This window comes from Halobaculum sp. EA56 (assembly GCF_051195075.1).
GTDB lineage: Archaea > Halobacteriota > Halobacteria > Halobacteriales > Haloferacaceae > Halobaculum.
On sequence record NZ_JBNTJX010000015.1, the window covers coordinates 1 to 54,836 of the forward strand.

General features: G+C 72.4%; 50 protein-coding genes, 3 tRNA genes and 1 pseudogene (1 of these 54 running past the window's edge). 33 read left to right on the plus strand and 21 right to left on the minus strand.

Going from position 1 to position 54,836, the window contains the following annotated elements:
* Window positions 1-721 (minus strand): annotated as a pseudogene (locus ACQUQ1_RS17780) (phosphoribosylamine--glycine ligase); the annotation flags it as partial.
* Between the two features lie 182 nt (window positions 722-903).
* Here ACQUQ1_RS17780 and ACQUQ1_RS17785 point away from each other — a divergent pair.
* The 4 genes from ACQUQ1_RS17785 to ACQUQ1_RS17800 all read left to right on the plus strand — a co-directional run bounded on the left by ACQUQ1_RS17785 (window position 904) and on the right by ACQUQ1_RS17800 (window position 4,121).
* Window positions 904-1,575, plus strand: a complete 672-nt coding sequence (locus ACQUQ1_RS17785; protein ID WP_435065645.1) for a TetR/AcrR family transcriptional regulator — start codon at window positions 904-906, stop codon at window positions 1,573-1,575.
* Complete coding sequence (locus ACQUQ1_RS17790) at window positions 1,572-3,047, plus strand: MATE family efflux transporter (protein WP_435065646.1); 1,476 nt, start codon at window positions 1,572-1,574, stop codon at window positions 3,045-3,047. The genes ACQUQ1_RS17785 and ACQUQ1_RS17790 overlap by 4 nt, the downstream gene beginning before the upstream one ends.
* A gap of 378 nt (window positions 3,048-3,425) precedes the next feature.
* Window positions 3,426-3,725 carry a hypothetical protein gene (locus ACQUQ1_RS17795; RefSeq protein WP_435065647.1) on the plus strand — a complete coding sequence of 100 codons (300 nt, stop codon included), beginning with the start codon at window positions 3,426-3,428 and terminating at the stop codon, window positions 3,723-3,725.
* Window positions 3,726-3,779: 54 nt separating this feature from the next.
* Window positions 3,780-4,121 carry a hypothetical protein gene (locus ACQUQ1_RS17800; RefSeq protein ID WP_435065648.1) on the plus strand — a complete coding sequence of 114 codons (342 nt, stop codon included), beginning with the start codon at window positions 3,780-3,782 and terminating at the stop codon, window positions 4,119-4,121.
* Between the two features lie 13 nt (window positions 4,122-4,134).
* Here the strand turns inward: ACQUQ1_RS17800 and ACQUQ1_RS17805 are convergent, their stop codons facing one another.
* On the minus strand, window positions 4,135-5,016 hold the full coding sequence (locus ACQUQ1_RS17805; protein ID WP_435065649.1) for a hypothetical protein: 882 nt from the start codon (window positions 5,014-5,016) through the stop codon (window positions 4,135-4,137).
* Between the two features lie 95 nt (window positions 5,017-5,111).
* On the opposite strand from ACQUQ1_RS17805, the gene ACQUQ1_RS17810 reads away from it, so the two are divergent.
* The 3 genes from ACQUQ1_RS17810 to ACQUQ1_RS17820 all read left to right on the plus strand — a co-directional run bounded on the left by ACQUQ1_RS17810 (window position 5,112) and on the right by ACQUQ1_RS17820 (window position 7,019).
* On the plus strand, window positions 5,112-5,621 hold the full coding sequence (locus ACQUQ1_RS17810) for a hypothetical protein (RefSeq protein ID WP_435065650.1): 510 nt from the start codon (window positions 5,112-5,114) through the stop codon (window positions 5,619-5,621).
* Window positions 5,622-5,698: 77 nt separating this feature from the next.
* Window positions 5,699-6,259: a TATA-box-binding protein gene (locus ACQUQ1_RS17815; protein WP_435065651.1), complete on the plus strand. Its 561-nt coding sequence runs from the start codon at window positions 5,699-5,701 to the stop codon at window positions 6,257-6,259.
* A gap of 127 nt (window positions 6,260-6,386) precedes the next feature.
* Window positions 6,387-7,019, plus strand: a complete 633-nt coding sequence (locus ACQUQ1_RS17820) for a hypothetical protein (RefSeq protein ID WP_435065652.1) — start codon at window positions 6,387-6,389, stop codon at window positions 7,017-7,019.
* 52 nt (window positions 7,020-7,071) lie between these two features.
* On the opposite strand, the gene ACQUQ1_RS17825 is transcribed toward ACQUQ1_RS17820, so the two are convergent.
* Window positions 7,072-7,821 carry a hypothetical protein gene (locus ACQUQ1_RS17825; RefSeq protein WP_435065653.1) on the minus strand — a complete coding sequence of 250 codons (750 nt, stop codon included), beginning with the start codon at window positions 7,819-7,821 and terminating at the stop codon, window positions 7,072-7,074.
* A gap of 140 nt (window positions 7,822-7,961) precedes the next feature.
* Between ACQUQ1_RS17825 and ACQUQ1_RS17830 the strand changes: the two genes are divergently transcribed.
* Window positions 7,962-9,794, plus strand: coding sequence for a DEAD/DEAH box helicase (locus ACQUQ1_RS17830; protein WP_435065654.1), 1,833 nt, complete (start codon window positions 7,962-7,964; stop codon window positions 9,792-9,794).
* 37 nt (window positions 9,795-9,831) lie between these two features.
* On the opposite strand, the gene ACQUQ1_RS17835 is transcribed toward ACQUQ1_RS17830, so the two are convergent.
* Window positions 9,832-10,380 carry a cupin domain-containing protein gene (locus ACQUQ1_RS17835; protein ID WP_435065655.1) on the minus strand — a complete coding sequence of 183 codons (549 nt, stop codon included), beginning with the start codon at window positions 10,378-10,380 and terminating at the stop codon, window positions 9,832-9,834.
* Between the two features lie 2 nt (window positions 10,381-10,382).
* Window positions 10,383-11,207 carry a hypothetical protein gene (locus ACQUQ1_RS17840; protein ID WP_435065656.1) on the minus strand — a complete coding sequence of 275 codons (825 nt, stop codon included), beginning with the start codon at window positions 11,205-11,207 and terminating at the stop codon, window positions 10,383-10,385.
* A 117-nt stretch (window positions 11,208-11,324) separates the two neighbouring features.
* Between ACQUQ1_RS17840 and ACQUQ1_RS17845 the strand changes: the two genes are divergently transcribed.
* A tRNA-Tyr gene (locus tag ACQUQ1_RS17845) sits at window positions 11,325-11,398 on the plus strand.
* Between the two features lie 427 nt (window positions 11,399-11,825).
* On the opposite strand, the gene ACQUQ1_RS17850 is transcribed toward ACQUQ1_RS17845, so the two are convergent.
* On the minus strand, window positions 11,826-12,203 hold the full coding sequence (locus ACQUQ1_RS17850) for a 2Fe-2S iron-sulfur cluster-binding protein (RefSeq protein WP_435065657.1): 378 nt from the start codon (window positions 12,201-12,203) through the stop codon (window positions 11,826-11,828).
* A gap of 122 nt (window positions 12,204-12,325) precedes the next feature.
* On the opposite strand from ACQUQ1_RS17850, the gene ACQUQ1_RS17855 reads away from it, so the two are divergent.
* The 4 genes from ACQUQ1_RS17855 to ACQUQ1_RS17870 all read left to right on the plus strand — a co-directional run bounded on the left by ACQUQ1_RS17855 (window position 12,326) and on the right by ACQUQ1_RS17870 (window position 15,648).
* Window positions 12,326-12,817: a 6-pyruvoyl trahydropterin synthase family protein gene (locus ACQUQ1_RS17855; protein WP_435065658.1), complete on the plus strand. Its 492-nt coding sequence runs from the start codon at window positions 12,326-12,328 to the stop codon at window positions 12,815-12,817.
* A gap of 3 nt (window positions 12,818-12,820) precedes the next feature.
* A complete protein-coding gene (locus tag ACQUQ1_RS17860) occupies window positions 12,821-13,636 on the plus strand; it encodes a 7-carboxy-7-deazaguanine synthase QueE (protein WP_435065659.1) in 816 nt (271 codons plus the stop codon).
* Window positions 13,637-13,640: 4 nt separating this feature from the next.
* The gene (queC, locus tag ACQUQ1_RS17865; protein WP_435065660.1) at window positions 13,641-14,453 is read left to right on the plus strand and encodes a 7-cyano-7-deazaguanine synthase QueC; all 813 of its coding nucleotides are present in this window, start codon (window positions 13,641-13,643) and stop codon (window positions 14,451-14,453) included.
* Window positions 14,454-14,724: 271 nt separating this feature from the next.
* Window positions 14,725-15,648, plus strand: a complete 924-nt coding sequence (locus tag ACQUQ1_RS17870; RefSeq protein ID WP_435065661.1) for a DMT family transporter — start codon at window positions 14,725-14,727, stop codon at window positions 15,646-15,648.
* A gap of 40 nt (window positions 15,649-15,688) precedes the next feature.
* Here ACQUQ1_RS17870 and ACQUQ1_RS17875 read toward each other — a convergent pair whose 3' ends face one another.
* The gene (locus ACQUQ1_RS17875) at window positions 15,689-16,174 is read right to left on the minus strand and encodes an SRPBCC family protein (RefSeq protein WP_435065662.1); all 486 of its coding nucleotides are present in this window, start codon (window positions 16,172-16,174) and stop codon (window positions 15,689-15,691) included.
* Between the two features lie 169 nt (window positions 16,175-16,343).
* Between ACQUQ1_RS17875 and ACQUQ1_RS17880 the strand changes: the two genes are divergently transcribed.
* Window positions 16,344-17,762 (plus strand): class II fumarate hydratase, encoded by a 1,419-nt coding sequence (locus ACQUQ1_RS17880; RefSeq protein WP_435065663.1) that lies wholly within the window; start codon window positions 16,344-16,346, stop codon window positions 17,760-17,762.
* Between the two features lie 44 nt (window positions 17,763-17,806).
* On the plus strand, window positions 17,807-18,976 hold the full coding sequence (locus ACQUQ1_RS17885; protein WP_435065664.1) for a citrate synthase: 1,170 nt from the start codon (window positions 17,807-17,809) through the stop codon (window positions 18,974-18,976).
* Window positions 18,977-19,012: 36 nt separating this feature from the next.
* Here ACQUQ1_RS17885 and ACQUQ1_RS17890 read toward each other — a convergent pair whose 3' ends face one another.
* The gene (locus tag ACQUQ1_RS17890; RefSeq protein WP_435065665.1) at window positions 19,013-19,612 is read right to left on the minus strand and encodes an AsnC family transcriptional regulator; all 600 of its coding nucleotides are present in this window, start codon (window positions 19,610-19,612) and stop codon (window positions 19,013-19,015) included.
* Window positions 19,613-19,839: 227 nt separating this feature from the next.
* On the opposite strand from ACQUQ1_RS17890, the gene ACQUQ1_RS17895 reads away from it, so the two are divergent.
* From ACQUQ1_RS17895 to ACQUQ1_RS17905, 3 genes are all read left to right on the plus strand, one after another.
* On the plus strand, window positions 19,840-20,007 hold the full coding sequence (locus ACQUQ1_RS17895) for an HVO_2901 family zinc finger protein (RefSeq protein WP_435065666.1): 168 nt from the start codon (window positions 19,840-19,842) through the stop codon (window positions 20,005-20,007).
* A gap of 131 nt (window positions 20,008-20,138) precedes the next feature.
* Window positions 20,139-22,013, plus strand: coding sequence for a Glu-tRNA(Gln) amidotransferase subunit GatE (gatE, locus tag ACQUQ1_RS17900; protein ID WP_435065667.1), 1,875 nt, complete (start codon window positions 20,139-20,141; stop codon window positions 22,011-22,013).
* A 468-nt stretch (window positions 22,014-22,481) separates the two neighbouring features.
* Window positions 22,482-23,078 (plus strand): uracil-DNA glycosylase, encoded by a 597-nt coding sequence (locus tag ACQUQ1_RS17905; RefSeq protein ID WP_435065718.1) that lies wholly within the window; start codon window positions 22,482-22,484, stop codon window positions 23,076-23,078.
* Between the two features lie 30 nt (window positions 23,079-23,108).
* Here ACQUQ1_RS17905 and ACQUQ1_RS17910 read toward each other — a convergent pair whose 3' ends face one another.
* Window positions 23,109-23,327 (minus strand): hypothetical protein, encoded by a 219-nt coding sequence (locus ACQUQ1_RS17910; protein WP_435065668.1) that lies wholly within the window; start codon window positions 23,325-23,327, stop codon window positions 23,109-23,111.
* Window positions 23,328-23,387: 60 nt separating this feature from the next.
* Between ACQUQ1_RS17910 and ACQUQ1_RS17915 the strand changes: the two genes are divergently transcribed.
* Together ACQUQ1_RS17915 and ACQUQ1_RS17920 are read left to right on the plus strand one after the other, a co-directional pair.
* The gene (locus ACQUQ1_RS17915; protein WP_435065669.1) at window positions 23,388-24,137 is read left to right on the plus strand and encodes a hypothetical protein; all 750 of its coding nucleotides are present in this window, start codon (window positions 23,388-23,390) and stop codon (window positions 24,135-24,137) included.
* A gap of 108 nt (window positions 24,138-24,245) precedes the next feature.
* A tRNA-Ser gene (locus tag ACQUQ1_RS17920) sits at window positions 24,246-24,327 on the plus strand.
* Window positions 24,328-24,376: 49 nt separating this feature from the next.
* Here ACQUQ1_RS17920 and ACQUQ1_RS17925 read toward each other — a convergent pair.
* Window positions 24,377-24,811 carry a DUF3054 domain-containing protein gene (locus tag ACQUQ1_RS17925; RefSeq protein WP_435065670.1) on the minus strand — a complete coding sequence of 145 codons (435 nt, stop codon included), beginning with the start codon at window positions 24,809-24,811 and terminating at the stop codon, window positions 24,377-24,379.
* A 24-nt stretch (window positions 24,812-24,835) separates the two neighbouring features.
* A complete protein-coding gene (locus ACQUQ1_RS17930) occupies window positions 24,836-25,483 on the minus strand; it encodes a class I SAM-dependent methyltransferase (RefSeq protein ID WP_435065671.1) in 648 nt (215 codons plus the stop codon).
* An 87-nt stretch (window positions 25,484-25,570) separates the two neighbouring features.
* Here ACQUQ1_RS17930 and ACQUQ1_RS17935 point away from each other — a divergent pair, with 87 nt between their 5' ends.
* The 4 genes from ACQUQ1_RS17935 (at window position 25,571) to ACQUQ1_RS17950 (ending at window position 28,062) form a co-directional block, all read left to right on the plus strand.
* Window positions 25,571-26,176, plus strand: a complete 606-nt coding sequence (locus tag ACQUQ1_RS17935; protein WP_435065672.1) for a GNAT family N-acetyltransferase — start codon at window positions 25,571-25,573, stop codon at window positions 26,174-26,176.
* Between the two features lie 69 nt (window positions 26,177-26,245).
* Entirely contained in the window at window positions 26,246-26,830 is a 585-nt protein-coding gene (locus ACQUQ1_RS17940; protein WP_435065673.1) for a GNAT family N-acetyltransferase, read from the plus strand.
* Window positions 26,831-26,913: 83 nt separating this feature from the next.
* Window positions 26,914-27,891 carry a flap endonuclease-1 gene (gene fen, locus ACQUQ1_RS17945; RefSeq protein ID WP_435065674.1) on the plus strand — a complete coding sequence of 326 codons (978 nt, stop codon included), beginning with the start codon at window positions 26,914-26,916 and terminating at the stop codon, window positions 27,889-27,891.
* 96 nt (window positions 27,892-27,987) lie between these two features.
* Window positions 27,988-28,062: transfer RNA gene (locus ACQUQ1_RS17950), tRNA-Glu, on the plus strand.
* A 213-nt stretch (window positions 28,063-28,275) separates the two neighbouring features.
* Here the strand turns inward: ACQUQ1_RS17950 and ACQUQ1_RS17955 are convergent.
* Window positions 28,276-29,229, minus strand: coding sequence for a WD40/YVTN/BNR-like repeat-containing protein (locus tag ACQUQ1_RS17955; protein WP_435065675.1), 954 nt, complete (start codon window positions 29,227-29,229; stop codon window positions 28,276-28,278).
* A gap of 152 nt (window positions 29,230-29,381) precedes the next feature.
* Here ACQUQ1_RS17955 and ACQUQ1_RS17960 point away from each other — a divergent pair, with 152 nt between their 5' ends.
* Window positions 29,382-30,347 carry a UbiA family prenyltransferase gene (locus ACQUQ1_RS17960; RefSeq protein ID WP_435065676.1) on the plus strand — a complete coding sequence of 322 codons (966 nt, stop codon included), beginning with the start codon at window positions 29,382-29,384 and terminating at the stop codon, window positions 30,345-30,347.
* A gap of 90 nt (window positions 30,348-30,437) precedes the next feature.
* The gene (locus tag ACQUQ1_RS17965) at window positions 30,438-31,244 is read left to right on the plus strand and encodes a helix-turn-helix transcriptional regulator (RefSeq protein ID WP_435065677.1); all 807 of its coding nucleotides are present in this window, start codon (window positions 30,438-30,440) and stop codon (window positions 31,242-31,244) included.
* Window positions 31,245-31,251: 7 nt separating this feature from the next.
* Here the strand turns inward: ACQUQ1_RS17965 and ACQUQ1_RS17970 are convergent, their stop codons facing one another.
* The 5 genes from ACQUQ1_RS17970 to ACQUQ1_RS17990 all read right to left on the minus strand — a co-directional run bounded on the left by ACQUQ1_RS17970 (window position 31,252) and on the right by ACQUQ1_RS17990 (window position 40,485).
* Complete coding sequence (locus ACQUQ1_RS17970) at window positions 31,252-32,691, minus strand: DASH family cryptochrome (RefSeq protein WP_435065678.1); 1,440 nt, start codon at window positions 32,689-32,691, stop codon at window positions 31,252-31,254.
* An 87-nt stretch (window positions 32,692-32,778) separates the two neighbouring features.
* The gene (locus tag ACQUQ1_RS17975; protein WP_435065679.1) at window positions 32,779-34,764 is read right to left on the minus strand and encodes a SpoVR family protein; all 1,986 of its coding nucleotides are present in this window, start codon (window positions 34,762-34,764) and stop codon (window positions 32,779-32,781) included.
* 1 nt (window position 34,765) lies between these two features.
* Window positions 34,766-36,091 (minus strand): DUF444 family protein, encoded by a 1,326-nt coding sequence (locus tag ACQUQ1_RS17980; RefSeq protein ID WP_435065680.1) that lies wholly within the window; start codon window positions 36,089-36,091, stop codon window positions 34,766-34,768.
* Window positions 36,082-38,367: a PrkA family serine protein kinase gene (locus tag ACQUQ1_RS17985; RefSeq protein WP_435065681.1), complete on the minus strand. Its 2,286-nt coding sequence runs from the start codon at window positions 38,365-38,367 to the stop codon at window positions 36,082-36,084. The genes ACQUQ1_RS17980 and ACQUQ1_RS17985 overlap by 10 nt, the downstream gene beginning before the upstream one ends.
* A gap of 3 nt (window positions 38,368-38,370) precedes the next feature.
* Complete coding sequence (locus ACQUQ1_RS17990) at window positions 38,371-40,485, minus strand: PrkA family serine protein kinase (protein ID WP_435065682.1); 2,115 nt, start codon at window positions 40,483-40,485, stop codon at window positions 38,371-38,373.
* Between the two features lie 459 nt (window positions 40,486-40,944).
* Between ACQUQ1_RS17990 and ACQUQ1_RS17995 the strand changes: the two genes are divergently transcribed.
* From ACQUQ1_RS17995 to ACQUQ1_RS18005, 3 genes are all read left to right on the plus strand, one after another.
* Window positions 40,945-41,328 (plus strand): DUF5820 family protein, encoded by a 384-nt coding sequence (locus ACQUQ1_RS17995; RefSeq protein ID WP_435065719.1) that lies wholly within the window; start codon window positions 40,945-40,947, stop codon window positions 41,326-41,328.
* A gap of 98 nt (window positions 41,329-41,426) precedes the next feature.
* Complete coding sequence (locus ACQUQ1_RS18000) at window positions 41,427-41,882, plus strand: UPF0179 family protein (protein ID WP_435065683.1); 456 nt, start codon at window positions 41,427-41,429, stop codon at window positions 41,880-41,882.
* An 18-nt stretch (window positions 41,883-41,900) separates the two neighbouring features.
* On the plus strand, window positions 41,901-42,740 hold the full coding sequence (locus ACQUQ1_RS18005) for a DUF7537 family lipoprotein (RefSeq protein WP_435065684.1): 840 nt from the start codon (window positions 41,901-41,903) through the stop codon (window positions 42,738-42,740).
* 40 nt (window positions 42,741-42,780) lie between these two features.
* Here the strand turns inward: ACQUQ1_RS18005 and ACQUQ1_RS18010 are convergent, their stop codons facing one another.
* A complete protein-coding gene (locus ACQUQ1_RS18010) occupies window positions 42,781-43,476 on the minus strand; it encodes a hypothetical protein (protein WP_435065685.1) in 696 nt (231 codons plus the stop codon).
* A gap of 397 nt (window positions 43,477-43,873) precedes the next feature.
* Between ACQUQ1_RS18010 and ACQUQ1_RS18015 the strand changes: the two genes are divergently transcribed.
* Window positions 43,874-46,579, plus strand: coding sequence for an AAA domain-containing protein (locus ACQUQ1_RS18015; RefSeq protein WP_435065686.1), 2,706 nt, complete (start codon window positions 43,874-43,876; stop codon window positions 46,577-46,579).
* Window positions 46,580-46,692: 113 nt separating this feature from the next.
* Window positions 46,693-47,916 carry a lactate racemase domain-containing protein gene (locus tag ACQUQ1_RS18020; protein ID WP_435065687.1) on the plus strand — a complete coding sequence of 408 codons (1,224 nt, stop codon included), beginning with the start codon at window positions 46,693-46,695 and terminating at the stop codon, window positions 47,914-47,916.
* A gap of 75 nt (window positions 47,917-47,991) precedes the next feature.
* Here ACQUQ1_RS18020 and ACQUQ1_RS18025 read toward each other — a convergent pair whose 3' ends face one another.
* The 3 genes from ACQUQ1_RS18025 to ACQUQ1_RS18035 all read right to left on the minus strand — a co-directional run bounded on the left by ACQUQ1_RS18025 (window position 47,992) and on the right by ACQUQ1_RS18035 (window position 53,324).
* A complete protein-coding gene (locus ACQUQ1_RS18025; protein ID WP_435065688.1) occupies window positions 47,992-49,932 on the minus strand; it encodes a PH domain-containing protein in 1,941 nt (646 codons plus the stop codon).
* 3 nt (window positions 49,933-49,935) lie between these two features.
* The gene (locus ACQUQ1_RS18030; RefSeq protein WP_435065689.1) at window positions 49,936-50,394 is read right to left on the minus strand and encodes a PH domain-containing protein; all 459 of its coding nucleotides are present in this window, start codon (window positions 50,392-50,394) and stop codon (window positions 49,936-49,938) included.
* Between the two features lie 80 nt (window positions 50,395-50,474).
* Window positions 50,475-53,324, minus strand: a complete 2,850-nt coding sequence (locus ACQUQ1_RS18035; protein WP_435065690.1) for an ATP-dependent helicase — start codon at window positions 53,322-53,324, stop codon at window positions 50,475-50,477.
* A 157-nt stretch (window positions 53,325-53,481) separates the two neighbouring features.
* Between ACQUQ1_RS18035 and ACQUQ1_RS18040 the strand changes: the two genes are divergently transcribed.
* Window positions 53,482-54,321, plus strand: coding sequence for an MBL fold metallo-hydrolase (locus ACQUQ1_RS18040; protein ID WP_435065691.1), 840 nt, complete (start codon window positions 53,482-53,484; stop codon window positions 54,319-54,321).
* A gap of 118 nt (window positions 54,322-54,439) precedes the next feature.
* Window positions 54,440-54,836 carry the 5' end (the start) of a DMT family transporter gene (locus ACQUQ1_RS18045; RefSeq protein ID WP_435065692.1) on the plus strand. The gene runs 509 nt beyond the window's last position, so only the first 397 of its 906 coding nucleotides appear in the window; it begins with the start codon at window positions 54,440-54,442; the stop codon falls past the right edge of the window.

The window sequence follows — 54,836 nt, forward strand, 5'->3', positions numbered from 1 at the left end:
GGCCGGCCCAGAACATCGACGTTCCCATCTCGCCGGTCGACGGGCCGATGTTCCCCGGAAACAGTTTCTTGTGCTCGAAATTGAAATTGACCCGGTCGACGAACCGCTCGCCGTCGAAGAACCCGCAGATGGCGATCTCGACGCCCTCGACTTTTCGCTGGAGCTGGAAGCCCTTCATCCGGTGGCCCCACGCCTTCCTGTACGCCCGAAGGACGTCGACCACGTCGCTGCCGTCGTCCTCGTTGCCGACGTACAGGAGGCGCTTGACGTTCTGCACCTCCCCCAGCGGTTTGATGACGTACGGCGCCGGGTTCTCCTCGACGTGCCGGATGCCGGCGTCGAAGTCGTCGAAGACGTGATGTTCGACGGTGTTGACGCCGTGTTCCTCGAGGACCTCCATCGCGTAGCCGCGGTCCTCTTCGAGGCGGTCGGTGTTCGGCGTCCCCCCGACGACGGCGTTCCCCTGCTCGCGGAGCTCCTCGGCGAGCGCGCCGGTACCGACGTCCGAGCCCACCCAGATGTCGTCGAAGACGATCACGTCCGCCCACTCGACCTCCGCGCGCCAGTCGTCCGTCTTGGGGACGAACCCGTCGCCGATCTCCCGGTCGCGCTCGGCTTCGATGTAGTACTTCACGTCGTGGCCCTCCCTGTGGACCTGCCACGCCAGGTCCGTGATCAGCGCCGAGTCGGCCGAGACGAACAGGAACCGGTACGTGTCCATACGGACGTGGCGACGCGTGCGGGGAAATAGCCAGCGACGGCTCGGACGGTCCGATCTCCGACTCCGGACGGCGGGTGCGACTCCCTCGCACGGCCCGGCCGAGCCGAACCGTTTTTGACTGACTGGCCAGTTAGTTAGGACGGAGACGCGACCGCGCCGACCGGTCGCACCCCGGGTCCACGATGAGTCAGGAGCACGACACCAGAACGGCGTTCATGGAGGCGACGTACCGCGCGCTGTGCGAACACGGGTACGCCGACCTCACCATGCAGGACATCGCCGACGAGACGGACAAGAGCAAGGCCGCCCTCCACTACCACTTCGACGGGAAGGACGACCTGTTCAGGGAGTTCCTCGCGTACCTCCACGAGGACTTCGCCGAGACGATCGCGGATCACCCGGAGGGGACGCCCGTCGAGCAGCTCGTCGCGCTCGTCCGCCGGGTGCTCGAACCGGTCGACGACGAGGCGGACCAGCAGTTCAACACGGCGTTCATGGAGATCAAGGCGCAGGCGCCGTACCGCGAGGGGTACCGGGAGGTGCTCCGGCGGTTCGATGCGGACCTCCGCGCGGAGATCGCGACGCTCGTTGCCGGGGCGGTCGAGGCCGGACAGTACGACGAGGAGACCGACCCCGAGGAGATCGCCGAGCACGTCCTGACGTACGTCCACGGCACGTGGACGCGGGCCGCCGCCATCGGCGCCGACGTGGTGACGATGCGCGAACACCTCGTCGACGACATCCTCGACCTGGTGGTCGACGGCGTCGAGGTCCCCGTCTCGCCCGGCGACCCCGTCGGGCGGTCGGACGACGCGGCCGACCGCGACGCCGATGACGGGGGGAACCCGCGATGACGCTCGGCGAGCAGGTCTCGAAGGTGTTCAAGGGCCGCGAGGAGTTCGACCTCACCGACGGGAGCATCGGCAAGCCGCTGTTCTATCTCTCAGTGCCGATCGTCGTCACGAACCTCCTGCAGACGGCGTACAACCTCGCCGACACGCTGTGGCTGGGCCGCTACAGCACGGAGGCGCTGGCGGCCATCTCGTTCGCGTTCCCGATGGTGTTCCTCCTGTTCTCGCTGGGGATGGGGATCACCGTCGCCGGGTCGGTGCTCGTGGCGCAGCACGTCGGCGCCGACGAGGAGGCGGAGGCGAGGTACGCCGCCTCCCAGACCGTCTCGTTCGCGGTCGTCGCCTCGCTGATCCTCGGCGGCCTCGGGTACTTCGTGGTCGGCGACTTCCTCGCGCTGCTGGGCGCCTCGCCGGCCGTGTTGCCGGGGGCGACGGCGTACATGCGCATCATCTCGTCGGGGCTGGTGTTCATGTTCGGCTTCTTCGTGTTCACCGCGCTCATGCGCGGCTACGGCGACACGATCACCCCGATGCTGGTGATGCTGCTGACGGTCGTGGTCAACATCGTCATCGACCCGTTCCTCATCTTCGGGTGGTGGGTGTTCCCCGAACTCGGGGTCGCCGGCGCCGCCTACGCGACGATCTTCTCGCGGGCCCTCGCGTTCGCGGTCGGGCTGGCGATCATGCTCCGCGGGAACCGCGGGGTGCAGATCCTCCCGAGGGACATGGTCCCGGACCTCTCGTACGCCAGGCGGATCGTCCGCATCGGCGTGCCCGCGTCCGTCGAGATGACGGGGCGGTCGCTGTCGGTGAACCTGATGCTCGTCATCGTCGGGATGTTCCCGACGACGGTCGTCGCCGGCTACGGCATCGGCGTGCGCGTGTTCTCGGTCATCTTCCTCCCCGCCATCGCGGTCGCCCGCGGCGTCGAGACGATGACCGGCCAGAACATCGGCGCCGACAAGCCCGACCGCGCGGCGACGGCCGCCGGCATCGCCGCGAAGACGATGTTCGTCATCCTCGCGGCGATGGGCGTCGTCACCATCCTCGCGGCCCGGCCCATCGCCGCCGTCTTCACCGACGACCCGGCGGTGGTGACGGTGTCGGCCGACTTCCTCCGATGGGTCGCGCCGACGTTCGGATTCATCGGCGTCATGCGCGCGTACACGGGGAGTTTCCGGGGTGCGGGCAAGACGATGACCGCCGCCGCCATCTCGGTGATCATGCTCGGGGTGATCCGCCTCCCGGTCGCGCTCGGCCTCGCCCGGCCCGACATCCTGGGGCTGCCGATCCCCGCGTTCGACTCGACGGGTATCTGGATGGCGTTCGCGGTCTCGAACGCCGCCGGCGCGGTCATCGCGTACCTGTGGTACCGGCGCGGCACCTGGCGCGACGCGGACCCGCGCGGCGCCACGCCCGCCGGCGACGACGAGGACGCCGACGCGGACGCGACGCTCGCGCCGACCGACGACTGAGCCGACGGTCCGTTCCCCGTCGCCGCTCCCCGCCCCCGTCCGACCGACGCCCGAACCCCGAAGCCCGAAGCCGCCGCTCGCGTCGTTTCGACGGGTGCTGACAGGCGACGCCGGCGGGATGCGAGCCGGGGGCTCGCGCGCTCACGGCTCACTCCGTTCGCCGTTCGCGTCCGAGGCTTCGCCCCGTTCGGCCTCGCTCCGCTCGCGGGGCGAGGCGTCGCACACCCGCGTGCACCCCGCGACTGTCGTTACGTGATACGGGTTCTGGGTCCGGCATCCGTTTTCAACCCTCGCGTCGGATCGGGGACCCGACCCGGACACCCTCGCCGGCCGGGAATCGTGGGACCGCTTATCGGCCGCCGGGGGATAGGGGACGGTATGACGGCGGAGGCCACCGGCGAACGGGGCGAGCGCGACGGGGTACGCGTGTGGCTCGTCGAGCGGACGTACGGGGACGACGAGTTGAACCTCGTCATCCTCGTGTACGCCGACGAGTCCGGCGAGCGCTACTTCCGGAAGGAGCGCGCGCTGACGAGCTTCGCCGACGAACGGGAGACGCCCGTCTCGCTGGTCGTGGCTCCCGACGAACTCGGAGCGACAGAGCCGGCGGACCGCGAGCGGTACGCGGCGGAGGCGACCCGGATGGCGGCGGTTCACGGCCCCGAGGACAGCATCTGACTCCCGAGGTCGCTCCCGACGGACTCTTGCGGGGCGGCCGGCTACCTGAAGCCAATGAGCGACGAGGGGACCGAGGGCGGGCAGGCGGACCGCGGCGACGGGGACGGCGGCGACACGTTCGGCGTCGGGATCCACGTCGCCGCCGAGGAGTTCCGGTTCGTCGTCCACGTCCCCTCGGACATCGACTCCGGATGGAGCGATCCCGAGGAATTCCAGCGGCTGATCGAGCGCGTCACCTGGGAGGCGCTCGACCGGGCGGAGACGCTCCGGGCGGTGGACCGGGTCGCCGACGAGGGGGAGACGGTCACGCTCGGCACCGTGCGGATGCGGTCGGACGGGACCGTCGTCGACCGGGACCTCTCGGCGCCGGAGACGGGGACCCCGGAGGGAGCGTGACGCGGGTCGCCGGTCAGTCCTCGAGCGCGTCGAGTACGGCGCCGACCGCGTCGACGCGCGCGGGGTCGTAGCCGGTGAGGTCGTAGCGGTTCGCGGCGACGGTGTCGCCCCACACGTCGAGCGCGCCGAGGATCACGAGCGCCTGCAGCGCCGCGCCGAGCGTCCGGGGCGTCGTCTCCGGGTCGGGGATCGCCGCGTGGACCTGTTTCGACTGCGGATACGTCATGGAAACGGCGGCGAGGCCGGCGCGCGCCTCCCGCCAGTGCTGACGGAGGTAACCGAAGTTGGTGGGGTCGCGGTCGCGGAGGTAGTCCACGAGGTGTTCGGCCAGCGCGCGGTCCGCCGCGTCGTCGGCCCCCGGGAGGCGGCGCGCGAGCGCCGAGACGGTCGCGCCGTCGCCGGCGACGGCCGCGTGAAACTCCAGTCCGAACTCCCCCGCGAGGGCGACGAGGTCGTCGACGACGGCCTCGACGTCCGCGTCGACCGGGAGGAGCGCCCCGAGGTCGTCGGCGACGACGGACCCGCCCTCGTGCCCGTCCTCGCCGTCGCCGACCGTCTCCGTCAGTATCGAACGAACGTATTCGACCGGGTCGGGCAGCGGCGCCTCGACGGCCGCGAGCGACACGCCGCCGCCCACCGCGCGTCCGTCCGCGGTCGCGGCGCCTCCGCCGGCCGCGGCCGCCGCGGCCCCGCGGACCGTCTCGTCCACGCTCACGAGGAAGGAACTCCGCGGGGACCCGCCCGCCGCCGACTCCACCGTGGCGTGCCACCGGTCGACGGACCCGTCGGCGACGAGCGCGACGTGGTCGCCCCCAGCCGCGGCCGCCGCCGCCGCGAGCGACGCCGTGTCCGCGTGGAGGCGACCGACCGCCCGTTCCCCGGCCTGTGCGGTCATCTCGCCGAGTGATGAACCGGCTCGGAGTATAAATTTACTGGAGAAGCTATCGCATATGATTCCACCTTTCCGTCCACGGGCCCTGTACCCGACCGATGGACGAACGGACCGACCGGGAGGGGCCCGTCGCCGCCGTTCAGGACGCCGCCGTCGAGCACGCGCTGACCGTCGGCGACTCCCGGCGGGCGCTCGCGCTCGTCGGCGCGCTCGACCCGCTCCGAGGATCCTCGGCCGAGGACCCGGCCCTGACCGCCCTGTCGACGACGCTGACCGCGTGGGTCGGCCTCCGGGAGCGCGAACCGGCGTTCGGGGCCGCGCCCCCCACACCCCCGTCTCCGGCGGTTCCGGACCCCGCGACGGATCGGCCCGCGTCGACGCCGACTCCGGAGGGGGGAGGCGGCGACGGCGCCGAGGCCGACCGGGCCGACGACCGCGGCCGCGACCACGTCCGCGATCACCCGGCGGCGGCCGTCGGGGCGGCCGTCGCGTGCGAGCGGTTCGGCCTCGCCCCGGCCCGCGCCGCCTCGCTCGCCGGGCGGTCGGTCGAAGCCGTCGAGCGGGCGCTCGCCGACCGTCGGGGGAACGACCCCCCGGCCGACCGGTGACCGTGCGGCGGCGGCCGCGGAGACACCCGGCTTTATAAACCATCGGTTTATAAGGGGATGTAGAGGAACGACGACGCATGACGGACCCGGCAGAATCCATCGAGATTCAAAACGTTGTGGCATCGACGGGGATCGGGCAGGAGCTCGACCTCGAAGCGCTGGCGGAGGACCTCCCCGGGGCGGACTTCAACCCCGACAACTTCCCCGGGCTGGTGTACCGGACGCAGGAGCCGAAGGCGGCCGCACTGATCTTCCGATCGGGGAAGATCGTCTGCACGGGCGCGAAGAGCATCGAGGACGTCCACGACGCCCTCGGGATCATCTTCGAGAAGCTGCGCGGGCTGAAGATCCCGGTCGAGGACGACCCGGACATCACCGTCCAGAACATCGTCTCCTCGGCAGACCTGGGCCACCAGCTCAACCTCAACGCCCTCGCGATCGGGCTGGGGCTGGAGGACGTCGAGTACGAGCCCGAGCAGTTCCCCGGCCTCGTCTACCGGATGGACGAGCCGGACGTGGTGATCCTCCTGTTCGGCTCCGGGAAGATCGTCATCACGGGCGGCAAGCGGACCGACGACGCCGAGGAGGCCGTCGAGGAGATCGTCGACCGCATCGAGGCGCTCGGCCTGCTGGGGTAGGCGCCGGCGGCACCCTCCGTTCTCCCGTTTTTCGGTCGCCCAGCCGCGCCGACGCGCCGATTCGAGTATCGGTCCCGGTACCCCCGGGGAAATACGTATATATCGGGACACCCCATACGCCGACATAGTGGCTTCCCGACAGGGCGCCGCCGACGCCCCCGCGGCGTCGGCGCACACCGGTCGCGGCGGCTCGCACACGACCACCCGGGCACGGGCCCGCTCGCCCGGTACCCCGGAACGGGGACGGGACGCCTCGGCCCCGCCCGATCGCGACCCCGGCCTGTACGCGCAGACGGACCACTTCCGTCGCCGCCTGCGCCAGCAGGGTCGCTACGTCACCCTTCCCGTCGCCGGCGACGCCATCAGGAACGGCCAGCTCCGCTGGAACTCCACCGACGGCTGGCGGTTCGCGGTCGTCCGCGACGGGGTCCGCTTCGTCGTCGTCGTCGGCGACACCGACACCCCCTCGCCGGTGCTGGTGACGGGGTGGACGGAGGTCGCGGACTGGGACACGGCCCTCGCCTCCGACCGCTGGAGCGAGGTCGACGTGCACACGATCCAGCTGCGCGCGGACCTCTCCGAGCACAGCGACCGCCAGATCCCCGGGCGGATCCGACCCCGCGTGATCGCCCGCCCCTTCGAGGTGGGCGGCCACCGCGTCCGCACGGACGCCGGCGACGGCTACGTCGAGTGCGACGACTGCGGCGCGCGCTTCCGCTCGAAGCGGGAGCTGTGCGAGCTTCCCTGCGGCGCCCGGTGAGGTACGGCCGTCGCTTCCGGCGCGGGAGCGGCCTCACTTCCTCGCCAGCGTCCTACCGCTCCGGCGAGTCGACCGGCCCGGCGACGACCGCGTCCTCCTCGGCAACGAGTACGCCCCACCAGCCGTCCACGTCGCCGTCGAGCATATGCTCCGGGACCAGCGGCGCGGCGACGGGCGCGAACCCGCCCGCGCGCATCGCCTTCACGCCGGGGAACGTCTCGACCGGCCGGCCGCGGAAGTCGCGCACGCGGATCCGCTTGTCCTCGTCGCGCTCGTAGGCGTACGGGAACGTCGCCCGCGGCGGGGAGCCCAGCTCCCCGACGCCGTCGAGCGCGCCGATAGTCTCCTCGTCGGTCCGCAGCTCCAGGCGGAACGACTCCCCCTCGCCGACTTCCCTCCACTCCACGTCGTCCCCGGCGGGGACGGCCGCGAAGCCGCCCTCGGCGAGCGGGACGCGGTCCGGACCGTCGAAGAACGTCCGCCGACCGGCCCCGTCGGCGGCCGCGACGCCCAGCGGCGGCGCGAGCAGGTCCGCGACCGCCTCCGCGGTCTGCCGGGCGTCGACGACGAACAGGGTCGCCCGGTCGCGGTCGCGGTTCGTCCACAGGCGCGAGAGCACCGTCGTCGGGTCGGCGTCGCCGAGGGGGTCGATCGCCGTCTCGCGCGCCGTCCCGAACGGCGGGTCCGCGTCCGGCCCGGGCGTCGCGAGCCCCGGCGGCTCCGCGCCGCTGTCGGGACGGGTCACGTCGTACCCGCGGTCGCGAAGCATGGACGCGCCGGCGTCGAGGAGCCGCCCGTTCATCGGAGTCGGTAGGACCTCGCCCGTCAAGTCGCTTGCGCGGACGGCGGACACTGCCGGGGGTTCGAACGCGGGCGCCAACGCGGGGCCGCACTCACCGCGCGAACGCGGCCCCTTTAGGCGACGGCGACCTACGGCGGGTGATGACCGAGGAGGACGGCGACGGCGCCGCGGACGACCTCACGATCGACGCCTTCTACGACGCGGTCGAGGCGGCCGAGCGCCCGGTGCTCACGGCCTCGCAGGTCGCCCGCGAGACCGGGCGTACGCAGGCGGAGGCGCGCGCGGACCTGGACGCGCTCTCGGCCGACGGCCCGCTGGAGCGCGTCGACGTGGAGGCGGACCCGGTGGTGTACTACCCGAGTTCGTGGGGTGACCTCGCGGCCCGCGAGCGCGTGGTGCTGTTCCCGACGCGGCGACAGGTCGTCGTCGACCAGCCCACGCAGTACACCCGCGCGATGCTCGCGGACTTCGCGCACCTCGTGGACTCGACCGGGACCGAGCCCGGGACGCGCGGGTACCTCTACGAGATCCGTCAGGAGGACGTCTGGGCCGCCCCGTTCGAGGAGTTCCCGGAACTGCTCGCGCGGATGCGCTCGGTGCTCCCGCGGCGCTCGCCGCACCTGGAGGAGTGGGTCGAGAACCAGTGGAAGCGCGCGCGGCAGTTCCGCCTGCGGACCCACGAGGACGGCTACGTCGTGCTGGAGGCGGATCGGGAGGAGCTGATGGGCAACGTCGCCCGACAGAAGCTCGACGAGACGGTATTGCAGGCGGACCTCTCGGACACCGAGTCGTGGGTGAACGAGCGGGAGATCGGCCACGTGAAGCGCGTGCTGTACGAGGCGGGCTACCCCGTCGTCGACGAGCGCGACCTCGACTCGGGCGAGCCGCTGGACGTGGAGCTGACCGTCGACCTCCGGGCGTACCAGGCCGACTGGCGCGACCGCTTCCTCGACCAGCGGTCCGGGGTGTTCGTCGGGCCGCCCGGGTCCGGCAAGACGGTCGCCGCCATCTCGGTGCTCGCGGCCGTCGGGGGCGAGACGCTGATCCTCGTCCCCTCGCGCGAGCTCGCGGGACAGTGGCGGACGGAGTTGCTTGCCCACACGGACCTCGACGAGTCGCAGATCGACGAGTACCACGGCGGCGCGAAGGAGGTACGGCCGGTCACGGTCGCCACCTACCAGACCGCGGGGATGGACCGCCACCGCTCGCTGTTCGACTCCCGGGGGTGGGGGCTGATCGTCTACGACGAGGTCCAGCACATCCCCTCGGACGTGTACCGCCGCTCGGCGGACCTCCAGACCAAACACCGCCTCGGGCTGTCGGCGACGCCCGTCCGCGAGGACGACCGCGAGGAGGAGATATTCACCCTCATCGGCCCGCCCATCGGCACCGACTGGGGGGCGCTGTTCGACGCCGGGTTCGTCCAGGAGCCCGAGGTGGAGATCCGGTACGTGCCGTGGCGCGACGACGAGGCGCGCAACGAGTGGGCCAGCGCCGACGGGCGCGAGCGGCACGTGGCCGCCGCGAGCAACCCCGCGAAGGCCGACGAGGTGCGGCGGCTCCGCGAGCGCCACGGCGACGCGAAGGCGCTCGTGTTCGTCGACTACCTCGACCAGGGCGAGCGGCTGGCCGGGGACCTCGGCGTCCCGTTCGTCTCCGGGGAAACCCCACACCACGTCCGCCAGCGCCTGTTCGAGGAGTTCAGGCAGTGCGAGCGCCGGACGCTCGTGGTCTCCCGGATCGCGGACGAGGGGATCGACCTCCCGAACGCCGAGCTGGCGGTCGTCGCGTCCGGCCTGGGCGGGAGTCGCCGACAGGGGGCACAGCGCGCCGGGCGGACGATGCGCCCGGCGGGCGCGGCGCTCGTGTACGTGCTCGCGACGCGCGGCACCAGCGAGGAGGACTTCGCACAGCGGCAGATGAACCACCTCGCCGAGAAGGGGATCCGCGTCCACGAGCGGACCGTCGAGTAGCGAGCGGGTCGGGGTCGGCGTCGCGAGCGCTCGGAGGCTACTCGCGGAGCGGTGCCTCCGCGAACGTCGCCCCGCAGTCGTCGCAGGCTACGACCGGGCGGTGCTCGTCGTCGGTGACGAACGCGAGCGCGTCGGCGCCGCAGTCCGGACACGGCTCAGGGACGTGCTCGACGCCGCAGTCGGGACACCGAAAGACGGTCCCCGAGCCGTCGGCGTCGAGCCGGAGCCCGACTGCGCCACAGTCGGGGCAGGTGGCCGGCACGCGCACGTCGTCGCTCTCGCGCGGGGCGCCGAGCGCGAGCGCGACGAGCTCCTCGTCGCCGCGGTTCTCGCCGGTCTGGTACTCGCCGGGAGCGAACCGCACCGCCCCGCCGGCGGCGACGGTCACCTCGCCGTCGAGCGTCTCGAACGTCGCTTCCCCCTCGATAACGACGAACACCTCCTCCTGGTCGGCGTGTGCGTGGAGGCCGCCCGGGAAGCCGTCGCCCGGAGGAAGCCGGTAGCGGTTGATCGCGACGTGCTCGGTCACGAGCGCGTCGCCGAGGCGGACCAGTGCCGCCGCGTCGTCGACGTCGGAGCGGTCCACGGTCACTCCCTCCCGTCGTCACCGCTGCCGGACCCGTCCGGGTGCTCTGCGCCCTCCTCCGCGTCGAACTCCGGTTCGTCCCACCTCGCGTCCGGGTCGACCGGATCGACCGCGTGTGCGACCTGCGCGCCCGAGAAGTCGACCTCGTGGAGCGCCATGTTCAGGCGTTGCCAGCGCGCGCTGAGGTCGCCCTCGCCCTCCGGCCCGACGCGGGCGCCGTGCGTCTTGAAGAACTCGGCGCCGCGGCCGAGCCGGCTCCCCTCGCCGGTGTGCTTGTCGAAGGCGACGTCGTACTCGCCGCCGGGCTCGAACTCGCCGACCGGGAAGTCGACCTGCGGCTCCTCGCCGCTGTCGCGTGCCTCCGCCCGCGCCTCGGCGGCGTTGCGGAAGAACTCGTCGGCGTTCGGCGACTCCCGCGAGGAGGCCGCCCGGGCGCACGCGAGCGCGGCGTGGACCGCACAGATCCGGCCTCGCCACTCGCCGGGCTCCCAGCGCTCCGTCGCGAGTTCCTCGTACCGCTCCACGAGGAGCGCGACCTCCTGGCCGGCTCGGAGGTCCTCGACGACGTAGAGGTGGAGGCGGTCCCAGAGGTTCCACGCGAACCCCGAGCGCGCGAGCTCCCACGCGGCCCAGGCCGCGACCTCCTCGTCGGAGCGGCGGACGGCCTTCTGGAGCAGGCTCGACACCGCGTAGCGGTTGTACCCGCCGTCAGTCTCGTCGGCGCCCTTGGGCTTCCCGAAGTCGTTCGCGCCGTCGGCGTCGGGGTCGCGCTCGGAGAGTTCCCCGTCGGCACCGAACGTCGCCTGTCTGCTCTCGTCGTCGGCCATGTCCGCGCGGTGTTCGGCGCGGGCGATAAACCCCGCGACGGAACCGTGACTCGACGTGACGGGGCGGGGTCGAATGAGAACCCTTAAGTCCGAATCGGCGGGTATCTGTGGATGTATCCGGGTTTAGCTCAGCCTGGTAGAGCAGCCGACTGTAGATCGGCTTGCCCCCCGTTCAAATCGGGGAACCCGGACTTTCTGTCGCCGTCACAGCGAGGGAGCGGAGCGACCGAGCCGACGGCGACGCAGCCGACAGTAAGCCGATTTGAGCACGGCGGACGCGCGCAGCGGAGCGAGCACGTCCGCAGGAGTTCAAATCGGGGAACCCGGACTTCTCGCGGCACGTCGCGAGCGAACTCCGTGAGCGAGCCGTGCCGCGTGAACTCCTCCGTGACACGATTTGAAGAGACGAGTCGCAGCCCGCGCAGCGAGCGAAGCGAGCGAGCAGGAACGTCTCGGCGTGTTCAAATCGGGGAACCCGGACTTTCTGTCCCCGTCACAGCGAGGAAGCGGAGCGTGGTCGAGCGGGGCGCGTCCGCGAGGCGAACGGGGAACGAAGTGACCCGTGAGCGAAGCGACCGAGCCAGCGGGACCGGTCAACCGAGTTGAGCCCGGCGGTCGCTACTCGCGGCCGCCCCAGACTCGTTTCTCCGGGAGGAGTTCGACCGTCATCGGCTCGGAGACGACGACCTGACACGACAGCCGCGGGTAGCCGAAGCGGTCGGCGAGGCGGTCGTGCCAGTGTGAAGGCTCCGGGCCCGACAGCACCCGGACGCCGCAGGTGGCACAGAGCCCGCGCCCGCCGCAGTTGAGCCGCTCGGTCGCGCTCGCGTACGGCGAGAGATCCGGGTCCGTGCCGTCCCCCCGGTCGACGGCGAGCAGCGCGTCCCGGAGGCTCGCCCCGCGTTCGACGTGCAGCGTCGCCTCGCCGTCCCCGTGGCGGACCCGGACCGGAACCCGCCCCGTCGAGCAGTCCGTCTCGTCGTCGTCCTGAGTCACGAACGAACTTCTGTCGCCGCGCACAAAAACCGTCGCCGCCGCGTCGCCCCGCGGCGTCCCGGACCGGCGATGTCGCGCCCCGTTCGGATAACTATTTATGTACCATTCGATATTCCATAGATATGACCGGAAGCGTATTCAAAGAAGACGAAGGGAGGGTCGTCCCCGACGACCGTGCGGTCGTCGAGCGACTCGCCGACGCGGGCGAGCGGGAACTCGTCGTCGGCGGCGACCGGCCGATCCGGTTCTCCGCGGGTCACCGACTGCTCCGCCACGACGGCAAGTGCAGCCGGCCGCACGGGCACAACTACGAGGCGACCGTCAGGGTCGTCGGCGACCTCGGCCCGGAGGGGTGGGTCGTCGACAAGGGCGAGGTGACCGACGCGGTCCGCGAGTTCGACCACCGGTTCCTCCTGGAGTCGGGCGACCCCCTCGTCGAGGCGTTCGAGGCCGCCGGCGACGGCGACGCGCTGGTCGTCCTCGACGCGCCGCCGACGGCGGAGGTGCTGTCGGTCGTGCTGGAGGAACGGCTCCGCGAGCGGCTCCCCGACAGCGTCTCCGAGGTCGCCGTCGAGGTGCGCGAGACCGCCGAGCTGTGCGCGGGCGGGGTCTGACCCGTGCCGGTCACCAGCCAGGTCGAGCGGCCCGAGTCCGCTCCGGAGGGGCCGGCGCTCCCGGTCAACGAGCTGTTCGCGTCCCTGCAGGGCGAGGGACGGCTCGTCGGCGTCCCGAGCACGTTCGTCCGCACGAGCGGCTGCAACCTCCGATGCTGGTTCTGCGACTCGTATCACACCTCCTGGGAGCCGACGCACGCGTGGCTGGCCGTCGACGAGGTCGCCGCGGAGGTGCGCGCACGCGACCCGGACCACGTCGTGCTCACCGGCGGCGAGCCGACGATCCACGAGGAGAGCTTCGACCTCCTCGGCCGCCTCGCCGGCGACCACCACCTCACCGTCGAGACGAACGGCACCGTCGTCCCGCCCGAGGGAACGCCGATCGACCTCGTGAGCATCAGCCCGAAGCTCGCGTCGTCGACGCCGACCCCCGAGCGCGTTCCCGAGGCGGCACTCGACGCCCGCGACGGTGACGGCGAGGGCGACGCCGACCTCGCGAGCGGGTGGGCCGACCGCCACGAGGAGAACCGCATCGACGTCGACGCCCTCGCGACGCTCGTGGAGCGCTACGAGAGCCAGCTGAAGTTCGTCGTCACCGGCCGCGACGACATGGCGGAGGTCACCGACCTCGTCGACCGCGTCCGCGACGCCGCGAGCGTGCCGGTTCCGGACGAGGAGGTCCTGCTGATGCCCGAAGGGCAGACGCGCGACCAGCTATCCGGCATCCGCGAAACCGTCGCCGAACTGGCCGTCGAGTACGGCTTCCGGTACACGCCGCGCGTCCACGTCGACGTCTGGAACGACGCCCCCGAGACCTGAATCCATGACTGACACCGACCCCACCGAGCCGATCGACCGCACGGACCGAACCGACCTCCCCGACGGCGCAGCACCGGCCACGGACGGCTCCGACCGCCCCGATGCGGTCGTGCTCGTCTCGGGCGGGATGGACTCCGCGACGACCGCCTACGAGGCCCGCGAGCGCGGCTACGACCTCCACCTCCTGCACACGTCCTACGGCCAGAACACCGAGACGAAGGAGCGCGAGTGCGCCGAGGCGCTCCGCGAGGAGTTGGGGGTCCCGCCCGACCGGTTCCTCCACATCGAGACCGACCACCTCGCGCGCATCGGCGCCTCCTCGCTCACCGACGCCTCGATGGCGGTCGAGGACGCCGACCTCGACGGCGACGACGACGCGATCCCGTCCTCGTACGTCCCGTTCCGGAACGCGAACCTCCTCTCGATGGCGGTGTCGTACGCCGAGGCGAACGACTGCGGCGCCGTCTTCGTCGGCGCCCACTCGGAGGACTACTCGGGGTATCCCGACTGCCGCCCGGAGTTCTTCGAGGCGTTCGGGCGGATGGTCGACGTCGGCACGAAGCCGGAGACCGACATCGACGTCGTCGCGCCGTTCGTTGAGGACTCCAAGACGGACATCGCCGCCCGCGGCCGCGAACTCGGCGTCCCCTACGAGCTGACGTGGAGCTGTTACCGCGAGGAGGCGCCCGCCTGCGGCACCTGCGACGCCTGCGCCTTCCGCCTCCAGGCGTTCCAACGCCTCGGGATCGAGGACCCGATCGCCTACGAGACCCGGCCGGACTACACCCGCGAGGCGAACGCCCCGGGAGAGTCCTGACGTCGCTCCCGAACCCATCACCGACGAACCTTCTTCACCGATGACGGGGGCACACTCCCCGTGACCTGACTCTCCACCCGCGGGCGTACAGCGGTCGCGCGACGCGCCGCCCGCGCACGGGCCGTCGAGGTCACGGCCGCCGACGGACCACACTCCCGCGTCGCCAGTTCGCCAGACAGTCGTTCACCGTTCCGACGGCGGTCGACGGACCGGCTCCGACCGTCCGGGCGGGAACCGCAAGCGATACCCACACACCCGCGTAGGGACGGGTGTGTCGACGCTCGCCGCGATCGACGCGCTGGAGGAGCGCGTCCCCCCGCTCGTGGGTCTCGCCGTGGCCGTCGTCGCCGTCTCGACGAGCGCCATCCTCGTCGAGTGGAGCGGCGCCCCGAGCCTCGTGAAGGCGCTGTACCGCGTCGTCTTCACGGTCGCGCTGCTGCTCCCGGTGGCGCTCGCCCGGCCGAGCGACCGGGCCGCCTTCGGTGAGATCGGGGGTCGAGACCTCCTGCTGGCGGTGCTCTCGGGGGTCGCGCTCGCGGTCCACTTCGCGTCGTGGTTCGAGAGCCTCCGGTGGACCAGCGTCGCCGCGAGCGTGACGCTCGTGCAGGCCCAGCCGCTGTTCGTCGTGGTCGGCGCGTGGGCGCTGCTCGACGAGCGGGTCGGCCCGCGGACGGTCGCGGGGATCGCCGTCGCGCTCGCCGGGATGGCCGTGATGAGCGTCGGCGACGCCCTGCTCGGGGCCGCGCCGGCGGTCACGGGGCCCGACCCCCTGTACGGGAACGCGCTCGCGGTACTGGGGGCGGGCGCGGCCGCCGCGTACGTGCTCCTCGGACGGTCGCTCCGCCAGCGACTGCCGCTGCTCCCGTACGTCGTCGTCGTGTACACGACGTGCGCGCTCGCGTTGCTCGCGGCGACGGTCGTGCGGGGTCACCCGCTGCTGGGGTACGGGACCGACGAGTGGATACTCTTCCTCGCGATGGCCGCCGGGCCGGGCGTGTTCGGTCACACGGTGATCAACTGGGCGCTCGCACACGTCGAGTCCAGCGTCGTCTCCGTCTCCCTGCTCGGGGAGCCGGTCGGCAGCACGATCCTCGCGATGGTACTGCTCGCGGAGTTCCCGTCGCTGGTGACGGTCGTCGGCGGGAGCGTCGTGCTCGCGGGCGTGATCACGACGGCGAGAGCACGCGAGGCGTGATCGCCCGCGTCCGGAGAGTCGGCGACCGACGGATAGCCGACTACTCCAGTAGCTCCCTCGTCTTCCGGTGTCTGTACCGGAACATCGGCTCGAAGCCGACCCAGCCGAGCGGCGACGCCGCTCGCCCGAGCGACCCGCCCGGGAGTTCGTACCGGACCTCGTCGTCGACGACCGTTCCGTCGCCGCGCTCGTAGAAGCGGTGGGTGTGGCGCCACGTCGGGAACGGGCCCTCCTCCATGATGTCGACGAACGACGCCCGGCCGGCACCGAGGTCGGCCTCGCGCTCGTCGATCACCGACACCCAGGTCTGTCGCGGCCCGACGCCGAGGGGCCGCATGCTCAGTTCGACCCGGGTCCCCGGAACCAGCACCTCCGGGTCGAGTTCGCCGTCCGGCCCCTCCACCCGCTCGACGCGGAGGTTCATGAACCCCGGCGTGAGCGCTTCGAGGCCGGATATCCCCGAGTGGAACTCCCACACGTCCGCCAGCGGCGCCGCGACTCGCACGCGGCGTCGGTACGTCGCCATGGGACCGCATGGGGCCGCGCGTTGAAACAGCCACCGGCGTCGGTGACTCACGGCGACGGACCGCGCGCCGGTCGCGACCGCGTGGCGGCGACCGGAACCCCGACGAGGACGTCGGATCGCCGGCGGGGTATCGGTGCCTTTTACGACGACTGCGCCCGAGTCGCCGCGTATGAGCGAGGACACCGACGAGGAGTACCGGACGGAGTCGGACAGCCTCGGCGAGATGCAGGTACCCGCCGACGCCTACTGGGGCGCACAGACCCAGCGCGCCGTCGAGAACTTCCCCATCAGCGGCGTGACGTTCGGGCGCCGCTTCGTGCGCGCGCTCGGCGTCGTGAAGAAGGCGGCCGCACGGGCGAACCGGGACCTGGGTCACCTGGACGAGGACACCGCCGAGGCGATCGTCGAGGCCGCGGACGAGGTCATCGCCGGCGAGCACGACGACCAGTTCCCGGTCGACGTGTTCCAGACCGGGTCCGGCACCTCCTCGAACATGAACGCCAACGAGGTGATCGCCAACCGGGCGGCCGAGATCTCCGGGGCGGAGGTCGGCGAGCGCGTCGTCCACCCGAACGACCACGTCAACTTCGGCCAGTCGAGCAACGACGTGATCCCGACGGCGATGCACGTCGCCGCGCTGGAGGCCGTCGAGAAGGACCTCATGCCCGCGCTGGAGGAACTCCACGCCGCCCTCGAGGAGAAGGAAGCGGAGTTCGACGGCGTCGTCAAGACCGGCCGCACGCACCTCCAGGACGCGACGCCCGTCCGCCTCGGCCAGGAGTTCGGCGGTTACCGCGCGCAGATACGGAAGGGGATCAAGCGCGTCGGCGACACCCGGTACCACCTCCGCGAACTGGCGCTCGGCGGGACCGCCGTCGGTACCGGCCTCAACACGGATCCGGAGTTCCCCGAACTCGCCGCCGAGTACATCTCCGAGGAGACCAACACGCAGTTCCGCGAGGCCGACAATCACTTCGAGGCGCAGGCGGCCCACGACGCCATGTCGGAGGCCCACGGCGCGCTCCGCACCGTCGCCGGCTCGCTGAACAAGATCGCGAACGACCTCCGGCTGCTCGCGTCCGGCCCGCGCAACGGGCTCGGGGAGATCGAACAGCCCGAGAACCAGCCGGGCTCGTCGATCATGCCGGGCAAGATCAACCCCGTCGTCGCCGAGGCGGTGAACCAGGTCCACAAGCAGGTCGTCGGCAACGACGCGGCCGTCTCGGCGGGCGCCGCCGAGGGACAGATCGACCTCAACCTCTACAAGCCGGTGCTCGCGCACAACTTCCTCCAGTCGGCCGAACTGCTGGCGAACGCCAGCGAGGTGTTCGGCGAGCGGTTCGTCGCCAAGCTGGAGGCGAACGAGGCGTTCTGCGAGGAGCGCGTCGAGCAGTCGATGGCGCTGGCCACGGCGCTCAACCCCGCGATCGGCTACGACAGGGCCAGCGAGGTCGCCAAGACCGCGCTGAAGGAGGACAAGACCGTCCGGGAGGTCGTCCTGGAGAAGGGCTACCTCACCGAGGAGGAGGCCGACGAGGTGCTGGACCCAGAGGCGATGACCCGCCGCGGCATCCTCGGCGAGGACTGATCGGCCCCTCCCCGTTTTTATCGGCGGGGCGTAACCGTGTACGCGTGACGGACGACATCGCACGCGGGCTCGAGGGCGTCACCGTCGCCGAGACCCGCCTGAGCAGCATCGACGGCGAGGCCGGCGAGCTGATCGTCGGCGGCTACCCGATCGGGGAGCTCGCCGGGAACGCGACGTTCGAGGAGACGGTGTTCCTCCTCCGGGAGGACCGCCTCCCCGACGCCGAGGAACTGGACTCGTTCCGGGCGGACCTCGCCGCACGCCGCGGGATCGGACCGGAGGTACGGGAGACGCTCCGGGCGGCCGCCGAGGCCGACCTGCCCGCGATGGACGCGCTCCGGATGGGTGTGGCCGCCGCGACGCTCGACGACGACGCCGACGGGGGGGACGGGGACGTCGACACGGGCGATCGCGCGACCGACCCCTCCGGGGACGCCCTGCGAGCCGTCGCGGTGCTGCCGACGATCGTCGCGACCTACTGGCGGCACCGGGAGGGCGAGGACCCGGTAGCCCCACGCGAGGACCTCGGACACGCCGCGAACTACCTGTACATGCTGACCGGGGAAGAGCCCGACGAGGCGGATGTCCGGGGCATCGAGACGTACCTCAACACGGTCGTCGACCACGGGCTGAACGCCTCGACGTTCACCGCCCGATGTATCGCCTCGACCGAGTCGGACGTGATCTCGGCGGTGACCGGCGCGGTCGGCGCCCTGAAGGGGCCGCTCCACGGCGGGGCGCCGGGCCCGGTGCTCGACATGCTCGTCGAGATCCACGAGTCGGGCGACCCCGAGGCGGCCGTCCGCGACCGCCTCGACGCCGGCGAGCGGCTCATGGGGTTCGGCCACCGGGTGTACGAGGTGCGCGACCCCCGCGCGGCGGTGCTCTCGGAGGCGGCCGAGTCGTTCTACGAGGCGTCCGGCGACACGGACTTCTTCGAGTCCGCGCGCGAGGCCGAGCGGGTCGGCGTCGAGGCGCTGGCCGAGCACAAGGCCGGCCACAGCCTGCAGACGAACGTGGAGTTCTACACGGCCGTCCTCCTGCACGGCATCGGCGTCCCGAAGGACCTGTTCACCGCAACGTTCGCGGTCGCCCGGGTTGGGGGGTGGACCGCTCACTGCCTCGAACAGCTCTCGGACAACAGGATCATCCGGCCGCGCGCCAGATACGTGGGAGAGACGGGCCGGACGTGGGTTCCGGTCTCCGAGCGGTAGCCGGGACCGCCGGGGGTCCGGGGTCGGTGTCCGGCGTCAGGTCGCGCCCTCCTCCATACGCTCGTAGCGCTCCTCGAACGTCGACTCGCAGGTCGGACAGCAAAAGTGGTACAGGGTGCCGCCGATCCGCGCGGCGACGCCCTCGCTGGTGACGCTGTTGCCGCACTCGTCGCACTCCAGGGCGAACTCGGTCGCGCTGACGCTGACGCCCGGGCTCCAGTCCACCTCCGAGACGAGGTCGACTGAGTAGTCCTCGACGGCGTCGGCGCCGACCACGGCGGCGACCCACTCGCCGACGGCGTCGTCGGCGACCCGGGCGTACGCGACGACGTCGCTCTCGGCGGTCGTGAACACGTGTTCGACCGCCTCGCTCGCGCGGAGCGACTCGCGTACGTCGCCGGCGCCGCCCGGCGGGAGCTCGAACCGGAGCAGGACCGGGGTGCCCGCCCGCAGCGTCGAGCGGTCCACGTCGACGGTGAACCGCCGGATGACGCCGGCCTCGCGCAGACGCGAGACGCGATCGGAGACCGCGGGCGCCGAGAGGTCGACCGCCTCGCCGATCTCGCTGTAGGGGCGTCTGCCGTCCGCCGCGAGCATCCGGAGGATCTCCATGTCGGTCTCGTCGAGGTCGCGCATCCGCCGGACCGACGCAGGGAGCCGGCAAAATAGCTGTCCCGTCGGCCCCGGGCTCGTCTCCCCGGAAGCCGAATCGGGCGAAGACGGCGGGATCGCGTTCGGGGCGTCCGCTCCGTGATCCCGCCGATCGCGGCGCCCCCTTGCGATCACGAGAACGGTCGAGTTCGGACTCCTACCGTCCGGAACAGACCGGTACGTTCAATTCCTCCCGGTCGAAGGTATCGGGTATGCCTCAGCTCACAGCGAGAGCGACCGGTCGGGACCTCCTGCGATGTCGACGATGCGGGACGGAGTTCCCCGAGGGACGGGCGACCGAGGACGGCTGGCACTACGCGTGTCCCGAGGAGGGCTGTGACGCGAGGGGCCTGGGGGACGGCCTCAAGCGCGTGGAGTGACGGGTACCCCCCGGAACGACGCGGCGCCCGCGGTCGCCACCGCGGCCGACGGAGCCGACACGGTCGACTGACACGGGGGGCGCCGCCCCGACTCACACCCTTTTTCTCCCCGGCCGCCGCAGGTCCGCCCAATGACCGATCGCTCGTTCGATCCCGAGGACCTCGGCCTCGTCGCGGGGCTGGAGATCCACCAGCAGCTCGACACGGCGACGAAGCTCTTCTGTGACTCGCCGACGACGCTCCGAGACCCCGAGGAGTCCGAGCGCACGATCACCCGCTTTCTCCACCCGACGAAGTCCGAACTCGGCGAGGTGGACGAGGCCGCCCTCGAGGAGTCGCGGGTCGACCGCACCTTCGAGTACCTCGCGTACGACACCACCTGCCTCGTCGAGGAGGACGACGAGCCGCCCCACGAGATGGACGAGGAGGCCCTGGCGGTGGCGATGCAGATCGCCGATCTGCTCGACATGGACGTGGTCGACCAGGCGCACGTGATGCGCAAGATCGTCATCGACGGGTCGAACACCTCCGGCTTCCAGCGCTCCACCCTGCTCGCCCGGGAGGGCGAGATCGAGACCGACGAGGGCCCGGTCGGAATCGAGGACCTCATGCTGGAGGAGGAGTCCGCCAAGCGCGTCGAGGAGACCGACGACGGCGTCCGCTACTCGCTCGACCGGCTGGGTATCCCCCTGGTCGAGATCGGCACGAAGCCGGACATCACCACCCCCGAGCAGGCCCGCGAGGCCGCGGAGCGCATCGGCATGCTGCTGCGCTCGACGGGGACCGTGAAGCGCGGCCTCGGCACCATCCGCCAGGACGTGAACGTCTCCATCGAGGAGGGCGCCCGCGTCGAGATCAAGGGCGTCCAAGCGCTCGACCAGATCGACGAGATCGTCGAGACGGAGGTGCGCCGCCAGAAGGAGCTGGTCGACGTCGCCGCCGAGCTCGACGGGCGCGACGCAGAGGTGGGGGAGCCGACCGACGTGACGGACGTGTTCGCGGACACCGACTCGGGCGTCATCGCGGGCGCGCTGGACTCGGGCGGCGTCGTTCGCGCGGTCCGGCTGGCGGGCTTCGAGGGGCTCGTGGGCCGCGAGATCGCCCCCGACCGCCGGCTCGGCACCGAACTCTCCGACCACGCGAAGCGCCACGGCGCCGGCGGCATCTTCCACACCGACGAGCTTCCGGCCTACGGCGTCACCGAGGCGGAGGTCGACGCGCTCCGGGAGGCCGTCGAGGCCGAGGAGGGGGACGCGGTCGCGCTCGTCGCCGACGACCCCGAGACCGCCGACCTCGCCATCGACGCGGCCGCCGAGCGGGCGGAGACGGCCATCGAGGGCGTCCCCGAGGAGACCCGCGGCGCGAACGACGACGGCACCACCCGCTACCTCCGGCCGCTCCCCGGCGCCGCCCGGCTGTACCCCGAGACGGACGTGCCGCCCGTCGAGCCCGACCCGAGCGAGGTCGAGACCCCCGAGTTGCTTACCGAGAAGGTCGACCGTTACCAGCGGGAGTACGGCCTCGGCGCCGGCCTCGCCGAGCAGGTCGCGTACGGGCGCCGGATGCCGCTGTTCGAGTCGGTCGTCGCCGACGGCGTCGACCCCACCTTCGCGGCGACGACGCTGGAGTCGACGCTGACGGAGCTCCGGCGCGACGACGTGCCCGTCGGGGAACTGACCGACGACCACCTCCGCGAGGTGTTCGCGCTCGTCGAGGACGGCGACCTCGCCAAGGAGGGCGTCGGCGACGTGCTCACGGTCCTCGCCGAGGAGCCACACCTGACCGCCGAGGAGGCCGTCGAGGAGGCCGGGCTCTCCGGAGTGGACGAGGACGAGGTGCGCGAGGCGGTCGCCGAGGTCGTCGAGCGCAACGCCGAGCAGGTCGAGGCCGAGGGCATGGGCGCCTTCTCGGGCCTGATGGGCGAGGCGATGGGCGCGCTGCGCGGGAAGGCCGACGGCGAGGTGGTGAGCGACGTGCTGCGCGAGGAGATACAGAAGCGGGCGTAGGGCGGGACGGTCCGGCGGCTCCGACACGATTCTCCCGTCGATCCGGCAGCCGCGGTGGCGCGCGCCGGCGGGCCTCCGATCACGCGAGTGAAACGAGTGTGATCTCACGAGACCGAAGGTCTCGGGTAGTGCCCGCCGGGAGCGCGCGAGGGATGAGCATCGCGAAACCTTCGGTCTCGCTAGCCCGCGGGCGACTCGCGGGTCGCCCGCGGACACCGCAACGCGAGCGGAGCGAGCGTGAGGAGCGCAATCGGTCGGGGAGGACGAGGCGGCGGTGCGGTCGCCGCGGGCGGGACTGAAAGGGGCCGCGGGGGATTTCGCGGTCGGCACCACGGTAGTCCGATCCGAGCCAGTCCGAACCGATACGCCACCGACAACCACTCGTCCCGATCGACCACACGATTAAACCCCGCACCCACCGAACCGGGATCAGTGCCGCACCAGGAGGAACTCTCGAACCCCTACGGGATGGACACCGACTGCCAGCACTGTCCCGCGCTCGTCGAGTGCCGCGAGCGCGTCGTCCACGGCTACGGCGACGCCGAGGCGGAGGTGCTGGTCCTCGGGGAGGCGCCCACCGCCGGCGCCGAGCGGACTGGCGTTCCCTTCACCGGCGACGAGGCGGGGCGGCGCATCCAGCGCGTCCTCGACGAACTGGGCCTCTCGCGCTCGCCGCCCGACGCCGACGAGCCGGACCTCCAGAACGTCTACACCACCTACCTGACGCGGTGTCGCCACCCCGAGCGCCCGCCCACCGACGAGGAGGAGCGCAACTGCGAGCCGTTCCTCAACGCCGAGGTGCGGATGATCAATCCGGAGCTCATCGTCCCGGTCGGCCAGCGCGCGCTGGAGGCGCTCGCCATCGAGTACACCACCCGCGCGCCCGACTCCTTCGACGCCGACGCCGAACACGCGACCACGGTGCGTGGTCGGGGGTTCGAACTCCTGCCGATGAAGGACCTCGACGACCTCACCGACGCCGACGCCGACGCGTTCGTCGAGCACGTGACCGAGAACGTCTTCTCGCGCGACTACCGCCAGACGAAGGGTCGCCGGAGCCGCTGACCGGGTCGAGCCGCGGTCGCGACCCTCTACTCACCAGTACGACGTCTCCCAGCGTGCCGGCGCCGTCCGGCGCCCCCACGCGACGGCCGAGAGGACGGCGACGGCGAGCAGGACCCCCGTCGCGACCAGCCCGACCGTCGGGACGTCGCTCACGGCGGTCCCGGTCGCGAGCAGGAACGCGACGGCGGCGGCGGCGGTGAGCACCGACAGCAGCGAGCCGAGTCGGACCAGCGAGGCGACGAACTCCATGTCCCGGCTGCGGCGGGGCGTTTGATAAATCCCTTTGCCCGTGCCGCCCGAGTCGCGGGTATGACCGTCGTCGCCGTCCTCGCGGACCCGCCCCGGCCCGGACTCGCCCTGCCCGCCCTCGCGGAGTCGACGCCGCTCGACGCCGACGCGGCGGCCGACCTGTACGCCGCGACGCTGAAGGACACCTTCCGCGCCGTCGAGCGCTCGGGGGGCGACCTGCTCGTCAACTACCGGCCCGACGACCTCCTGCCCGACGAGCACGTGACCGGGACCACGAGCGAGGCGGAGCTGCGCGCGCTCGCCGGCGAGGCGCTGGAGGACGTGACCGACGCGCGATTCGAGCCGCAGGTCGGCTCCTCGGTCTCCGCGCGCGCCGGCAACACCGCCACGCACCTCCTCCGCGAGGAGGGCGTCGACTCGGTCGCCGTGACCCGCGGGACGGCCCCGCTGCTCACCCGGCCGGTGATCGACTCGGCGGCGATGAAGCTCCGGGGGAACCAGACCGTCCTCGGCCCGAGCACCCGCGGGCGGACGTATTACGCGGGCTTCACCGCGCCCGTCGACTTCGAGGCCGCCCTCGGCGACGCCGAACTGGAGACGCTCGTCGACCGGGCCAACGACGCCGCCCACAGCGTCGAGTTCCTCCCGATGCACGTCGCCGTCGAGACGGCCGCCGACCTGCGGGACCTGCTGCCGGTGCTGTGGAGCCGGATCGAGGCCGAGCGGGTCGTCCCCGAACACACGGCGACGTTCGTCCACGAACACGGCCTGCGCGTGCGCGACGGCGCGGTCGTCGTCGACGGGAGCTGAAGCGGGTGTGCGAGCGAGACCGGGAGCGAGCGCGGGAACGGGAGCGGCGACGCCGGGGCGGCGACCGACCGTTAGGACTTAGACGCGGACCGCGGAAGGTGTGAGCGTGGTGGGGTGGCAGAGTGGCCTATTGCGTCTGCCTTGAAAGCAGATGGCGCAAGCCTCCTGGGTTCGAATCCCAGCCCCACCGAACTTCTCGACGGAACGGCGAGAGCGACGCGTGACCGACGCGTCCGCCCTCAGAGGAACTGCCCGGCCACGTACCGCCAGAGCCCCAACGACACGGACCCGACGAGGAGCATCACGACCGCGAACGTGACCGCGACGCCGCCGTCGACGAACGGCGTCGCGCGCAGCGCGAGGCCGACGACGGCCGCGGGGACCCACGAGCGGACCGCGAGCGGCACCGACGCCTTCGCCGACTCGGCGGCGCCGGCGGAGTAGGCGCCCACCAGCGGCGCGGCGACGGCCCAGCCGACGAGGAACGGCGCGGCCACCGCGAGCAGCGCCAGCACGTCGCCGACCCCCGCCGGCGGGAAGGGGACGGTACCGTGCCGGAGCGAGCCGGCGTAGATGAACGCGACGATGACGAGCAGGTCGCCGACCGCGAGCGGGAGCGCGGCCGCGTCGACCCGGTTCGCGAGGAACGAGTCCGTGCCCGAGTCCGTTGCCATGTCCGGGAGTTACGCCGGGCCGGCTTAACGCCCGCGTTCCTCGTCGGTCGCGGGGACGTCCCCCTCCCCCGACGCGCCGTCGACCGGCCCGTCGCTCGGCCGCACCCCGACGACGGTGTAGCCGAACCCCGGGTCGACGACGTGGCCGCGCAGGCCCGCGTCCTCGAGCCTCCCGGTCAGCTCCCGGGGGCGGAGGAACCGCGAATCCATCCCCGCCAGCGACTCCAGCGCCGCGAGCGCGCGTCCGCGACGAGTCCCGGGGTCGAACTCCCGGATCACGACGACGCCGCCGGGCGCGAGCGCGCGGGCGACCTCCCGGAGCGCCGCCTCCGGGTCCGGGAAGTGATGGAGCGCGTCCGTCACGACGACCGCGTCGAGGCTCGCGTCCCGAACCGGGAGACGGGCGGCGTCGGCGCGGACGGCGGGGACGCCCTCCTCGCGGGCGCGACGCAGCATCCCCCCGGAGTAGTCGAACACGGCCGCCTCGACGTCGAGCTGCCGGAGCGTGCGGCTCGCCCGCCCCGTCCCGCCCCCGAGGTCGACCACGCGCTCGACCGGGCGGTGGGCGAACGCCAGCCCCGCGCGGAGATCCTCGGGGAGCGTCGGCGGCATGAAGACGTCGTACAGCGGGGCGATCCGGTCGAAGAAGCCCACGTCGCCGTGCCCGAACATACCGGGAGGTCGGGGCGCGGGGAGTTAGCCGTGGCGCCGTGACCCTCCCGCCGCCGAACTGAAGCCCCGTCGGCGCCAACGTGTCCCGTGGAGTTCCGCCTGCTCGGCTGGCCCGGGGACGACGTGGTCCTCAGGCTCGACCACCGCGCGTACGCCTACGCCGGCAAGTTCGCGATGTCGACCACCGGGAAGGCCGTCGCGCTCGACGCCGACGGCGCCGGCGACGACCCCGCGGAGTTCGCGGTGCCGGCGGAGCCGAAGCGCGAGTACGTCGACCCGGCTGCGGTCGTCGCCTTCAGCGCGGACCGGACCGACCCCGACGCGCTGTGGCTCCGCTACGTGAGCGTCCGCCGCGGGCGACGCGGGGACGGCGTCGGCCCGCGGCTGTGCCGGTTCGTCGTCGGGCGCGCGGCCGAGCGTGGCTACGAGCGCGTCCGCATCGCCGTCAACAACGCCTACAGCTACGAGGCGCTCTACAAGGTCGGCTTCGCGTGGACGGGCCGCGAGACGGGCATCGCGGAACTCGTCCTGGAGCGGCCCGCGGAGGAGCCGGCCGCCCTCGACCCGGCGGCCTACCGCGAGGGGCTGGCGACCATCGCGGCGCGCGACGACGTGGGCGACGGCGAGCGCGCGTTCGCCGAGCGCAAGCGCGAGCGGGGGCCGCCCGACGTCGTCGACGGCGGCGGCGAGTGAGGGTCGGGATCCCCCGACCGCACCCACGGACCCCCGAAGGCACTTGCCCCCGGCCCGGGTCGACCCGGTATGCCCGGCACACGCATCGTCGAGGGCGAGCGCGTCACCCTCCGGACGGTCGAGCGCGAGGACGTCCCCTTCCTGCAGCGCGCGTTCACCGAGCCCGCGGTCCGGTACCCGCTCGGCAACGCAGTCCGGAACCGCGAGGAGATCGAGGAGCACTTCGAGGAGCACGACGGCACCCGCTTTCTGGTGTGTCTCGACGGCGACGAGGCGGGATCGGACCCTGACGCCGTCGCGACCGACCGCGACCCCTCCGCCGGGGAGACGCGCCCGATCGGCTCGGTCGACGTCGCGGATGCCGACTGGAAGCGCCCGGAACTCGGCTACTGGCTCGTCCCCGCCGTCCACGGCGAGGGGTACGGCACCGAGGCCGTCGGCCTGGTCGTCGACTACGTGTTCCGCGTCCACGACGCGCCGGCCGTCGCCGCCGGGGTTTACGCCTACAACGAGGCCTCCCGGGGGCTTCTGGAGTCGCTCGGCTTCCGCGAGGAAGGTCGCTCCCGGAAGCACCGGTTCGTCGACGGCGAGCACCGCGACCTCGTCAGGTACGGCCTCCTCAGGTCCGAGTGGAAGGAGCAGCGGGGGAACTGACGCCGGTCCCGACGTGACGAACCCGTGGGCCGCCCCGTCCGGGACTCGGGAGCTTCAAACCCCGCCGACCCCACGGTCCGGTAATGGGAAACGCGGATCTCCGTGACATCGCACACATCGAGGAGGTCGCCTTCGGGGACGTCTCCGGGGTGGTCGCGGTGGACGCGCACAACTGGCTGTACCGCTACCTCACGACGACGGTGAAGTTTACCAGCGACCACCGGTACACCACCGCGGACGGCGAGGAGGTCGCGAACCTCATCGGCATCGTGCAGGGGCTCCCGAAGTTCTTCGACAACGACCTCACCCCCGTATTCGTCTTCGACGGCGGCGTGACCGACCTCAAGGACGACGAGGTGGCGAAGCGCCGCGAGGCGCGCGAGAAGGCCGAGGAGCGCAAGCGGGAGGCCGAGGAGCGCGGCGACGACGTCGAGGCCGCCCGCCTCGACGCGCGCACCCAGCGGCTCACCGACACCATCCACGAGACCTCGCGGGAGCTGCTGGACCTGCTGGACGTGCCCGTCGTGGAGGCGCCCGCCGAGGGCGAGGCGCAGTGCGCGTACATGAACCGCGTCGGCGACGTCGACTACGCCGGCAGCGAGGACTACGACACGATGCTGTTCGGCGGGCCGCTGACGCTGCGACAGCTCACCTCGAAGGGCGACCCGGAGCTGATGGACCTGGAGAAGACGCTCGCCGACCACGACATCACCTACGAACAGTTGGTGGACGTGGCGATGCTGTGCGGGACGGACTTCAACGAGGGCGTCCGGGGGATCGGCCCGAAGACGGCCCTGAAGGCGGTGAAGGAGCACGGCGACCTGTTCGGCGTGCTCTCCGCACGCGACGCGGAGATCCCGAACGCCGAGCGGGTCCGGCAGTTCTTCTTCGAGCCGCCGGTGACCGACGACTACGAGTTCGACGCCGCGGTCACGCCCGACGTGGACGCCGCCCGGGCGTACGTCGTCGACGAGTGGGAGGTCGACCCCGACGAGGTGGAGCGCGGCTTCGACCGGATCGCGGAGGCGCTCACCCAGACCGGGCTGGACGACTGGACCTGACCGGCCGACCGCGGGCGGGTCGTGGCCCGCCCGCGGGGCGCTGCCCGCACTCGGATCCGATGGGATTAACACGTCCCGCCGGGTAGGAACGGACGCGCTCGGTTGGTGTAGTCCGGCCAATCATGTTGGCCTTTCGAGCCGACGACCAGGGTTCAAATCCCTGACCGAGCATGGTTCTTGGAACGGAGTGGAGAGAACCACGCGCAGCGTCGGGATCTGAAGTAGACCGAACGCGCACAGCGGAGCGAGCACGTTCGGCCGTGGTTCAAATCCCTGACCGAGCATGTTCCGACGAGCGACACCGCGTCCGGCGAACCCCGGGTTCGCGTCGAAAGAGGACGGTCGCGTCGGCCGTGCGGGGGACCGCCCGCCGGCGGCGACCGCTTACCGCTCGATGACCGTGCCGCTGGCCCCGACGGCGACGTCGGGGTCGCCGCGGACGACCGCCTTCAGGTTCGCCCCGGTGGGCGTGTCCAGCCGGGTCCAGTCGCCGCCGGCGAGTTCGAACACCGTCCCGCCGCCGCCGACCGTCAGGCCGGCGCCGTCCTCGACCTCCACGTCGCGGAGGCCGGCGTCGCCGAGGTCGGTGGGGTCCCACGCCGTCCCGTTCCACTCGTAGACGGTCCCCCCGCCGCCGGCGACGTACACCTCGTCGGGGGCGTCGCTGTCGACGGCGTAGAAGTTGACGTTCGCGTTCTCGATCCCGAGGCGGTCGTACGTCCCCCCGTCGTCGGTCGAGAACACCGTCTGGTTGCCGTCGACGGCGTGGCCCGCGCGGTCGCCGTGGAAGTCGATCGCGTCGATCGCCGACCCGGACCCGGGCGTCACCTGGTCGAACGTCTCGCCGCCGTCGAAGCTGTAGTAGATCTTCCCCGAGTCGCCGGCGACGTAGACGTTCTCCTCGTCGGCCGGGCCGGCGACGGCCACGCCGTTGAAGTTGTTCGTCACGTCGTTCGGGGCCGAGTAGTCCGTGAGACTCCCCGTCGTCACGTCGTACTCGCCGATCGCCCCGGACGCGCCGACGAACCAGAGCCGCTCGCCGTCGTCGGAGACGTCCGCGCCGTACAGCGAGTTGCCGTTGCCGGTCGGCCCGCCGTCGATCACGCGCGTCCACCCCCCGGCGTCGCGGCGGAGGACGTCACCGCCGCCGCCGACGGCGTACGCGCCGGCGTCCGTCTCGGCCACGTCGTACAGGTCCCTGTCGGTCGGCGTCTCCGCGACGGTCCAGCCGGACTCGGCCGCGGCGGCGCCGGCCGAGCCGAGGACCCCCCCTGCAACGAACGCGCCCGCGATACCCCGCAACGCCGTCCGTCTCGTCGTGTGCGTGCGTTCGGTCATGGTGTGCCTCCGATTCACCCTTCCGTCGGGACCCACTTACCCTCAGTCCGTGCGGGCCGGGGTCGGCCGCCGACGCGGCTCCCGGGGGGCGAGCGAGTTCCCGCGCCGCGGGAAGTGGAAACGCACTTCCGGCGGGCGTCGGAGGGGCCTCCATGCGCGCTGACGTGGGGACCGGCGGCGCCGGGGGGCGCCGACTCCTCTCCCGCCTCGCCGCCGCGGCGACGGTCACCCGGCTCCGGGCGACCGTCGGCTACAACCTCGCGTACGTCGCGCTCGGCGCCGGGCTCGGGCTGCTCGGGAGCGCGGACCCCGGGGCGGCCCTCCGCGACGCCGCCGCCCCCGTCGCCGGCTACGCGTTGGCGACGTTCCTCGCGAAGGGCTCCGCGTCCGTCGCCGACGCGGTCCACGACCGGCCCGTCGACGCCGAGAACCCGTCGACCGAGCGGGTCGCCGCCGCGGTCGGCCGCCTCGGCGTCGAGCCCTGCTGGAGCCTGTTCGTCCTCGAACTCGTCGCCGGGGTCGCCGTCGCCGGCCGGGTCGCCCTCGCGGTCGGCGCGGCGTGGCCGCTCGCGGCCGTCTCCGCGACCGCGCTGCTGGGGTTCGCGTACTCGTACCCGCCGCGGCTGAAGGAGCGGGGCCTGCTCAACCACGTCGTCACGACCGGGGTGGACGTGTGCGCGGTCGTGCTCGCGACGGCGCTGCTGGTCGCCGACGCCCTCACGGTCGCCGCCGTCGTCGCCGGCGGCGTCGTGTTCGCGTACACCTTCGGCTACCACCTCGTCCACCAGGCGGCCGACGCCCACTACGACCGCGGCGCGGGCGTGGAGACGTTCGCGACGCGCGCCGGCGTGCCGCGGACGCTCGCGCTCGCGGCCGGCTGCTCCGGGGCCGCCGCGGGGCTCGCCCTCGCGCTCGGCTACGTCGTCGTCGCGGTCGCGTCGCTGCTCGCGGCGGCGTGGTACCTCCGGCTGTACGGGCGGACCCGCGGGCGGCCGCCGAAGGCGCGGACCGACGTCGTTGCCGATCGGTTCGACGTGGGCCGCGTCGCGACCGCGCTCAACGCCGCGACCGCCCTCGCCGTCTGGGTCCGCGTGCTCGGGTTCCCGTCGGCCGTGTGACGGGCCCGGGCACGCGGCGTCGCGTCCGGCCGCTCCGGCCCGGACTTCGTCGTTGACAAGGGATTTACAGCCTCGACCCACACGTCCGCTATGAACGGTGACGACGCCGGCGCGGCCGTCAGGGAGGCGACGCGCAAGCGCGACGCCGTCCTCGCCGAGGTCGTCGCCGGCGCGGCGCGCAAGCCGGCACTGGTCGACGCGGTCGGGGTGTCGCGTTCCACTGTCGACCGCGCCGTCGACGACCTGACCGGGGCCGGACTGGTCGAGGACGACGGCGGCACGGTCCGCGCGACGGTCGCCGGCGAGCTGGCGCTGTCGGCCCGCCGGGAGTACGAGTCGCTCACGGACGCCCTCGGGGAGGCCGAGCCGTTGCTGTCCGCGATGCCCGAGGAGGCACCGCTCGACCGCTCGCTGTTCGCCGGCGCCGACGTCGCGCTCGCGGACCCGCAGACGCCGGAGGCCGCCCTCGACCCGGCCATCGGCGCGCTGTCCGGGGCGGACCGCCTGCGGGGGTTCGCCCCGGTCGTGAAGTCGAACTACGCGTCGGTGGTGTACCGGGAGGTCCGCGAGCGCGGGCTCTCGGTGGAGCTGATCGTCGGCCGGGGGACGCTGGAGTCGGCGGCGGCCGTCGCCCGCGGCCGGGAGGACCTCGCGGCCGTCCTCGCGGCCGAGGAGGTGGACCTGCTCGCGACCGAGGGGGCGCTCCCGTACGCGCTGTGGATCGCCGAGCGCGACGACGGCGACGAGACGGTCGGGGTGACGGTCCACGACGCCGGCGCCATCGTGGGCGTCCTCACGACCGACGACCCCGACGCCGCCGAGTGGGCGCGGGGGGTGTACCGGGCCTACCGCGAGGACGCCGAGGCGGTCGACCCCGACGCGCTCGGGACGGAGTGAGCGGGGCTCACAGCGCACGCGGGTCGACCATCGGCTCGGGGTAGTCGACGCCCAGCCGGACGCCGTACTCGGCCTGCTCCCGGCCAGACAGCGTCCACGGCTCGTGGACCGCGTCCGGCGGCACGTCCGACAGTTCCGGAATCCAGCGCGTCACGTACTCCCCGTCGGCGTCGTACCGCCTCGCCTGCGAGACGACGTCGAAGGAGCGGTCCCGGCTGTCGTTGCCGACCCCGGCGACGTACGCCCAGTTGCCGTAGTTGGACGCGGGGTCGTAGTCGACCAGCCGCGTCTCGAAGTACGCCGCCCCCCGGCGCCAGTCGATCCGGAGGTCGTTCGCGAGGAACGACGCGGCGTTCTGCCGGGCGCGGTTGCTCTGGTACCCCGTCGCGTTCAGCTCCCGCATCGCCGCGTCGACGAAGGGGACCCCGGTGTCGCCGGCCGCCCACCGCTCGAAGGCCGCCTCGTCCTCGCGCCAGTCGAGGTCGTCGCGCCCGCGGATCCCTCCGCGGGTGAAGAACGCGCTCCCGTGCTTGGCGAACTGGAACTGGAAGAAGTCCCGCCAGACCAGCTCGAACAGCAGCCAGTACGTCGAGTCGTTGGCGACCCGCTCGCGCTCGTAGCGCTTCACCGCGCGGCGCACCCGCCGCGGGGAGAGACAGCCCTCGTTGAGCCACGGCGACAGCTTCGAGGAGTACCCCTGCCCGACCAGCCCGTTTCGCGTCTCCTTGTACTCGCGCAGGCGGTCCTCCTCGAACAGGTAGCGGTCGAGGCGGGCCAGCCCGGCGGGCTCGCCGCCCTCGAACGCGAGCGCGGCACGGTCGTCGTACTCGGCCGGCTCGACCCCGAGGTCGGCCTGCGACGGGACCGACCCGGCGCCGACCTCGTCGACGGGCGCCGGCGGCAGGTCGGGCTCCGGGAGGGGCTCGCGCACCGTCGCCTCGTTCTCGACGGACTTCCGGAAGTCGGTGTACGTGTCTGAGATGTCGGTGTACGCCGTCGGGAGGTCGTTCGGGTGGTAGAGGGTGTGCGTCCAGTGGCGCTCGGGCGTCGCCCCCAGGGCGCGTAGCCGCTCGCGGACGGCGTTCTCCGCGCGCACCTCCTCGGGCGTCGGGAGCGTCTGGTAGCTGACGACGTCGGCGCCGACCGCCTCCGCGACCGCCGGGACGACCCGCTCGGGCGTGTCGTGACGGACGACGAGATCGGACCCGCGCTCGCGGAGCCGCTCGCGCAGGTCCGCGACCGACTCCCGGCGGAAGCGCGCCCGATAGGGGCCGGTCTTCTGGTAGCGGAAGGAGTTCGACCCCCCGAACTCGCGCTCGCCGTACTCGCGGGGGTCGAACGCGTACACCGGCAGCACCTCGTCCGCGTCGGCCGACTCCGCGAGCGCCTCGTTGTCGTGGACCCGCAGGTCGCGTCTGAACCAGACGACGGCCGTGTCGGCTGTCATCGGGGTCCCAAGGGGCGCGAGCGACTTGAACCCGTCAGCCGGGCCCGGGGGGTGACAGCTCCCCTCGGGCGGCCCCGCCCGGTCGGCTCAGGCCAGCCACTCGTCGGGCTTGGTGTCGTAGTCCACGTCGGCGGCGGCGATCCGCTCGGCGATGTCGGGTTCGAGCGGGTGGCGCTCGACCGCCTCGCCGTCGTAGCGGAGGCGGATCGGCACCTCCTCGCCGGAAGGCTCGCGGCCGCGCCGGCGGGCGACCTCCATCTCGTGGTCGTCGTACTCGGTGACGATGGTCGCGAGGTTCACGGGGCGGCCCCACAGCTCGAACACCCGTTCGAGCGTCTGTTTCGCCTGCTCGATGTCGAGCGCGACCCCGTTGTAGCGGTGGCCCAGCAGGAGCTCCCCCCGGTTGTCGAAGTTGCCGTCGTACACCGCGATCGTCGGCTTGCCGAAGTTGGTGAACCGAAGCAGGAGCTTGCGCTTGACGTCCTCCGGGTCCGTCGAGGCGACGCGGTAGCCGTCGGCGGCGTGGGAGTACTCGTAGGTGAAGTAGTTCCCCTCCACGACGAACTCCTCGGTGAGGAACTCGTCGACGAACGTCACGTCGTTGTGGCTCTCGCGCACCTCGCGCATGCGCTCCCAGCCGGCGGCGTAGTCCACGTCCGAGAGCGCCGCCTCCACGTCGGCGTACTGTTCGTCGTCGAACATGTATCGGGCGCGCCGCTCCAGCTCCGAGCGGCCCACCCGCTCCAGGAACCCCCGGTTCGCGGGCTTGGCCAGCGAGAAGTGCCGCTCGCACAGCCCCTCGTAGGTCAGCACGGCCCACGGGTACGCGTCGGCGTCGAGGTCGCCGTCCCTGGCCCGCGCGAGCGCGTCGGCGTCGACGCGCGGGTCGTCCGGGTCGAGGTCGTCGAGCGTGTCGGCGGTGACGCCGGCGATCTCCGGATCCGGCTCCAGCAGGTCGGCCACCTCCCCGAAGTCCAGCACGTCGTGGAAGTTGCGCCAGGTCACCCCCTCGACGCGGAGCAGCTTGTCGACCACCTCGCGGCGGTTGGCGCTGTTCTCGACGTACCGCCAGATCTCGAAGCCGAGCTTGTAGGGGTTGAGCCCGGGCGAGCCGAGCACCCGGGACATGTGGTCGGCGTACGTGAGGAACTCGTCGTCGCCGGCGAAGCGCTCGTCGCCCATCATCAGCGACTCCCAGTAGCTCGCCCACCCCTCGTTCATGATCTTCGTCATCTTCTGCGGGGCGAAGTAGTACGCCTCGCGCCGGAGGATCTCGATCACGTCGTCCATCCACGGCTCGCGCTCGACGGCCTTCCCCTCCTCCTCGTCGAAGCGCTTCCCGTGCTCGCGGAGGTACGCCAGCACGTCGGGGCGGGGGTCCGGCAGCCGGTCGCTCTCGCGCTGGGCGTCCAGCCACTCCTGGTCGAACACCTGCGCGCGGACCTCCGAGGAGAGGCCGAGCCGGTCGAGGCGCTCGTCGATGTCGGCCAGCTCCTCCGCCACCTCGCCGCCGCGCTCGGCCGCCAGCGCCCGGTGCTGGTCGATGGTGTCCTCGACGCACAGCACGGCGTCGATCAGCCGCTCGACGTCCTCGCGGTCGACCTCGGGGTCGTCGACGTAGCCGGCGATCGTCTCGGCGTGGCGCTCCAGCATCGCCGCGGCGTCGGGGTCCTCCCGCTCGCCGGCGAAGCGGCCGAACCACTGGTTGTTGCGGAAGAAGTCCGCGTGCGCCTCGACGTGGGTGATCACGGCCTTCTGGTCGGCCGTCGTGTTCGACTCCTGCAGGAACGCGTGGCAGGGGTTGTCGTTGTTGACGATCTCGAAGGCCTTCCCCATGCCGAAGGTGTCCTGCTTGCGCTGGCGGTCGTACTTCATGCCCCACCGCCAGTGCGGGTACCGCCGCTGGAACCCGTCGTAGGCGATGAGCTGGTTCATCTCGTCGTGTGTCACGACCCAGTAGTTCACCGGGTACGGCCGGAGGCCGAGCTTCTCGGCCAGCTCCCTGGCCTTCTCTGCCGGCTCCTCCAGCCCCGCGGCGACGCGTCGGGTCGCGACTCTGTCGTCGTGGATCATGTCAGTCGTCCCCCTCCGTCGAGAGGATGCGTTCGATCGCGTCGGTCACGTCCTCGGGGCCGCCGACGCGCGCGACGACGACGTTGTCGCGGTCGGCCAGCTCCCGCTCCACCTCCTCGGCGTGGGTGGCGTTGATCGTGTTGCCGCCGGGCTGGGTCTCCACGTACGCGTGGAGGTTCGCGTCGATCTCGCGCATCAGCGGCACCACGTTCTCGATCGTGTCGTTGCTGGAGTTCTCGGAGTCGCCGGCGGCGAACACGTAGCGGTTCCACTCGCTCCACGGGTACTCCTCGAGGATCTCGGCGGCCAGCTCGTAGGCGCTGGAGATGCGGGTGCCCCCGCCCGAGCGGATGCCGAAGAACTCCCCGCGCTCGACCTCCCACGCCTCGGCGTCGTGGGCGACGTAGCGGAACTCCGCCTCGTCGTACTTGCCCGTCAGATACCAGTCCAGCGGGGTGAAGGTGCGCTCGACCAGCTCCCGCTTCGTCTTGCGCATCGACCCCGACACGTCGCGGATGTTCACGACGACGACGTTCTTCTGGCGCTTCTCGACCACCTCGGGGTGGCGGTAGCGCTCGTCCTCGCGGCGGAACGGGACCTGCTTGAGCCCGTCCCTGCGGATGCGCGCGGCGATCGGGTCGCGCTCGTTCGCCTCGTCGAACGCCTCGAAGGAGTCGTACTCGTCGAGCGAGACGCCCTCCTCGGCGAGGTCGTTCATCGCCTCCCGGATCCACGCCAGCGACACGAGCACGTTCTCCCCGCGGCAGAACTCGAACACGTCGCGGGCGTCCGCGCCGGCGACCCGGCACGCCTCCCGGACGTACTCCTCGTCGAAGTCGGTGGCGAGCTTGCGCTTGAGGCCGCGCTTGAACAGCTGCTCGAAGTCGAGCGTGGAGTTGGGCCCCGCGCGCGTCAGCTCGGTGAAGTCGCCCTCCACCTCCTCGACGACGCGTTTGCCCTTCGGCTCCAGGTCGAGCCCGAGTTCCTCGTCGAGCTCGCGGGCGAACTCCTCGGGGTCCATCTCGTAGTAGCCGTGCTCGCCGCCCTCCTCGCCGGGCTCGCCGTCCTCGTCGCCGTCGGCGTCCCCGGGGTCGCCGGGCACGTCGACGGGCTGGCCGGGCTGGGGCGTGCCGTCCTGCCCCTGCCCGACGCCGCCCACGTCGCGGCGGTCGTACTCGAACGACGGGAGGTCGACCAGCTTCACCGGGATCCGGACGGTGTCGCGCGAGGAGCCCGAGAGGTCCCCCTCCCGGATGAACTCCGAGAGGTCCGGCCGGCGCTGCTCGCCGATCTCGCGGAACCGTTCGAGGTCCTCCCTCAGTCCCATCGTCCCTTCACCTCGCGCATCACGTGTCTGCTGGTCAGCTCGGCCGACGCCTCGCTGTACCCCTGTTCGGCGGTCATGTGCTCGATGGTGGCCTCCTTCACGCGGGCCGTCTCCGTGTTCGCCGGCGGGTCGTCCCACTGGGCCGGCTCCAGGTCCTCGTAGATGCGGCGGACGTCCTCCCAGGAGTGCGCCTCCAGCACCGCGCGGATCACCGGGACGGTGGAGAGGTCGACGTCCTCGACGGCGAACTCGTCGTCGCGGTGCTCCCAGGCGTAGCGGTTCAGCGCCGTGATCACGGTGTCCCTGCGGAACGTCTCGACCTCCCCGCCGGGGTCGTTGCCGTGGTAGTCGTCCTCGTCGAACCGGCCGAGGTGCTCGGTCTCGAACACCTTCATCAGCAGCGGGTCCGGGTCGACCGCGCCGCGGTCGGTCTCCACCTGCTCGTCGGCGTCCCACGCGAACACGTGCTCGACGTACTCGGCGACCGTCTCCTCGGCGACCCCCTTGTCCGCCAGCACCGCGTCCAGCACGTCGGCCTCCTGGAGCTCGAAGACGTGGGTCTTCACGGCCGCGAGGCGGTTCTCGTACTCGGCGATCTCAGCCCGCGAGAACACCGGCGCCGTCGACAGCCCCTCGGCCATCGCGTGGAGCACGTCCTCGGGCGTGAGCACGTCCTCGACGGGGAGCTCCGGGTGCGCCCGGTCGGTCTCCCCGTGGAGCAGGTCGGCGATCGTGTCGCGGGTGTACGTCACCGGGATGCCGTGGGCGCCGTCCTCGCCCTCGAAGTCGAACTCGTCGGCCTCGATCCGCTCGTCGCCGTCGCGGAGCGCGCCCCGGTCGAACAACAGCGCCTTGTCGATCAGCCCGACGGAGTTCGGGAGGTTCTCGGCGTCCAACCGGGTGACGACCGCGTACATCGCCGCCGCCTCCAGCGCGTGGGGGGCCAGTTCGCGCTCGCGGACGCGACCGCGGTCGTCGCGCAGCCGCACCGTCAGCGGCTCCGCCATCCGCTCGCGGATCTCCTCGTGGGCGGCCTCCGGGTCCGCTGCGTCGACGGCGGTCGCCCAGACGGCCGTCTCGTCGGTCAGCTCGCGGTGGATCAGCTCCGTCTCCAGCGACACGCTCGTGAGGTAGCGGAACTCGTGGCGGTCGAGCCGGCGCTTGAGCGCCTTCAGCGGGTCGCGGTCGTTGCGGTCGGCGAACTGCTCCAGCTCGGCGTCGAGGTCGGGGTTCGAGATGACGACCAGCTGGGTGTCGAGGTCCATCCCGATCCCCTTGTCGAGCTTCACGCGCTTCTCGTCGGGGACGTTCAACAGCTTCCGGAGCAGGTCGGCGTGCTGGCTGGCGTCCTCGACGACCGTGAGCAGGCCGTTGCCCTGCGAGAGCACGCCGTCGTAGCTGAACGCCCGCGGGTCCTTGCGGCCCCGCGAGTTCAGCTCGCGGAGCATCCCCGGCATCCACGAGCCGACGAGCCGCTCCTTCGGGGAGCCGTCGTCCTCGGCGTGGAGGACGCCGATGCCCTTGCCCACGTCCACGACGTAGTTCTTCACCCGGAGGTGCCGGCGGTCGGTCGCCGCCGAGAACAGGTCCCGGCGGCCCTCCCTGCGGTACCGCTCCTCGAGGTGCTCGAACGCCTCCCGGCTGAACGGGTCGAGGTCGGCGTCGGCGCGGATCGGGATGTGGTCGTCGTGCTCGGCGTTGAGCGCGTCGACGAGGTCGGCGCGCACCTCCGAGGGGAACACCGACAGGGGGTTCGCCTGCACCGGCGACTCGTACCAGTCGTCCTCGGCGTCGTCGTCGGCCGCGTAGCTCAGGCCCCGGTCCTCGCCGGCGGCGGCGATGTTCCACTCGACGGTGTAGCGCCGTCCCTCCTCGGTCTTGGAGTAGCCGCGCAGGCCGTTGATGAGGCACCGCTTCAGCTCCGACTTGCCGGTCGCGGTCGGCCCGTCGAACCAGTGGATCTTCTCCTCCTTCCCGCGGCCGGCGGCGACGGTGCGGAGGTCGTCGACGAACGCGTTCAGCACGCCCGTGTTCCCCAGCACCGCGTGCTCGCCGTCGTTGTAGGGGTCGTCGAAGAAGCGGTATCGCTCCCGCTCGGTCCCCTCCTCGACGACCGTCCGGGTGCCCATCGACTCGATGGCCGACAGGAGGTACTTGGCGGCGTGGCTGGCGACCGCGGGGCGCTCGAACGCGAGGTCGACGAACTCCGCGAGCGATCGCGGCGGCTCGTAGGCCCCCTCCAGCGCGTCGTCGGCCCGCGCGAGGTAGTCGGTCATCGATCAGTCCTCGAGTTCGCTCTTGGCCACCTCCGCCCCGGCGAACTCCAGCACCTCGCGGGCGCCCTCCGCGGAGTAGCCCTGCTCCTCGAGGGCGTCCACCCAGGCGCTGCGCTCGTCGTCGTCGAGCTCCCCGGCCGACACCAGCGCGGAGAAGTTGATGTTGTGCTTCTTGTCCTCCCACAGCTTCCGCTCTAAGGCGCGGCGCAGGCGGTCGTTCTCCTGTGGGTCGAAGCTCGACCCCTCGCGGGCGCGGCGGCTGACCCAGTTGGCGACCTCCTGGCGGAAGTCGTCCTTGCGGTCGCTGGGGACGTCTAGCTTCTCCTCGACCGAGCGCAGGAACGTCTCGTCGGGTTCCTGCTCGCGTCCGGTGAGGTCGTCCTCGACGGTCGTGTCGTCGATGTAGGCCATCACGTGGTCCATGTACTTCTCGCCCTGGCGACGGATCTCGTCGATGTCGTACGCCAGCGCGTGCCGGACGTCCTCGATGGCGCGGTCCTTGTACTCCTCGCGCACGAGCTCGAGGTAGCGGTGGTACGTGTCGAGCTTCTCCTCGGGGATCGACCCGTGGTTCTCGAGGTTGTTCTCGAAGTGCTTGAACACCGCCAGCGGCGAGAGGTACCCCCGGCCCCGGTGGCGGGAGTCCATGATCGCCTCGGCGATCTCGTCGCCGATGAAGCGCGCGGAGACGCCCTCCATCCCCTCGGCGATGTCGGCCATCTCGTCGCCGGTCTCGCGGAGCTTCCGCTCGTCGATCTCGTCGGTCTCGTCGACCTCGCCGTTGTACACCTTCGCCTTCTGGACGAGCCCGATCGACTCGTCGGTGGGCTCCTCGATCCGGGTGAGCACCCCGAACAGCCCCGCCATCTCCATCGCGTGCGGCTCGATGTGGATGTCGGGGACGTCGGCGTTGCGGAGCATCTTCCGGTAGATCTCCGCCTCCTCGGCGTACTCCAGGACGTACGGGTAGTCGATCCGCTTGGTGCGGTCGTTGAACGCCTCCATCTTCTCGTCGCCCTTCTTGTCCCGGTACTCGGGCATGTTCGTCCGGCCGACGATCACCTGGTCGATGTCGATCCGCGGGTTGTTGCGCGGCTTGATCGTCTGCTCCTGGCTCGCGTGCAGGAAGTCGTAGAGGAACTCCCGCTGGAGCTTCAACAGCTCCTCGCCGGAGAAGATGCCGCGGTTCGCGTTGCAGAACGCCCCCGCGTAGTCGAACGCCCGCGGGTCGTTCTCGCCGTACACCGCGAGCTTCGAGTAGTTCACGTCGCCGGTGAGCTCCGTCTCGTCCTGGTTCTTCTTGTCCTTCGGCTCGAACGTCTCGATGCAGCGGCGCTGGTTCTCGTCGGCGACGAGCCGCACCACCTCGACGTGGTTCGCCAGCACCGCCTCGAGGTCGTCCTCGTAGTGCGCGAGCAGTTCGTCCATGTAGAAGCTGGAGGCCGGGTCGAGGCTCTGCTCGTTGCGGATCGTGTAGGGCGCATCGAGGCGCTCGTTCATCGCCTCGATCACCTCGTCGCGCTGCTCCTGCGGGAGCAACACGATCGGGTCCTGGTTCATCGCCGAGCGCACGGTGTCGTCGGCGGGGTCCTGGTCCTCGATGACCGAGCAGAGGTCCGTCCACCGGAACGTGTACATCCGCCCGTCGTCGGTGCGGGTGTAGTCCTCGAAGTAGCGCCGGACCAGCCAGTCGAAGTGGCTCTTGCCCGACCCCACCGGGCCGAGCAGGAGCTTGATCCGCTTCTCCGGGCCGAGCCCGCGCGCCCCCGACTTCACCTTGTTGACGAACTCGTGGATGGACTCGTGGACCTCCCGCCCGTAGAAGGTGTTCTCGCCGTCGTGCAGCGGGTCCTCGGAGGCGAGCAGGTACTCGACCACGCCCGCGTCCTCGTCGTACCGGGTGCCGTAGTGGTCGAACATGTCGGCCACCCGCTGGTGGGCGTTGCGCGCGATCCGCGGGTCGTCGGTCACCTCCCGCAGGTACCAGTCGAACGACTTCGCCTCCCTGAGGTCCTCCGGGACCGATCGCTTGTACTGCCGGCTGAGCTCCTCGAGCGTGTGCGTACTCGATACCTCCCCCGATGCGGTCTCGTCCGCGTGTTCCGTCTGGTCACTCATGTGTGGGCCACGTGTGCGGGGACGACCCCGAACGGTCCCGTCGTGTCTGCGCACGGGGGCGGCCCCGACGCCCGCTCCGCCGGGGACCGGCCCGGACGCCCGCCGGACCGTCATGGCTACACATACCACACGACCGCCCGTGACCGGCTCGTACTCGTCTCCTACAGAACTCGTCGTGAGGGCGGTCGGTGGGGGTCGTTGCCTCCGTCCCGTGGTCGGACCGAGACTGTAATATTGTGGTAGTCGTTAACACATATAACGTTGTCGCCGGGTCGGGTCGCCACCCCCGTCCCCTCGGTCGGTAGTCCGCACTGACCGGAGGTACAGTTCGTCCGGGAGGTGTCGCGACGGACGGAACCGTTCGGGCCGAGCTCGTGCGTGTGGTCTAAGCCGATCGGGGACGGAACCGGACGTATGACCGACGACCCCGGCCGCGACGCGGACGCCGCCGGCCCGCCGCTGACCGACGAGGCGCTCCCGGAGGGGTGGAGCGTGTGGACCGACGAGCCGGGCGGCCGGGCGATCGTCGTCTACCGGCCGGACGTGTTCGACGCCGGGCGCTTCCCCGCGCCGTGTCTGCCGACGGTGTACCTCACGAACGGTTCGCGGCGCGCGCGCCCCGGCGCGGGCCAGCGGACCACCGACGAGTGGCACGTCACCCTCTTCCTGGAGCCGGAGGTCGAGGTCGAGTCGCGCCGCTTCGACGACCGCGCGGCCGCCCTCGCCGGCGTCCACGACGTGACCGGCCGCTTCGCCGACGGCGAGGTGGACTACCGCGGCGCCTACCAGGTGCCCCGGGACGACTACCTCGACGAACTCGACGCGCTGATCCGTGGGGAGTGACACCGACGCGGCGGACGGCGCCGCGACGCCGTGGGCCCCGGCTCGCGGGGTCCGGCGCCGGCGACGGGATTATCTTCGACGCGCGGGAACGCTCACGTATGTCCACCGTCACGCTCATCGGCACCCGGCTCGCCAGCGAGGGAACCGAGTTCGTCTACCGGGGGGAGGCGAGCGCCTGCGAGGGCTGCCCGTACCGCGGGCAGTGCCTCAACCTCGCCGAGGGGAGGCGCTACCGGGTGACCGACGTCCGCGACGGGACGCAGGCGCTCGACTGCGCCGTCCACGCCGACGGGAGCGTCCGCGCCGTCGAGGTGGAGCCGGCGACGATCACCGCGAACGTCGCGTCCCGCGGCGCCTACGCGGGCTCCTCGGCCAGCCTGGAGGGGCCGTGCCCGCACGTCGACTGCCCGAGCCACGAGCTGTGCGAGCCGCTGGGCGCCGACTTCGAGGAGGAGTACCGCATCGCGGAGGTCCACGGCGACCCGCCACACGAGGTGTGTCACCTCGGCCGGGACCTGACGAAGGTGACGTTCGCGCCGGAGGACGACGGGTAGGGCGACCCGCCCCCGACGATGCGACCCCACCGCGCGGTCCTCGCGTGTGCGTGCCTCCTGCTCGCCGGCTGCGGCGCGGTAGGGCCGGCCGGCGGGGACGCGCGAACCGTGAACCCCGCGCTGGCGGGCACGCCGACCGCCTCGCCGACGCCGGCGACGCCGGCCCGCCCGCCCGGCGTGAACGCCTCCGGCGTCGACCGCCGGGCGCTGGTGGCGGCCCACGAGGACGCACTCGACGGCCGGTCGCTGACCGTCGAGACGAGCCGCCGCGTCGTCGCCGACAACGGGACCGTCGTCCTCGACAGCGCCAGGCGGTCCCGAACGGACGGGCTGGCGCAGTTCTACCGCGCCCGCGTCTCGGAGACGCCCTACCGGCGGGCCGGCGGGCGCGTCTTCAACGTCTCCTACTGGCGAAACGACACGGTCACCGTGCGCCGCTGGGCCGACGGGAACGACTCCGTGTCGGTGACCCTCGACACGGACGTCCCGGCGCGCTCGCTGTTCGACCGGACGGGCGCCTCGGCCGTCGAGTCCCTCCTCGCCGGGTACGAGCTTCGGTACGCGGGGACGACCACGCGGGACGGGGAGACGTTGTACGTGTTGACCGAGGCGAACGCCGAGCAGCCCTTCCGGCCGCTGCGGACGAACGTGAGCCTGCGCGCGCTCGTCGCCCGCGGGGGCGTCGTCAGGTCGATAACGGTCACCTACCGGACCGTCGAGTACGGACCGCCGGCGCGGGCGCGGGCGCAGTTCCGCGTCACGAACGTCTCCGACACCGAGGTCCCCCGGCCGCGGTGGGTCGACGAGGCGCTCGCCGAGCGTGCGGCGGAGACGGGAGGGGAGGGGGACGAGGAGTAGCCGCCGCGGGTCCGCTGGCGTCGCCCCGGCCCGACCGCGGCTACTCGTCGCTCTCGGGCGTCCGGGTGCCGCTGGCGTTGACCGCGGCGAGCTCGGCGCTGTCGAGCTCCCGCATCGGGTCGGGGAGGTGTTCGGCGGCCCGGTCGAGGTCGGCCATCGCCTCGCGGACGGCGTCGGACTGCGGGCCGTCGCCGAGGTTGAGCTGTCGGAGGTACCCGCGCGCGAGCGCGACGTACACGCCCGCCTCCGCGAGGTACGAGCAGCCGAGCATGTTCGCCCACACGTGGCCCGGGCGGTTCACCGTCCGGTGGAAGGCGTACGACTCCCCGAGGCCGCCCTCGACGGCCGCGACCGCCAGCGTCGACAGCCGGGACTTCGCCTCGACCCACAGGTCTAGGTAGTCGCCCCAGTAGCCGCGGAGGCGCGCGGCGTCGTACGCGAGGTCGACGTCGTAGTCCCCGTCGGTCAGCCCTCGGCGGTCGAGCGCGTCGGCGACGGCCGCGCCCGCCTCCGCCGGGTCGCCGTCGGCGCCGCAGACGACCCGGAGCGTCGGCACCTCGTAGCGGCCGGCGGCGTCCCAGAACGAGTGGAACCACAGCGACACCGCGCCCTCGGCGGCCGCCTCGCGCATCGCGGGCGCGACCGTCCTCGTGAGCACGCGGTGCTTCCCGGCGAGCGAGCCGTCGGAGTCGGCCGCGAGGTCGCGCCAGCGCACCGCGACGGCGAGATAGTCCATGCCCGGACGTGCGTGTTCGGGGCCGATAAACACCGATGGGTGCGCGGACGGAGGCGGACGGGAGCCGACACCCCGCCCCGGCCACGCACGGGTGTCCGGTAGGTACGGGGACGGACAGCCGCCAGCGACGATTCCCGCCACCCAGAGGGTGGGAATGGAAGGGGCCGCGGCGCTCGGCGAAGGCGACCGCAGTAAGCACCACAGCCGAGCGAAGCGAGGCGAGGAGCGCAACAAGGTCTCCGAGTCGAGCGCCGCGGGGGCTTCCGCGGTCATCACCACGCAGTCCGCGGGGACGCGGAACGAGGGATCGACAGTATCGAACCCCAGTGAGACAGGACACCGAGCGAATACGGACCGCACCGACACCGTTTTTCCCGCGCACCCGCCCACTCCGGTCGTGAACGTCCGCGGTCCCCTCCTGGAGGTCGGCGAGGTGCGCGAGGTGAGCACGCGCTACGGCGAGCGCGAGGTCGCCGAGCTGACGGTGAAGTCCGACCGCGGCGCCGGCGACCCGGTCGTAGTCACCCTCTGGGGGAAGTGGACCCACACCGCCGAGCACGCCGAGCCGGGGATGGAGTTGCTCGTCACCGACGCCGAGGCGGACGACTACGGCGACCGCGAGGGGTACACCACCTCCTCGGAGTCGTACGTCGTCCTGGAGCCGGACTTCCTCGTCGACGTGACCGACGTCCGCTCGTGGGTGCAGTGCCCGCGGATGTACTACCTCAACAAGCTCTCGGGCATCCCGCTCAACTATCCCGTCGTCAAGGGGACCATCGTCCACGAGGTGTTCGGCGACCTGCTGCGCGGCGTCGACCTGGAGGAGTCCATCGAGGACCGCGTCGCGGAGGCCGGCCTGGAGTTGGGCCTGCTCGGACGCGAGCGCGATGAGGTCGCCGACGAGGTGCGCCGGAACGCCGCCGCCATCGAGGGCTGGCTGAACCAGGGGACGCTGACCGAGGAGGACGAGTGGCGCTCGGAGTACACGCTCATCTCACCCACATTCGGGATCAAGGGCCGGGCCGACGCGCTCCGGCGGGGCCAGCCGGTGGAACTGAAGACGGGGAAGAACACGAACCGCGACCCGCGCTTCCAGGACAAGATCCAGGCGGCCTGCTACGCGCTCCTGTTGCGCGAGCGCGGCGTCGACGCCGACACGGGGACCCTGCTGTACACGAAGAACACCGCGCTCGACCGCGGGGAGGCGACCGGCGACCTCTCGCCGGCCAAGGAGTTCTCGGTGGGCAAGGGCCTGCTGGAGTTCGTCGTCCGCCAGCGCAACGAGATCGCGGCGACGGAGTTCGACGTGTCCGTCCCCACGGGCTACGAGGCCGACGCGAAGTGCGAGTACTGCTTCGAGCAGGACGCCTGCATGGTCACCTCCGGCCGCCTGCAACAGGAGTCGAAGGCGGGTCAGATCGGCGAGCCGCTCCCCGAGGCGGAGCGCGAGTACTTCGCGGAGACGTACCGCGCGCTGGAGGAGGAGCGCCGGGAGACGCACGCGGAGTACCGGAAGCTGTGGGAGCAGACCCCCGAGGAGCGGGCGGCCGACGACCGGGCGCTGATCGACCTGGAGCCGGTCTCCGAGGAGCCGCTCGGCGACGGCCGCTGGCGCCTGACCGCGCGCAAGGAGTCCGACGCCGTCTCGAAGCTCCGCGAGGGCGACGTGGCGCTGGCCTCCGACGGCGACCCCGCGTCCGGACACGCCGAACTCGGGCGCATCCGGGAGCTGGGCGAGGAGGTGGTCGTCGAGACGGACGAGCCGGTGGAGCTGCGCCGGCTGGACGTGTACCCCTCGGAGCTGTCGGTGTCGCGGATGCACACCGCCGTCCACGACTTCGTGCTCAAGGGCGACCCCGACCGAAAGGACGTGCTGTTCGGCCGGCGCGAGCCCGAGTTCGCGCACCGGAGCGCCGACGGGGGGCCCTACATCGACAACAACGACGCCCAGAACGCCGCCGTCGAGCGCGCCGTCGACGCGGAGGACTTCGCGCTCGTCCACGGCCCGCCGGGGACGGGCAAGACGTACACCATCGCCCGCATCGTCCGCGCGCTGGTCGAGCGCGGCGACCGCGTCCTGCTGTCGGCGTTCACGAACCGGGCCGTCGACAACGCGCTTGAGGCGCTCCGGGAGCAGGACTTCGGGGACTGCGTCGCGCCGGAGGCGCGACGGGACGGAGCCGGCGACGCCGGCGGAGTGATCCGGGTCGGGACCGAGACGGGCGTCCGCGGCGACATGCAGGACGTCCGCCTCGTGGCCCGCGGCGAGCCGAACGACCGCGCGGCCGAACTCAACGGCGCGTCCGTCGTCGCCGCGACGACCTCCACCTGCGGCTCGCGCACCATGCGCGAGCAGGAGTTCGACGTCGCCGTCGTCGACGAGGCGTCACAGCTCACCGAGCCGGGGACGCTCGCGGCGGTGAACCTCGCCGACCGGTTCGTCCTCGTCGGCGACCACGAGCAGCTCCCCCCGGTTGTGCGCGCCGAGAACAGCCTGCGGGAGTCGCTGTTCCAGCGGCTCATCGAGGAGCACCCGGACGCGAGCGTGCTACTCGACCGCCAGTACCGGATGAGCCAGCGCATTCAGGCGTTCTCCTCGCGGGAGTTCTACGACGGGGCGCTCCGGCCCGCGACCCCGGAGGTGGCCGGGCAGACGCTCGCCGACCTCGGGGTCGACGCCGCCGACCTCCCGGCGGAACTGCGCGACCCCGTGAGCTTCGTCGACCCCGACGGGACCCGCGAGGGGAACGCCAACCCCGTCGAGGCCGACCGCGTCGCCGAGGTCGTCGACGCCTACGTCGACGCGGGGGTCGACCCCGACGACATCGGCGTGATCGCGCCGTTCCGCGCGCAGGTCGCCGAGATCGGCCGCCGGACGGACGCGACCGTCGACACGGTCGACCGCTTCCAGGGCTCCAGCGAGGAGGTGATCGTCGTCTCGTTCGTCGCCACCGGCGACCTCGACGGGCCGATCTTCGAGGACCACCGCCGCGTCAACGTCGCGCTGACGCGGGCGAAGAAGGCGCTGTGTCTCGTCGGCGACGCCGAGGCCCTGGGCTCGGAGCCCTTCTACGCGCGGATGCTCGAGTGGGCGCGGCGGTAGCGCGGGACCCCGACCGCGCGGCGCGCGGGCCGTACGGACCACGTCCACGCCGGCGCTCCCGACCGCCGACCGCCCGGACCGTTTTCACGGCCCGCCGCCTCCCTCCACACGTCATGGCCGAACAGGAGTTCTCCCTCCCGCTCGGGGACGGGTCGGTCGCCGTGTCGCTCCCGGACTGCGAGGTGGACGTGGCGACCCCCGCCGGCGGCGAGGCGGTCGACCCGCGGGCGGCCGCGGAGGCGGCGCTGGACGACCCGCACGGGCCCGCCCTCCGGGAGGTCGTCGACGCGGACGACGAGGTGTGCGTCGTCGTGACGGACGTGACGCGCGCGACGCCGGACGGGGCGCTCGTGGGCGCGATGCTCGACCGCCTCCCGGTCGACCGCGAGCGGGTGACGATCGTGCTCGGCCTGGGCCTGCACCGTCCGATGACCGACGAGGAGGTCGAGTCGGGCCTGGGCGCGTTCGCGGACCTCGCCGTGAACCACGACCCGGACGCCGCCGTCGAGGTGGGGACGGTCGACGGCGTCCCCGTCCGGGTGCACCCCGCGGTGGCCGACGCCGACGCGGTGCTCTCGACGGGGATGGTCGAGCCACACCAGTACGCCGGCTTCTCGGGCGGCGCCAAGACGGTCGTGGTCGGCGCCGGCGGCGAGCCGCTGATCCGGCACACCCACGGCCCCGAGCTGCTCGCGGAGCCCGGCGTCCGCCTCGGCCGCGTCGCGGACAACCCCTTCCGGGAGTTCCTCGACCGCGCGGGCGACCTGGCGGGGCCGGACTTCTGCGTGAACGTAACTCACGGCCCCGCCGGGATACTGGACGCCGCCGCCGGCGAGCCCCGCGCGGTCGTCCGCGACCTCGCGGCCACCGCCCGGGCGGCGCTCTCGGTCGAGGTGGCCGGGGGGTACGACGCCGTGCTCGCGGGCGTCGGCGCGCCGAAGGACGCGAACCTCTACCAGGCGACCCGCGCGGCGACGTACGTGATCCTCGGGGCGAACAACCCCCTCCGCGCCGGCGGCCGGGTGGTCGTCCCCGCGCGCCTCCCGGAGGGCGCCGGCGACGGCCGCGGCGAGCGGCGCTTCCACGACCGGCTCTCGGCCGGCGAGTCGGCGGCGGCCGTCTACGAGGAGATGCGCGAGGGGTACGAGCCGGGCGCCCAGCGGGCGTTCGTCCTCGCGCGGGCGCTGCGCGACCACGAGGTGTGGATCACGAACAGCGACCACCCCGAGGTCGTCGAGGACTGCCTCATGCACGCGGCGCCGTCGCCGGCGGAGGCCGTCGAGCCGGGCAGTCGCGTCCTCGTCGTTCCCGACGCGCTGAACACGCTGCTGGTGTGAGCGGACCGGATGCCCGAACCCGGGCCGCCCGCCGGCGTCGGCCCCTGACCCCGCTCGCGCGATGCGGTCCCCCGGCTATCCCCCGCGCGACTCCTCGGCGTCGTCGCCGCCGGCGTCGACCCAGTCGAAGGGGCGCGTGTCGGCGTCCGGGTCGGCGTCGGCGTCTGTGGTCCTTCTCGCCTCCGGATCCCCCTCCGCGGGCGCGTCCGCGGCCCCGTTCCGCCCGTCGCCGGCCGGTCCCCGTCGATCGGCCTCCCGTCGGCGTCTCCCCCGACGGCGGGCCGCGAGCGACTCGCGGAGGCGTTCCAGGAGCTCGCCGCGCAGGTCCTCGGCGTCGCCGGCGTCGAGGTCGTGGGCGGTCGCGTCCCCGCCCAGCAGCCGGGACGTGGACGCGGAATCGGCGGTGACCGACGCGAGGTCGCGCCGCCGCTGGAAGACGCTCCGCGAGACGAACACCGTCTGGAGCCGGAAGTACGGCACCAGCCGGGTGTGCCGGCGGAGCACGCCGGTCCGCGTGACGAACCCGTCGCCGACGGTCGCGTGCCCCCGGTTCGCCCAGGTGAGGTGGCCCGCCGGCGGCGCCAGCGCGACCCCGACCAGCGGCGCCAGCGGGAGGTACCCCGGGAGGCCGACGAGGAACCGGTCGACGCCGACGGCCAGCGCCGTCACCGCCAGCGCCGTCAGCGCGTACCGGGCGACGTAGCGGCGGCGGGCGCGGGCGGGCGGGCGCTCGACCGCGTCGCGGCCGAACGCGTCGCCGCGGGCGGCGTTCGCCGCGCGGGGCCCCCCGTCGTCCGCGCTCGGCGGGCGAGCGGCGCCGTCGTCCGCGGGGTCGCCCCCGGCGCGGCCCGCCGGGGCGTCGACCCCGCGCTCCAGTTCCTCGCGGAGGTCGTCCGCGAGCGCGACCACCCGCCCGCGGGTGTCGAGCGGGACGGCCGTCTCCGAGCCGCCGCCGTCGCCGTTCGACCCGGGCGTCGCCCCGGCGGTGTCGACGGTGAGGCCGGCGTACCCCAGCCGGCGCATCGCGGCGTTCTCCGAGACGGTGATCGTCTGCACCTTCGAGAGCGGGACGTTCCCGCTGTACCGGCCGAGGAGGCCGCGCTCGTAGCGGAGTTCGTCGCCGACGCGCTCCAGCCTGAAGCCGTAGTACCGGACGAACGTGAGCAGCGCGCTGACGACCCACACGACCAGGAGGAACGCGGCGACCCCGAGGGCGACGAGCGGGAGGAGTTCGCCCGCGCCGAGCGTCGGCACGTCGCCGGGACCGAGGTCGACGTCGATCACCCCCCAGCGCACGAGCAGCCGGCCGCCGTCGAAGATCAGGTCGTCGAACAGGCTCGCGCCGACGAACGGCGCCAGCACCGCGCCGGGCCGGAACGACACCGCACACAGCACCGCGAACTCCCGCCCCGAGAGCGCGTACAGCGTCTCGCGGTCCGGCCGTCGCGCCCCCGTCGACGCTTCGGCGGCGGGTCCCGTCCCGGGAGCGTCCTCGGCGTCCGCGTCCCTGCCCGTGCCCGTGCTCGTGCCCGTGACGGCGGGCTCGTCCCCCCGTCCCTCCGCGTCGCCTCCCTCCCCCGCCCCCTGCCCGCCGAGGCGGTCGCGCAGGCGGTCCGCCTCGTCGCCGCCGACGGCGTCGAGGGTGGCCTCCGTCGACCCGCCGCCGGCCGTCTCGACGGTCACGGTCGCCAGCCCGAGCGCGCGCTGGAGGAGGCTCCGGCGCACGTCGACGTTCTGGATCCGCCGCAGGGGGATCTCCCGCTCCTGTCGCGAGAGGACGCCCGAGCGCACGACGAGCCGGTCGTCGACCACCTCGTACTCGAAGCGGTACCAGCGGGCGGCCGCGAGCCCGGCGCCGACGAGGAACGCCGCCGGGACCAGCAGGACCGCGGGGGACCCCCCGTCGGGGGCGCCCACGCCGAGGAACGCGGTGCTCGCGAACAGCGCGAACAGCGCGAGCTGGCCGCCCGAGCGGAGCGCGCTCAGCGCCGCGGAGGTCGGGTGGAGGCGGGCCATCGATCAGACGGCGTCGAACTCCGACTCGGTCGCGAGTTCCCGCAGCTGTTCGCGCAGCTCCCCGGCCCGGTCGGGCGTCAGCCCGGGGATGGTGATGTCGGCCCCCCGCGAGCCGGCGGTGTAGACGACGACCGACGCCAGCCCCAGCGCGCGCTCGACCGGTCCCCGCCTGGTGTCGACGTGCTGGACGCGGACGTACGGGACGGAGGTGTCCACGCGGGTGAGCACGCCGCGGACGATGTACAGCGAGTCCTCGCGCACCTCGAAGCGCCAGATCCGGTAGCGGAGGACCGCGAAGACCAGCCCGAGCGCGACGACGGCGGCCGCGAGACCGAGCGCGGCGGTCACCGGGACCGGCGCGCCGAACCGGGCGGCGAGGACGGCGACGACGCCGACGAACGCCCCGGGGATCAGCGCGCCGACGGTCCACGCGAGCCGGACCCGCGGGTCGAGTGACTCCATACCCGCCGTTCGGCCGCCGGGTGTAAACCGTGTGGGGTCCCGTCCCGGCGGCGGGGCGACACGGCGACCCCCCGGCGCCGTCAGTCGTCGGTGCCGGCGTCCGCGAGCACGCCCTCGCTCGCGTCGTCGCCCAGCTCCTCCAGCACGCGGGCGTGGAACTCCGCGAGGACGGCGTCCTCGTCCTCGGCCAGCACCACGTCGCTGGCCGACAGCGTCGCCAGCCCGAACGCCCGCGGCGACGGCGTCTCCACGTCGTGACGGACCACCTCGACGTCCCCGGACTGCACGTCCGCGAGCACCTCGCGGATCCCGTCGAGGTTCAGCTTGTCCTCGATGATCTCGCGGTACGTCTCCTCCATCACCGCGAAGGAGTCGAGGTTCTCGGCGAAAGAGACGAGCATCTCCGCCGACACCTGCTGTTGGGCCGCGGACTTCTCGTACCCCTTGTAGCGCTTGAGGATCATCAGCGAGCGCGTCGCGTTGATCCGGAAGTAGCGCTTCAGCAGGTCGGTGTCCGAGAGCGCCGCGCGCAGGTCCGGATACACCTCCTCGGGGTCGATCGACGCGAGCACGTCCGCCACGTCCACCTTCCGGTTCAGCGGCATCGAGACGGTGAAACCGTTGTCGGCGACGGCGACCTGGACGTTCGTGTTCGCCCGGCGCGCGCACCGGTACGCCGCCAGCCGCGAGAGGCCGTCGTTGAACTCCCGGCCGTAGACGCTGTGGACGTGGTAGCGGCGGCGGTACTCCGCGCGGTCGAGCACCTGCTCGACGACGAGGCGGTCGGTCGTCGAGACGCCCTCCGGCCCGAGGTACCGGCGCTGCTCGTCGAACATCCGGGTGATCGCGCGGACGGCGTTCTCGTCCAGCGGGAGGCGCCGGAGCCACCGGCGCGCGGCGGGGCGACCGCCCTCCGACAGGCGCTCGGTCACTTCGCCCTGGAACGTCAGTATCTCGCGCCCGAGGTCGTAGCTGAGGGGGAGGCGCTCGGAGAACCACGAGGGCACCGTCGGGCGCTGGCCCGACGGGTCGACGTACACCTTCGACCCGCGCCGGTAGCTGAACCTGTACGTCGAGCCGCCGAGCTGGAACACGTCCCCCGGCTCCAGCGTGTCCAGGTACTCCTCGTCCAGTTGCCCGACCCACTCGTCGCTCCCGCGGACGAACACGTCGATGGTGAACGAGTCGGGGATGGTGCCGAGGTTCGTCATGTAGATGACGCGGGCCATCCGACCGCGCTTGCCGATCAGCGGCTCGCCCACGTCGAAGTCCCCGTAGTGGTGCTCGCCGTCGGGGGCGTCGTTCGTGTCGCGCCACACCTTCGCGTACACGTTCTTCTCCTCCATTCCCGGGTAGTCCGCCGTGAGGTACCGCATCAGTTGCTCCCACTCGGCATCCGAGTAGGCGCGGTAGGGGTACGCCGACCGGAGGGTATCGAGCACCTCCGCCTCGCGTCGCGGCCCCTCGATCGCCATCCCGTACACGTGCTGGGCGGCGACGTCCTGGGCGTTCTCGGGGACGAACACGCGGTCGACGAACCCCTCCTCGGCCTTCCGGAGCATGGTCGCACACTCCACCAGCTCGTCGCGGTCGAGCGCGATCACCCGTCCCTCGACCGTCTGCCCGAGCCGGTGGCCCGCCCGCCCGACGCGCTGCAGGAGGGAGGCGACCGACTTCGGCGAGCCCACCTGCACCACGAGGTCGATGTGGGGCATGTCGATCCCCAGCTCCAGCGAGGTGGAGGTCGTCACCACGTCGACGTCGCCGGACTTGAGGGCCTCCTCGACGGACTCGCGGTGCTCCTTCGACATCGACCCGTGGTGACAGCCGGAGTTCGCATCGTCGTAGCCGTAGCGCTCGCGGAGGTTGGTGAGCACGCGCTCGGCGCCCGAGCGGGTGTTGGTGAACACCAGCGTGTTCTCGTGGCCGTCGATCAGCTCGTGGAGGCGGTCGTAGAAGCGCTCGTTCACCACCTCGCCGGGCGTGTCGATCAGGTCGTCGGTCGGACACTCCAACCGGAGGTCGAACTCGCGGACGAACCGGGTGTCGACGATCCGACAGTCGCGGGGCGTCCACTCCGCGGCGGTGGACTCGCCGGACTCGTCGTCTCCTGACCCGTCTTCGACGGGCGACTCCCCGCTCGATCCGTTCGCGCCGCCTCGCGGTTCGCCCCCCGCAAGGAACTCCGCCATCGTGGTCAGGGGCTCGACGGTGGCCGAGCAGCCGATCCGCGTCGGCGACGACTCGCAGAGCCGTTCGAGTCGCTCCAGGGAGACGGACAGGTGCGTGCCGCGCTTGTTGCCCGCCAGCGAGTGGATCTCGTCGACCACGACGTACTCCACGCCGCGGAGCTTCTCCCTGAACTTGGGGGAGTTGAGCAGGATCGCCAGCGTCTCGGGCGTGGTGTTCAGGACGTGCGGCGTCTCGTCGAGCATCCGCCGCCGCTCGCTGTCCGGGGTGTCGCCGTGGCGGATCGCCTGGCGGACCTCGGTCTCGTGGCCGCGCTCGGCCAGCCGCTCCGCGATCCCGTCGATCGGCTCCGCGAGGTTGCGGGTGATGTCGTTCGCGAGCGACTTCAGCGGCGACACGTACAGGCAGTACACCGCGTTGTCGAGGCCGTCCGGCTCCTCCCGCTCGCGGCGGAACAGGTCGTTGAGGATGGCCGTGAACGCCGAGAGCGTCTTGCCCGACCCGGTCGGCGACGCGACCAGGCAGTTCTCCCCCTCGTCGATGAGCGGGATCGCCTCGCGCTGGGGCGGCGTGAAGAACCCGCCGTTGCCGGGGACGTACGCGCCGAACTGCTCGACCCACCACTCCCGGACGGCGGGCTCCAGCCGGTCGAGCACGTCCGCGTCCTCGATGGCGACGGTTCCCGGGTCGAAGTCGTAGTCGGCGTCGGTCGCGGCCAGCAGGGCACGACCGTCGGTCATTGGGATCGACAGGGGCCGCGCGGGTAAGTGGGTTGTGGGGGGCGAGGTGGTCGGGGGGAGCGGGGACTCCCGGCCGGCGACGTTCGTCGCCCCCGCGGGTCCCCCTGTCCCGCCCGGAACCGCAACCCCTTCCCGACGGCCGCGCCGACCACCGCCCATGCGCGTCACGTTCCTCGGGACCGGCTCGGCGATGCCCGTCGCCGACCGCGTCCAGACCGGCCTGCTCGTGGAGGCGGCGCCGGGCGACCGCCGCCCGCTGCTGGTCGACTGCGGCGCCGGCGTCCTCCATCGGCTCTCCCAGACCGACCCCGGCTACGAGGCGGTGTCGACCGTCCTGCTGACCCACCACCACCTCGACCACGTCTCGGACCTGCTCGCCCTGCTCAAGGCGCGCTGGCTCGCCGGCGAGGAGCGCCTCCACGTCGTCGGCCCGCCGGGGACGAAGGCCCTGCTCGACGACCTGCTGGGGGTCGGCGAGTTCGAGTACCTCGACGGCCGAGCGGACCTGAGCGTCCGCGAGGTCCACCCCGGCGCGGAGTTCTCGCTGGCCGGCCTGGAGGTCGAGGCGTACGAGACCCGTCACTCGAAGCAGTGTCTCGCGTACCGGTTCTCGGACCGCGGCGGCGACGGCGACGAAAACGGGACCGAGGACGACGCTGGCGAGGCCGACGACGCCGGCGACGGCGACGACCCCACCGCCGGCGGCGACTTCGTCTTCTCGGGCGACTCGGAGGCGTTCGACGGGCTGGCGAACTTCGCCGACGGCGCCCGGGTGCTCGCGCACGACTGCTCGTTCCCCGACGAGGTCGACGTGGACAACCACCCGACGCCGACGCAGCTGGGCGAGGCGCTCGCCGGCCGCGACGTCGACCGGGTGTACCTGACGCACCTGTACCCGCACACCGAGGGTCGACACGACGAGCTGCTGGAGTCGGTGGGGCGGCACTTCGACGGCGACGTGCGGGTGGCCCGCGACGGTCTCCGGTTCGAACTGTGAGCGGGGGCGACCGGAGCGCCGTGAGCGGGAGCGCGGCGAGCGAGCGGTCCGCGAGCATCGGCGGCGCTCGGGCGGCGACGGCCGCGACGCGGGCGACCCGGCCCAACGGGTGTCACCCGTGCCCGTGAACCGCGACGCGCTCGGGTTCCTCGCGCTCGCGGCAGTGTGGGGCACCGCCTTCGTCGCGACGAAGGCCGCGCTGGCGACGTTCCCGCCCGTGTTGCTCGCGGCGCTCCGCTTCGACATCGCCGCCGCGGCGCTGTTCGCGGTCGCGGTCGTCGCCGGCGACGGCCGCCTCCGGCCCGCCGGCCGGGGCGACCTCGCGCCGATCCTGACGGGCGGCGCGTTCAGCATCGGCCTCCACCACGCCCTACTGTTCACCGGCCAGCAGTACGTCGCGAGCGCCGTCGCCGCCACGCTCCTCGGCCTCATCCCGGTGCTCACGCCCGTCGCGGCGCGGGTGCTCCGACCCGAGGAGCGCCTCGACGCCGTCGGCGCCGCGGGCGTCCTCGTCG

What these genes read in the sequence shown, in the direction of transcription:
- fen (WP_435065674.1), top strand. Translation starts at nt 26,914, where the DNA reads ATGGGAAACGCGGATCTCCGTGACATCGCACACATCGAGGAGGTCGCC.
- ACQUQ1_RS17840 (WP_435065656.1), bottom strand. Translation starts at nt 11,207, where the DNA reads ATGGCCGACGACGAGAGCAGACAGGCGACGTTCGGTGCCGACGGGGAA.
- ACQUQ1_RS17985 (WP_435065681.1), bottom strand. Translation starts at nt 38,367, where the DNA reads ATGACCGACTACCTCGCGCGGGCCGACGACGCGCTGGAGGGGGCCTAC.
- ACQUQ1_RS17905 (WP_435065718.1), top strand. Translation starts at nt 22,482, where the DNA reads ATGGACACCGACTGCCAGCACTGTCCCGCGCTCGTCGAGTGCCGCGAG.
- ACQUQ1_RS17795 (WP_435065647.1), top strand. Translation starts at nt 3,426, where the DNA reads ATGACGGCGGAGGCCACCGGCGAACGGGGCGAGCGCGACGGGGTACGC.
- ACQUQ1_RS17875 (WP_435065662.1), bottom strand. Translation starts at nt 16,174, where the DNA reads ATGGCGACGTACCGACGCCGCGTGCGAGTCGCGGCGCCGCTGGCGGAC.
- ACQUQ1_RS17980 (WP_435065680.1), bottom strand. Translation starts at nt 36,091, where the DNA reads ATGGGACTGAGGGAGGACCTCGAACGGTTCCGCGAGATCGGCGAGCAG.
- ACQUQ1_RS18040 (WP_435065691.1), top strand. Translation starts at nt 53,482, where the DNA reads ATGCGCGTCACGTTCCTCGGGACCGGCTCGGCGATGCCCGTCGCCGAC.
- ACQUQ1_RS17930 (WP_435065671.1), bottom strand. Translation starts at nt 25,483, where the DNA reads ATGTTCGGGCACGGCGACGTGGGCTTCTTCGACCGGATCGCCCCGCTG.
- ACQUQ1_RS17970 (WP_435065678.1), bottom strand. Translation starts at nt 32,691, where the DNA reads ATGACAGCCGACACGGCCGTCGTCTGGTTCAGACGCGACCTGCGGGTC.
- ACQUQ1_RS17825 (WP_435065653.1), bottom strand. Translation starts at nt 7,821, where the DNA reads ATGAACGGGCGGCTCCTCGACGCCGGCGCGTCCATGCTTCGCGACCGC.
- ACQUQ1_RS18025 (WP_435065688.1), bottom strand. Translation starts at nt 49,932, where the DNA reads ATGGCCCGCCTCCACCCGACCTCCGCGGCGCTGAGCGCGCTCCGCTCG.
- ACQUQ1_RS17940 (WP_435065673.1), top strand. Translation starts at nt 26,246, where the DNA reads ATGCCCGGCACACGCATCGTCGAGGGCGAGCGCGTCACCCTCCGGACG.
- ACQUQ1_RS18010 (WP_435065685.1), bottom strand. Translation starts at nt 43,476, where the DNA reads ATGGACTATCTCGCCGTCGCGGTGCGCTGGCGCGACCTCGCGGCCGAC.
- ACQUQ1_RS17990 (WP_435065682.1), bottom strand. Translation starts at nt 40,485, where the DNA reads ATGAGTGACCAGACGGAACACGCGGACGAGACCGCATCGGGGGAGGTA.
- ACQUQ1_RS17785 (WP_435065645.1), top strand. Translation starts at nt 904, where the DNA reads ATGAGTCAGGAGCACGACACCAGAACGGCGTTCATGGAGGCGACGTAC.
- ACQUQ1_RS18000 (WP_435065683.1), top strand. Translation starts at nt 41,427, where the DNA reads ATGTCCACCGTCACGCTCATCGGCACCCGGCTCGCCAGCGAGGGAACC.
- ACQUQ1_RS17965 (WP_435065677.1), top strand. Translation starts at nt 30,438, where the DNA reads ATGAACGGTGACGACGCCGGCGCGGCCGTCAGGGAGGCGACGCGCAAG.
- ACQUQ1_RS17830 (WP_435065654.1), top strand. Translation starts at nt 7,962, where the DNA reads ATGACCGAGGAGGACGGCGACGGCGCCGCGGACGACCTCACGATCGAC.
- ACQUQ1_RS17975 (WP_435065679.1), bottom strand. Translation starts at nt 34,764, where the DNA reads ATGATCCACGACGACAGAGTCGCGACCCGACGCGTCGCCGCGGGGCTG.
- ACQUQ1_RS17880 (WP_435065663.1), top strand. Translation starts at nt 16,344, where the DNA reads ATGAGCGAGGACACCGACGAGGAGTACCGGACGGAGTCGGACAGCCTC.
- ACQUQ1_RS17915 (WP_435065669.1), top strand. Translation starts at nt 23,388, where the DNA reads ATGACCGTCGTCGCCGTCCTCGCGGACCCGCCCCGGCCCGGACTCGCC.
- ACQUQ1_RS18005 (WP_435065684.1), top strand. Translation starts at nt 41,901, where the DNA reads ATGCGACCCCACCGCGCGGTCCTCGCGTGTGCGTGCCTCCTGCTCGCC.
- gatE (WP_435065667.1), top strand. Translation starts at nt 20,139, where the DNA reads ATGACCGATCGCTCGTTCGATCCCGAGGACCTCGGCCTCGTCGCGGGG.
- ACQUQ1_RS17790 (WP_435065646.1), top strand. Translation starts at nt 1,572, where the DNA reads ATGACGCTCGGCGAGCAGGTCTCGAAGGTGTTCAAGGGCCGCGAGGAG.
- ACQUQ1_RS17960 (WP_435065676.1), top strand. Translation starts at nt 29,382, where the DNA reads ATGCGCGCTGACGTGGGGACCGGCGGCGCCGGGGGGCGCCGACTCCTC.
- ACQUQ1_RS18035 (WP_435065690.1), bottom strand. Translation starts at nt 53,324, where the DNA reads ATGACCGACGGTCGTGCCCTGCTGGCCGCGACCGACGCCGACTACGAC.
- ACQUQ1_RS18020 (WP_435065687.1), top strand. Translation starts at nt 46,693, where the DNA reads ATGGCCGAACAGGAGTTCTCCCTCCCGCTCGGGGACGGGTCGGTCGCC.
- ACQUQ1_RS17955 (WP_435065675.1), bottom strand. Translation starts at nt 29,229, where the DNA reads ATGACCGAACGCACGCACACGACGAGACGGACGGCGTTGCGGGGTATC.
- ACQUQ1_RS17810 (WP_435065650.1), top strand. Translation starts at nt 5,112, where the DNA reads ATGGACGAACGGACCGACCGGGAGGGGCCCGTCGCCGCCGTTCAGGAC.
- ACQUQ1_RS17805 (WP_435065649.1), bottom strand. Translation starts at nt 5,016, where the DNA reads ATGACCGCACAGGCCGGGGAACGGGCGGTCGGTCGCCTCCACGCGGAC.
- ACQUQ1_RS17815 (WP_435065651.1), top strand. Translation starts at nt 5,699, where the DNA reads ATGACGGACCCGGCAGAATCCATCGAGATTCAAAACGTTGTGGCATCG.
- ACQUQ1_RS18030 (WP_435065689.1), bottom strand. Translation starts at nt 50,394, where the DNA reads ATGGAGTCACTCGACCCGCGGGTCCGGCTCGCGTGGACCGTCGGCGCG.
- ACQUQ1_RS17895 (WP_435065666.1), top strand. Translation starts at nt 19,840, where the DNA reads ATGCCTCAGCTCACAGCGAGAGCGACCGGTCGGGACCTCCTGCGATGT.
- ACQUQ1_RS17800 (WP_435065648.1), top strand. Translation starts at nt 3,780, where the DNA reads ATGAGCGACGAGGGGACCGAGGGCGGGCAGGCGGACCGCGGCGACGGG.
- ACQUQ1_RS17890 (WP_435065665.1), bottom strand. Translation starts at nt 19,612, where the DNA reads ATGCGCGACCTCGACGAGACCGACATGGAGATCCTCCGGATGCTCGCG.
- ACQUQ1_RS17910 (WP_435065668.1), bottom strand. Translation starts at nt 23,327, where the DNA reads ATGGAGTTCGTCGCCTCGCTGGTCCGACTCGGCTCGCTGCTGTCGGTG.
- queC (WP_435065660.1), top strand. Translation starts at nt 13,641, where the DNA reads ATGACTGACACCGACCCCACCGAGCCGATCGACCGCACGGACCGAACC.
- ACQUQ1_RS17925 (WP_435065670.1), bottom strand. Translation starts at nt 24,811, where the DNA reads ATGGCAACGGACTCGGGCACGGACTCGTTCCTCGCGAACCGGGTCGAC.
- ACQUQ1_RS17855 (WP_435065658.1), top strand. Translation starts at nt 12,326, where the DNA reads ATGACCGGAAGCGTATTCAAAGAAGACGAAGGGAGGGTCGTCCCCGAC.